This is a genomic window from Roseovarius atlanticus, from assembly GCF_001441615.1.
GTDB classification, from domain to species: domain Bacteria; phylum Pseudomonadota; class Alphaproteobacteria; order Rhodobacterales; family Rhodobacteraceae; genus Roseovarius; species Roseovarius atlanticus.
In genome coordinates this window covers 1-55,831 of record NZ_LAXJ01000009.1, presented here as the reverse complement: position 1 = coordinate 55,831, position 55,831 = coordinate 1, and the positions used below count along the sequence as shown (strand labels likewise).

Annotated in this window: 53 protein-coding genes and 3 pseudogenes (1 of these 56 cut by a window edge); 20 read left to right on the top strand and 36 right to left on the bottom strand. The window is 61.9% G+C overall.

All coding sequences use genetic code 11. The features are described from left to right. Positions 1-198, bottom strand: partial view of a DUF1236 domain-containing protein gene (locus XM53_RS10455; RefSeq protein ID WP_057793040.1) — the 5' end (the start) only. It extends 405 nt beyond the left edge of the window; the window shows 198 of its 603 coding nt (coding positions 1-198); it begins with the start codon at positions 196-198; the stop codon falls past the left edge of the window. Positions 199-322: 124 nt separating this feature from the next. Next, positions 323-1,249, bottom strand: coding sequence for a threonine/serine dehydratase (locus tag XM53_RS10450; protein ID WP_057793038.1), 927 nt, complete (start codon positions 1,247-1,249; stop codon positions 323-325). A gap of 88 nt (positions 1,250-1,337) precedes the next feature. Between XM53_RS10450 and XM53_RS10445 the strand changes: the two genes are divergently transcribed. Beyond that, the gene (locus tag XM53_RS10445; protein ID WP_057793036.1) at positions 1,338-2,156 is read left to right on the top strand and encodes an LOG family protein; all 819 of its coding nucleotides are present in this window, start codon (positions 1,338-1,340) and stop codon (positions 2,154-2,156) included. Here XM53_RS10445 and XM53_RS10440 read toward each other — a convergent pair. Further along, positions 2,153-2,692: an adenine phosphoribosyltransferase gene (locus XM53_RS10440; RefSeq protein WP_057793035.1), complete on the bottom strand. Its 540-nt coding sequence runs from the start codon at positions 2,690-2,692 to the stop codon at positions 2,153-2,155. The two genes, XM53_RS10445 and XM53_RS10440, sit on opposite strands and share 4 nt — an antisense overlap. A 189-nt stretch (positions 2,693-2,881) precedes the next feature. Here XM53_RS10440 and XM53_RS23560 point away from each other — a divergent pair, with 189 nt between their 5' ends. Beyond that, complete coding sequence (locus XM53_RS23560; protein WP_201455406.1) at positions 2,882-3,049, top strand: hypothetical protein; 168 nt, start codon at positions 2,882-2,884, stop codon at positions 3,047-3,049. Between the two features lie 5 nt (positions 3,050-3,054). Here XM53_RS23560 and XM53_RS10435 read toward each other — a convergent pair whose 3' ends face one another. The 9 genes from XM53_RS10435 to rpsU all read right to left on the bottom strand — a co-directional run bounded on the left by XM53_RS10435 (position 3,055) and on the right by rpsU (position 11,232). Further along, positions 3,055-3,528 carry a DUF2269 family protein gene (locus XM53_RS10435; protein WP_057793033.1) on the bottom strand — a complete coding sequence of 158 codons (474 nt, stop codon included), beginning with the start codon at positions 3,526-3,528 and terminating at the stop codon, positions 3,055-3,057. A gap of 2 nt (positions 3,529-3,530) precedes the next feature. Then, positions 3,531-4,811, bottom strand: a complete 1,281-nt coding sequence (locus XM53_RS23055) for a DoxX-like family protein (RefSeq protein ID WP_057793031.1) — start codon at positions 4,809-4,811, stop codon at positions 3,531-3,533. Beyond that, entirely contained in the window at positions 4,808-5,431 is a 624-nt protein-coding gene (locus XM53_RS10425; RefSeq protein ID WP_057793030.1) for a LysE family translocator, read from the bottom strand. The genes XM53_RS23055 and XM53_RS10425 overlap by 4 nt, the downstream gene beginning before the upstream one ends. A gap of 14 nt (positions 5,432-5,445) precedes the next feature. After that, positions 5,446-6,318, bottom strand: coding sequence for an S-methyl-5'-thioadenosine phosphorylase (locus XM53_RS10420; RefSeq protein ID WP_057793029.1), 873 nt, complete (start codon positions 6,316-6,318; stop codon positions 5,446-5,448). Positions 6,319-6,386: 68 nt separating this feature from the next. Further along, entirely contained in the window at positions 6,387-6,575 is a 189-nt protein-coding gene (locus XM53_RS10415) for a hypothetical protein (protein ID WP_057793028.1), read from the bottom strand. Positions 6,576-6,877: 302 nt separating this feature from the next. Continuing rightward, positions 6,878-9,118: a mechanosensitive ion channel domain-containing protein gene (locus XM53_RS10410; RefSeq protein ID WP_082630926.1), complete on the bottom strand. Its 2,241-nt coding sequence runs from the start codon at positions 9,116-9,118 to the stop codon at positions 6,878-6,880. A 95-nt stretch (positions 9,119-9,213) separates the two neighbouring features. Next, on the bottom strand, positions 9,214-9,627 hold the full coding sequence (locus tag XM53_RS10405) for a universal stress protein (RefSeq protein WP_057793025.1): 414 nt from the start codon (positions 9,625-9,627) through the stop codon (positions 9,214-9,216). Between the two features lie 68 nt (positions 9,628-9,695). Continuing rightward, a complete protein-coding gene (gene rlmN, locus XM53_RS10400) occupies positions 9,696-10,877 on the bottom strand; it encodes a 23S rRNA (adenine(2503)-C(2))-methyltransferase RlmN (protein ID WP_057793024.1) in 1,182 nt (393 codons plus the stop codon). A 148-nt stretch (positions 10,878-11,025) separates the two neighbouring features. After that, a complete protein-coding gene (gene rpsU / locus XM53_RS22485) occupies positions 11,026-11,232 on the bottom strand; it encodes a 30S ribosomal protein S21 (protein ID WP_007818122.1) in 207 nt (68 codons plus the stop codon). A gap of 125 nt (positions 11,233-11,357) precedes the next feature. Between rpsU and XM53_RS10390 the strand changes: the two genes are divergently transcribed. The 4 genes from XM53_RS10390 (at position 11,358) to XM53_RS10375 (ending at position 14,957) form a co-directional block, all read left to right on the top strand. Beyond that, on the top strand, positions 11,358-12,041 hold the full coding sequence (locus XM53_RS10390; protein ID WP_057793020.1) for a COQ9 family protein: 684 nt from the start codon (positions 11,358-11,360) through the stop codon (positions 12,039-12,041). Between the two features lie 261 nt (positions 12,042-12,302). Beyond that, complete coding sequence (locus XM53_RS10385) at positions 12,303-13,286, top strand: NAD(P)H-quinone oxidoreductase (RefSeq protein WP_057793018.1); 984 nt, start codon at positions 12,303-12,305, stop codon at positions 13,284-13,286. Between the two features lie 4 nt (positions 13,287-13,290). Further along, positions 13,291-14,409, top strand: coding sequence for an exo-alpha-sialidase (locus XM53_RS10380; RefSeq protein WP_057793016.1), 1,119 nt, complete (start codon positions 13,291-13,293; stop codon positions 14,407-14,409). Further along, entirely contained in the window at positions 14,406-14,957 is a 552-nt protein-coding gene (locus XM53_RS10375) for a hypothetical protein (RefSeq protein WP_144435512.1), read from the top strand. Before XM53_RS10380 ends, XM53_RS10375 begins: the two co-directional genes overlap by 4 nt. Before the next feature lie 112 nt (positions 14,958-15,069). Here XM53_RS10375 and XM53_RS10370 read toward each other — a convergent pair whose 3' ends face one another. Both XM53_RS10370 and XM53_RS10365 read right to left on the bottom strand, forming a co-directional pair. Next, positions 15,070-15,267 (bottom strand): helix-turn-helix domain-containing protein, encoded by a 198-nt coding sequence (locus XM53_RS10370; protein ID WP_057793012.1) that lies wholly within the window; start codon positions 15,265-15,267, stop codon positions 15,070-15,072. 395 nt (positions 15,268-15,662) lie between these two features. Beyond that, on the bottom strand, positions 15,663-16,292 hold the full coding sequence (locus XM53_RS10365) for a ribonuclease T2 family protein (RefSeq protein WP_057793010.1): 630 nt from the start codon (positions 16,290-16,292) through the stop codon (positions 15,663-15,665). A gap of 132 nt (positions 16,293-16,424) precedes the next feature. Here XM53_RS10365 and XM53_RS10360 point away from each other — a divergent pair, with 132 nt between their 5' ends. Beyond that, positions 16,425-17,186: a DUF1013 domain-containing protein gene (locus tag XM53_RS10360; RefSeq protein ID WP_057793008.1), complete on the top strand. Its 762-nt coding sequence runs from the start codon at positions 16,425-16,427 to the stop codon at positions 17,184-17,186. Between the two features lie 134 nt (positions 17,187-17,320). Here the strand turns inward: XM53_RS10360 and XM53_RS10355 are convergent, their stop codons facing one another. From XM53_RS10355 to XM53_RS10335, 5 genes are all read right to left on the bottom strand, one after another. Then, the gene (locus XM53_RS10355; protein WP_057793005.1) at positions 17,321-18,235 is read right to left on the bottom strand and encodes a DMT family transporter; all 915 of its coding nucleotides are present in this window, start codon (positions 18,233-18,235) and stop codon (positions 17,321-17,323) included. 190 nt (positions 18,236-18,425) lie between these two features. Next, a complete protein-coding gene (gene recR, locus XM53_RS10350; RefSeq protein WP_057793003.1) occupies positions 18,426-19,019 on the bottom strand; it encodes a recombination mediator RecR in 594 nt (197 codons plus the stop codon). Then, positions 19,016-20,059, bottom strand: a complete 1,044-nt coding sequence (locus tag XM53_RS10345) for a TraB/GumN family protein (RefSeq protein ID WP_057793001.1) — start codon at positions 20,057-20,059, stop codon at positions 19,016-19,018. The genes recR and XM53_RS10345 overlap by 4 nt, the downstream gene beginning before the upstream one ends. 2 nt (positions 20,060-20,061) lie before the next feature. Beyond that, positions 20,062-20,406 carry a YbaB/EbfC family nucleoid-associated protein gene (locus XM53_RS10340; RefSeq protein ID WP_057792999.1) on the bottom strand — a complete coding sequence of 115 codons (345 nt, stop codon included), beginning with the start codon at positions 20,404-20,406 and terminating at the stop codon, positions 20,062-20,064. 150 nt (positions 20,407-20,556) lie between these two features. Beyond that, positions 20,557-21,558 carry a GlxA family transcriptional regulator gene (locus tag XM53_RS10335; RefSeq protein WP_057792997.1) on the bottom strand — a complete coding sequence of 334 codons (1,002 nt, stop codon included), beginning with the start codon at positions 21,556-21,558 and terminating at the stop codon, positions 20,557-20,559. Positions 21,559-21,722: 164 nt separating this feature from the next. Between XM53_RS10335 and XM53_RS10330 the strand changes: the two genes are divergently transcribed. Further along, positions 21,723-22,019, top strand: coding sequence for a nickel-binding protein (locus XM53_RS10330; protein WP_057792995.1), 297 nt, complete (start codon positions 21,723-21,725; stop codon positions 22,017-22,019). A 106-nt stretch (positions 22,020-22,125) separates the two neighbouring features. Here the strand turns inward: XM53_RS10330 and acnA are convergent, their stop codons facing one another. Next, entirely contained in the window at positions 22,126-24,915 is a 2,790-nt protein-coding gene (gene acnA, locus XM53_RS10325; RefSeq protein WP_057792993.1) for an aconitate hydratase AcnA, read from the bottom strand. A 221-nt stretch (positions 24,916-25,136) separates the two neighbouring features. On the opposite strand from acnA, the gene XM53_RS10320 reads away from it, so the two are divergent. Then, positions 25,137-25,850: a DUF1223 domain-containing protein gene (locus XM53_RS10320; RefSeq protein WP_082630923.1), complete on the top strand. Its 714-nt coding sequence runs from the start codon at positions 25,137-25,139 to the stop codon at positions 25,848-25,850. Positions 25,851-25,956: 106 nt separating this feature from the next. Here XM53_RS10320 and XM53_RS10315 read toward each other — a convergent pair whose 3' ends face one another. Then, on the bottom strand, positions 25,957-26,658 hold the full coding sequence (locus XM53_RS10315) for an HAD family hydrolase (RefSeq protein WP_057792991.1): 702 nt from the start codon (positions 26,656-26,658) through the stop codon (positions 25,957-25,959). Positions 26,659-26,750: 92 nt separating this feature from the next. On the opposite strand from XM53_RS10315, the gene clpS reads away from it, so the two are divergent. Genes clpS through hemF form a run of 4 tightly spaced genes read left to right on the top strand, consistent with a single transcriptional unit; the run spans position 26,751 to position 29,850 of the window. After that, positions 26,751-27,089, top strand: a complete 339-nt coding sequence (clpS, locus tag XM53_RS10310; RefSeq protein WP_082630920.1) for an ATP-dependent Clp protease adapter ClpS — start codon at positions 26,751-26,753, stop codon at positions 27,087-27,089. Positions 27,090-27,120: 31 nt separating this feature from the next. Next, positions 27,121-28,092: a class I SAM-dependent methyltransferase gene (locus tag XM53_RS10305; protein ID WP_057793340.1), complete on the top strand. Its 972-nt coding sequence runs from the start codon at positions 27,121-27,123 to the stop codon at positions 28,090-28,092. 46 nt (positions 28,093-28,138) lie between these two features. Then, positions 28,139-28,939 carry an SDR family NAD(P)-dependent oxidoreductase gene (locus XM53_RS10300; protein ID WP_057792987.1) on the top strand — a complete coding sequence of 267 codons (801 nt, stop codon included), beginning with the start codon at positions 28,139-28,141 and terminating at the stop codon, positions 28,937-28,939. A gap of 23 nt (positions 28,940-28,962) precedes the next feature. After that, positions 28,963-29,850, top strand: a complete 888-nt coding sequence (hemF, locus tag XM53_RS10295) for an oxygen-dependent coproporphyrinogen oxidase (RefSeq protein ID WP_057792985.1) — start codon at positions 28,963-28,965, stop codon at positions 29,848-29,850. Between the two features lie 180 nt (positions 29,851-30,030). On the opposite strand, the pseudogene XM53_RS22480 reads toward hemF, so the two are convergent. Continuing rightward, positions 30,031-30,165: pseudogene (locus XM53_RS22480) on the bottom strand (integrase core domain-containing protein); the annotation flags it as partial. A gap of 9 nt (positions 30,166-30,174) precedes the next feature. Here XM53_RS22480 and XM53_RS22475 point away from each other — a divergent pair. The 3 genes and pseudogenes from XM53_RS22475 to XM53_RS10285 all read left to right on the top strand — a co-directional run. Further along, positions 30,175-30,459 (top strand): annotated as a pseudogene (locus XM53_RS22475) (integrase core domain-containing protein); the annotation flags it as partial. Between the two features lie 557 nt (positions 30,460-31,016). After that, the gene (locus XM53_RS10290; RefSeq protein WP_057792983.1) at positions 31,017-31,661 is read left to right on the top strand and encodes a GNAT family N-acetyltransferase; all 645 of its coding nucleotides are present in this window, start codon (positions 31,017-31,019) and stop codon (positions 31,659-31,661) included. 61 nt (positions 31,662-31,722) lie between these two features. Beyond that, positions 31,723-33,441 carry a tetratricopeptide repeat protein gene (locus tag XM53_RS10285; RefSeq protein ID WP_236544468.1) on the top strand — a complete coding sequence of 573 codons (1,719 nt, stop codon included), beginning with the start codon at positions 31,723-31,725 and terminating at the stop codon, positions 33,439-33,441. 71 nt (positions 33,442-33,512) lie between these two features. On the opposite strand, the gene XM53_RS10280 is transcribed toward XM53_RS10285, so the two are convergent. From XM53_RS10280 to XM53_RS10265, 4 genes are all read right to left on the bottom strand, one after another. Beyond that, a complete protein-coding gene (locus XM53_RS10280) occupies positions 33,513-34,100 on the bottom strand; it encodes a hypothetical protein (RefSeq protein WP_082630918.1) in 588 nt (195 codons plus the stop codon). A gap of 73 nt (positions 34,101-34,173) precedes the next feature. Continuing rightward, entirely contained in the window at positions 34,174-35,475 is a 1,302-nt protein-coding gene (locus tag XM53_RS10275; RefSeq protein ID WP_057792979.1) for a gluzincin family metallopeptidase, read from the bottom strand. Between the two features lie 41 nt (positions 35,476-35,516). Next, on the bottom strand, positions 35,517-36,851 hold the full coding sequence (locus XM53_RS10270; RefSeq protein WP_057792977.1) for a TfuA-like protein: 1,335 nt from the start codon (positions 36,849-36,851) through the stop codon (positions 35,517-35,519). Next, a complete protein-coding gene (locus tag XM53_RS10265) occupies positions 36,848-38,047 on the bottom strand; it encodes a YcaO-like family protein (RefSeq protein WP_057792975.1) in 1,200 nt (399 codons plus the stop codon). The genes XM53_RS10270 and XM53_RS10265 overlap by 4 nt, the downstream gene beginning before the upstream one ends. 202 nt (positions 38,048-38,249) lie before the next feature. On the opposite strand from XM53_RS10265, the gene XM53_RS10260 reads away from it, so the two are divergent. Genes XM53_RS10260 through XM53_RS10250 form a run of 3 tightly spaced genes read left to right on the top strand, consistent with a single transcriptional unit; the run spans position 38,250 to position 40,074 of the window. Beyond that, positions 38,250-38,957 (top strand): cyclic nucleotide-binding domain-containing protein, encoded by a 708-nt coding sequence (locus XM53_RS10260; protein ID WP_057792973.1) that lies wholly within the window; start codon positions 38,250-38,252, stop codon positions 38,955-38,957. Further along, positions 38,954-39,328: a DUF3307 domain-containing protein gene (locus XM53_RS10255; protein WP_057792971.1), complete on the top strand. Its 375-nt coding sequence runs from the start codon at positions 38,954-38,956 to the stop codon at positions 39,326-39,328. The genes XM53_RS10260 and XM53_RS10255 overlap by 4 nt, the downstream gene beginning before the upstream one ends. 44 nt (positions 39,329-39,372) lie before the next feature. Then, the gene (locus XM53_RS10250; protein ID WP_057792969.1) at positions 39,373-40,074 is read left to right on the top strand and encodes a Crp/Fnr family transcriptional regulator; all 702 of its coding nucleotides are present in this window, start codon (positions 39,373-39,375) and stop codon (positions 40,072-40,074) included. 649 nt (positions 40,075-40,723) lie between these two features. Here the strand turns inward: XM53_RS10250 and XM53_RS23050 are convergent. Both XM53_RS23050 and XM53_RS10235 read right to left on the bottom strand, forming a co-directional pair. Continuing rightward, positions 40,724-44,899, bottom strand: coding sequence for an Ig-like domain-containing protein (locus XM53_RS23050; RefSeq protein ID WP_057792965.1), 4,176 nt, complete (start codon positions 44,897-44,899; stop codon positions 40,724-40,726). A 751-nt stretch (positions 44,900-45,650) separates the two neighbouring features. After that, entirely contained in the window at positions 45,651-46,484 is an 834-nt protein-coding gene (locus XM53_RS10235; RefSeq protein ID WP_057792963.1) for a 2OG-Fe(II) oxygenase, read from the bottom strand. 402 nt (positions 46,485-46,886) lie between these two features. Between XM53_RS10235 and XM53_RS10230 the strand changes: the two genes are divergently transcribed. Beyond that, positions 46,887-48,377, top strand: a complete 1,491-nt coding sequence (locus tag XM53_RS10230) for a hypothetical protein (RefSeq protein ID WP_057792961.1) — start codon at positions 46,887-46,889, stop codon at positions 48,375-48,377. Between the two features lie 122 nt (positions 48,378-48,499). On the opposite strand, the gene XM53_RS10225 is transcribed toward XM53_RS10230, so the two are convergent. From XM53_RS10225 to XM53_RS23715, 8 genes and pseudogenes are all read right to left on the bottom strand, one after another. Continuing rightward, a complete protein-coding gene (locus XM53_RS10225; protein WP_144435511.1) occupies positions 48,500-49,459 on the bottom strand; it encodes a T9SS C-terminal target domain-containing protein in 960 nt (319 codons plus the stop codon). A gap of 697 nt (positions 49,460-50,156) precedes the next feature. After that, positions 50,157-50,416, bottom strand: a pseudogene (locus XM53_RS24045) (IS3 family transposase); the annotation flags it as partial. A gap of 159 nt (positions 50,417-50,575) precedes the next feature. Next, positions 50,576-51,763, bottom strand: coding sequence for a hypothetical protein (locus XM53_RS10215; RefSeq protein WP_057792957.1), 1,188 nt, complete (start codon positions 51,761-51,763; stop codon positions 50,576-50,578). A gap of 10 nt (positions 51,764-51,773) precedes the next feature. Continuing rightward, positions 51,774-52,511: an SDR family oxidoreductase gene (locus tag XM53_RS10210; protein WP_057792955.1), complete on the bottom strand. Its 738-nt coding sequence runs from the start codon at positions 52,509-52,511 to the stop codon at positions 51,774-51,776. Next, positions 52,508-53,833 carry an FAD-binding oxidoreductase gene (locus XM53_RS10205; protein ID WP_057792954.1) on the bottom strand — a complete coding sequence of 442 codons (1,326 nt, stop codon included), beginning with the start codon at positions 53,831-53,833 and terminating at the stop codon, positions 52,508-52,510. The genes XM53_RS10210 and XM53_RS10205 overlap by 4 nt, the downstream gene beginning before the upstream one ends. After that, complete coding sequence (locus tag XM53_RS10200; RefSeq protein ID WP_057792952.1) at positions 53,830-54,252, bottom strand: GtrA family protein; 423 nt, start codon at positions 54,250-54,252, stop codon at positions 53,830-53,832. Before XM53_RS10200 ends, XM53_RS10205 begins: the two co-directional genes overlap by 4 nt. Next, on the bottom strand, positions 54,249-55,616 hold the full coding sequence (locus XM53_RS10195) for a UbiA family prenyltransferase (protein WP_236544467.1): 1,368 nt from the start codon (positions 55,614-55,616) through the stop codon (positions 54,249-54,251). The genes XM53_RS10200 and XM53_RS10195 overlap by 4 nt, the downstream gene beginning before the upstream one ends. Before the next feature lie 22 nt (positions 55,617-55,638). Continuing rightward, positions 55,639-55,831 (bottom strand): hypothetical protein (locus XM53_RS23715; RefSeq protein ID WP_236544466.1); only part of this gene is annotated, 193 nt, incomplete at its 5' end.

Genomic DNA, 55,831 nt, shown 5'->3' with positions numbered 1-55,831 from the left:
CTCGCACCACGAACTGGCCTCGATGCAGCCCTGGATGCTGACGGCGCCGGCGTTGGGGATGACGTCGATCACGGGTTGTGCCGGGCTGGGGCCGGCGCGCAGGTTCAGGTCGGTCACGGCGGTCGCGTCGACATCGGCCATGGCGGCGCCCGCGCCAAGGGTTCCGGCCAGGGTCAGGCTTAGAAGTCGGGTCTTCATGGATAGTCCTCCTCACTCATGTTCGCCAGTTCGCGGACGGAATGCCCGCTGGCAATCTGACGGCACAACGCGGGTGGATCAGAGGGTGTTCCCACCCGCCGTGACAGCGGGAGCGAAACGGGCGTCAATCCGCCGACAGGGGATCGGAGGGGAGGTTGCCGCCGCAGACAAGGATCGCTATTCGTTCATCTTTTTCAGGCCGGTAGGCACCGCTGGTCAGGGCGGCGAGCGCGGTGGCCCCGGCGGGTTCGACCAGCTGGCGGGCGTCTTTCCAGAGCGCGTGCTGGGCGGCGGTGATCGCGTCGTCGCTGACGGTGACGGCGGTCACGTCCTGCGCCTGCGCGTGATCGAGGCAGATCGACCCGATGCGCCGCGCGCCGAGCGCGTTGGCGGCGACGCCCGAGACCTCGACATCGACGGGTTTGCCCGCCTTCCGCGCGGCGCTGAGCGCGGCGCAGGTTTCGGGCTCGACTGCCACGACCTTGCGCCGCCCGTCGAGCCACGCCAGCGCGCCTGCAATCAGCCCGCCGCCGCCCACGGCGATCAGGACGGTGTCGGCCTCCAGCCCCTGGTCTTCCCACTCGGCCATGCAGGTGCCCTGGCCCACCACGGTGGCGGGCGCGTCATAGGCGTGGATCTGCATCGCGCCGGTTTCGGCCTCGTATTCGCGGGCGGCGTCGAGCGCGTTGGAATAGGCGCCTTCGACCACGTGCAGGTCGGCACCCTGGTCGCGGATGAGGGCGATCTTGGCCGGACCTGCCATTTCTGGGACGTAGATGCGGGCGCGGTGGCCCAGCTTGGCGGCGGCATAGGCCACGGCCGCACCGTGGTTGCCGCCCGAGGCCGCGACCAGACCGGCCTTGGGAACCTCCTGCGACAGAAGGGTGTTGAAGGCTCCGCGCGGCTTGAAGCTGCCGGTGTGCTGGGTGTGCTCCAGCTTGACCTCGACGGGATGGTCGAGGCCGAAGCCCGACACCGTTGCCACGGGAGTGCGGCGCAGGTGCGGGGCGATGCGGAATTTCGCGGCGGCGATCTCGGTTTTCCAGTCCATTTCGACCCCTTTCGCACGTGCCCGTGGCTAGGCAAATCGTGCGGAACCCTATACGCCTGAGAAAACGAACCCAACAGGGAAGTGCAGGATGAAAGACGACCGCAATAGCCAGTTCCGGGACGCGCATTCCGACCGCAGCACCGCGGCCCAGGTGCCCGACACGCCGCAGACCCGTGCGCCGGCGTATCGCCTGGCCTTTGCCGACGACGATTTCCTGTGCCGCGACGAGCTGCGGCCGGTGCGGTTGCAGCTGGAATTGCTGAAGCCCGAGATGATCCTGAACGAGCGCGGGATCGAAAGTACGGTGGTGCTGTTCGGCGGCGCGCGCATTCCCGAACCGGCGGTCAAGGATACCGCGCGCACTGAGACGCTGGCGGAGCTGTCACGGTTTTACGACGAGGCGCGCAGCTTTGCGAAGATGTTGACCGAGAAGTCGATGCAAAGCTATGGGCGCGAATTCGTCGTGGCCACGGGCGGCGGGCCCGGCGTGATGGAGGCGGGCAACCGAGGTGCTGCGGATGCGGGCGGTACGTCGATCGGGCTGAACATCGTGCTGCCGCACGAGCAGGCGCCGAACGAATACGTGACGCCGGGGTTGTGCTTCAATTTTCATTACTTCGCCATCCGCAAGATGCATTTCCTGATGCGGGCCAAGGCGATCTGTTGCTTCCCCGGCGGGTTCGGCACGCTGGACGAGATGTTCGAGGCGCTGACACTGATCCAGACTGACCGGATGAAGCGGGTGCCGTTCCTGCTGTTCGGCGAGGAATTCTGGCGCAAGATCATCAACTGGGAGGCCTTGGCGGATGCGGGCACGATCAGTGCCGAGGACCTGGACCTGTTTCAGTTCGTGGAGTCCGCGGAAGAAGCGGTGAAGATCATCGACGACTGGTACGAGGAGCTTTAGGCCCCTTCGAAATCGCAGAGCGCGTGGACGTCCATACCAAGCGCCTCCAGCCGTTTGCGCCCGCCCAGTTCGGGCAGGTCGATGACGAAGGCGCAGCCGATAATCTCTCCGCCCAGCCGTTCGATCAGCCTGATCCCGGCCTCGGCGGTGCCGCCCGTGGCCAGAAGGTCGTCGACCAGCAGTATCTTTTCACCGGGGGCGATGGCGTCGTCGTGGATCTCGACGATCGCCTCGCCGTATTCCAGTTGATATTCCTCGGAAATCACCTTGCCAGGCAGCTTGCCTTTCTTGCGGATGGGCACAAAACCCTTGCCCAGCTGGTGCGCCACCGCGCCGCCCAGGATGAAGCCGCGTGCCTCGAGCCCCGCGACCTTGTCGATCTCCATCCCGGCGTAGGGGTGCAGGAGCTGGTCCACCGCCAGCCGCAGTCCGCGCGGGTCGGCAAAGAGCGTGGTGACATCGCGGAACATGATGCCTTCATGCGGGAAATCGACGATGGTGCGGATGTAATCCTTGACCGTTTTCGCGTTGGGCATGGCGGTGTCTCCGGTTGGGCCTGTCCGCCTTTGCGTTTGGCGCAACTGGCGCAAAATCGCAAGGATTGCCTGGGACCGGCGGGGTCTTGACGCCCAAGGAATTGATTTGCAAGAGGGTTTGCCAAGGCTGCATATGCTTTGTATATACCTTGGCAAGCCGGTGACGGAAAACGCAAATCAGGAGTTCGCGTGGCCAAGACTGACGACAAGAAAGCCGGGAAGAAAGACAGCCAGCTGATCCTGCGGCTGAACAAGGATGACCGCGACAGGTTCATCGAGCTGTGCAAGGAGATGGACACCAGCGCGGCGCGGGAAATCCGCGGGTTCATCCGGAAATTCATCAAGAAGAACGGTTGACGCGTCTACCAGAGCGCGGGTTTCGTGACCATCAGCCAGAAGACGCCCGTGAGCGCCGCGAAGGCGGGCCAGCCGAGGGCGAACCAGAAGCGGTAGGCGCGGTGCGCTGCCGGTGGCAGGGGCGTATCGGTGCGCAGCGCCTCGGCGGCGAGGTCGCGGATGCGGATTTGCAGGCGCACCACGGGCGCCCAGCAGACAAAGGCCAGGATGTAGAGCGCGTAGGTTGCCAGAAGCCACGGTGCGAAGGGGTCGAAGCCTGCCATGTGGATGAGGGCGAGGCCGGTCAGCGGCTGCACGATCCCTGCGGGGGTGGTGAAGAGCCAGTCGGCCACCACCACGCCCGAGGAGACCGAGTAGATCGTCTGTACCCGGCCCGTGCGCATTGCCCAGACCATCTGGAACGCGGTGCCGATGCCGGTGCCGAACAGGACGGTGGAGCTGAGGATGTGGAGCCACTTGGTGATCAGGTAGGGGTCCATGCCTATCGCTCGTCTTCGAGGATGAAGTGGATCGCGATGAGGGCGAGGATCGGCAGGTTCTTGAGCAGACCGCCGAGGGGCAGCAGCCACAGGCCCGGGGCGAGGATCGTGAAGGCAAGGGTGTAGGAGAGGACCAACGCGGCCTGTAGCGCGGCGACCAATCGGGGGCGCCAGCCTCGGAAAAGGGCGGCGGCGAGGGCGAGGTCCAAGAGGCCGCCCAGGCGGGCCATCGCGACGAGGGCTGCGTCGGACAGGGCCGTGTTCGGGATCAGGGGCAGGAAATCGGCGCGTGGCAGGAAGAGGCCCAGAAGGCCGGAGGCCAGCCACAGAAGGGCCAGCACGATGCGCAGGGCCGGGCGGACGAGGTAGAGCCGGGCGTGCCAGAGGTCCTGTGTGCCGGCGGGACGCGCGGCGAGAAAGGTGGAAAAGCCGCGGGGTTTCTCCGGCAGGGTCTCGGTCAGCCTGGCATGGTCGGCCAGGACGCCGTTCTGGAGTTGCGCGACCGAAGTGGCGGAGATCGGGCCGAGGCGCATGGCGTCGCCAATCCGGCCCATGCCCTTGGCAAGCCCGACAGGCAGGCGCAGCAGGCGGGTGGGGGGCAGGCCGAACCATGCGCGAAGGGAGTGCAGCATCCCGTCCTGGGTCACGGTTTCCGGTCCGCCGATGTCATGCGGACCGGGGCCGGGGGGATGGCGCAGCAGGTGATCGACGGCGCGGGCGAGGTCGGCGGCGTGGATCGGGTTGAAGGTCTGTTGCCCGTCGCCCACGACCGGCGTGAAGACCGGCAGCGCGGCCAGGGTGCGGGCGAGCGACGAGCCGCCATAGGAGGTTTCGCCCAGCACCAGCCCGACGCGAAGGATGGTAACGTCATGATCCGAAGCGATTTTCTCGCCCGCGTGGCGGAAGCGGGCAAAAGCGGTTTCGGAGCCGTCGATGCCGACGGCGGAAATGAGCAAGCCCTGCGCGTCGGGCAGCGCAGCGTAAAGCGCCTCGGGGGCGCTGACGTGGACGGCGGTGTAGGTGGGCTCGGGCGCGTCAAGGACACCGGCGCTGTTGACGATATGGGTGACGCTGGACAGGCGGCTGCTCCAGAAGGCGGGGTCGTGAGCCTCAGGGTCGGTTAGGTCGACCTTCAGTGTCTCGAACCCCATGCGGTCAAGACGTGCGGTGCGGCGGGCGCAGGCGAGCACGTGCCAGCCCGAGTCGCGAAGGCCGAAGGCGAGGTGGCGGCCGATGAAGCCATCGGCCCCGAGGACGAGGACGGTGCCCCGTTGCGCGGTCACGCGGTACGGCGCAGGGCGGCTGTCATCACGCCCATGCCCACGAGCGCTGCGCCGCCGCCGCGGGTGAGCCAGGTGGTGACCGAGGGGCGCCCGATGGTCTGGCGCAGGCGATCGGCCAGGAGCGCGTAGGCCAGCGTGTTGAGCCAGGCGAGGCCGACGAAGGTGGCGATCAGGATGGCGAATTGCGGCGCCAAGGCCCTGTCGACGCTGACGAATTGCGGGACGAAGGCGATGAAGAAGGCAATGGATTTGGGGTTCAGCGCGGTGACGGCGGCGGCGTGCCAGAAGACGCCGCTGGCGGGTTTCGCGTCGGTCGTGTGATCCAGCCCGGTGCTGTGCGGGCTGCGCAACAGTTTGACCCCGAGATACACCAGATACGCCGCGCCGATCCATTTCAGCACGGTGAAGAGCGTGGCTGAGGCCATCACCAGTGCGCCGAGCCCCAATAGGGATGCGGTCATGGCCACGAGATCGCCAAGGGCCACACCGGTGGCGGAGGCGACGGCGATCCGCTTGCCCTGGCTGAGGGCGTAGGACAGGACCAGCAGGACGGTCGGGCCCGGAATCAGAAGCAAAGCAATGGTCGCCGCAACGAATGTGAGCCAGAGGTCTAGGGGCATCGGGTTAAACCTTTCTAAAGGACGCGGCCGGCGACGGCGTCGAGGCGCGCCACCAAAGCCGGGTCGCGGGCGTCGGGGGCGGTAAGGATGGCGTGTTCGAGGGCGCGGTCGCAGCCATGTTGGCAGGGCCCTCGGTCCTCGGACCCAAGCAGGGCCGGCAGGCGGGCGACCATGTCGCGGGCCTTGCCGGCGTTGCCCAGAAGGGTGGCGATGATCTGCGTGACGTCGACCTCTCCGTGGTCGGGGTGCCAGCTGTCATAGTCGGTGATCATGGCGACGGAGGCGTAGCAAAGCTCGGCCTCGCGGGCGAGCTTGGCCTCGGGCATGTTGGTCATGCCGATGACGTCGGCGCCCCAGCTGTCGCGGTACATTTTCGATTCCGCGAGCGTGCTGAACTGGGGGCCTTCCATGGCGAGGTAGGTGCCGCTGTCATGGACCGTCACACCGGCGGCGCGGGCGGCCTCGGCGCAAGCAGCACCCAGGCGCGGGCAGGTTGGATGCGCGACGCTGACATGGGCGACGCAGCCCTGGCCGAAGAAGGATTTCTCGCGCGCGAAGGTGCGGTCAATGAATTGATCCACAATGACAAAATCGCCCGGCGCCATGTCTTCGCGGAACGAGCCGCAGGCGGAGACGCTGACGATGTCGGTCGCGCCGATACGTTTCAGCGCGTCGATATTGGCGCGGTAGGGCACCGTCGAAGGCGAATGCACGTGGCCGCGCCCGTGGCGGGGCAGAAAGGCCATGTAGGTGTCGCCCAGCATACCTGTCAGGATCTGGTCGGAGGGCGCGCCCCAGGGGGTGTCCACCGTGACCCATTCAGGGTGTTGCAGGCCGTCGATCTGATAGAGGCCGGAGCCCCCGATCACGCCGAGATAGGATGTCATGGGTGTCCTTTCCGCTTTGCCACAACGAATACCGTGCGGCGCGGAAATTCAACCCTGAACGGGATCTATCAGGCGCCGGCGCCCAGCGTGCACAAATCGCCACGGCCGATCAGCGACGTGACCATCGGCCCCTCGTCGGTGTCGCGGATGGCAAAGCCGTAGCCGCGCAGCCGGAACTTCCATTCCCGGTCGGAGACGCAACGCAGGCGTTCGCGCATGACGAAATCGCGGATGTCGTTTTTGGTTTCAAGTCCCATCGTTTCCTACCCTTCCACAAATAGGTTGATGAGACGGGGATAGTCACGGTGCGTGGCAACAATCGCCCCGAAATGTGTCACGAAAAAGATTTCTGCACAGTGCAGGCACAAGGGTTAACGGCGGCGGAAACGTGAAAACCCTGTCTGTATCACGTCGGTATTTTCGTCGGTATCGCGTCGGTGCCATCGCCGGGCGGCCCGAATGAATGCATCGTGCGGTCGGGCGCGGACCTTTTGAGGCGTCCGCGCCCGGAAAATGCGCATTTTCCGGGACATTTTCTGCGCAGAAAATGCCGCCAACGTCAGCTGTCGGCGTCGTCTTCCATGTCGAGATGGGGGTTGCGCGTTTTCTTCGTGTCCTTCGCCGGAGGCTGGCTGGACCCCTCGATCGTTTCGGCCTCGTCCGCGGCGCGGTCGAGGCGCAGATGGGTGGCTGAGCCATCCTTGTTCTCGCCGAAATAAATGGTCTGGTGCGGGAAGGGGATTTCGATGCCGCGCTCGTCCATGATCCGCTTGCAGATCTCGTTATAGGCGCGGCCGGTGCCCCATTGCGTGCCCGGCACGGTCTTGATCCGGGCGCGCAGGACCACGGCGCTGTCGCCCAACGACTGGACGCCGAACCATTCGAGGTCACCGGTGATGTTCTCGCCAGTCTCGCTTGCGCGGAGTTCCTCGAACGCGTCGACCATGGCCTGTTTGCCGTCGTTCACGTTCTCGCGATAGGCGATGCCCACGTCGGCGACGAAGTAGGAATAGTCACGCACGTAGTTCGACACCATGTCCACGGACGAGAACGGGATGACGTGGACCACGGCGTGCAGGTCGCGCAGGGTGACCGAGCGGATGGTCAGTTTCTCGACCGTGCCTGTGGTGCCGCCGAGCGTCACCACGTCGCCCACGTTGATGGCGTTCTCGAACTGGATGAAGATGCCGGTGATGATGTCCTGCACCATCTTTTGCGCACCGAAACCGATGGCGAGGCCCAGCACACCGGCGGAGGCGATGAGCGGGGCGATATCCACCCCGAGCTCGGCCAGCACGAACATCAGGATGATGACCATGAGCGCGATGGTGGCGGCGTTGCGCAAAAGCGTCAGCAGCGTGATCTCGCGCGAGGTGGGGGCGGAGCCGAACTCGGGGTTCAGGCGGTAGTCGACCCAGGACACCAGCGCCAGCCACAGGATCGCGCCGGCGAGCAGGATGAAGGCGATGCTGACGATGGCGCCGGCGGCCCAGGTTCCGAATTCGCTGCGCAGGAAACCGGAGATATCCCACAGGCCGATGGCGTCGAGTGCGAAGGCCAGGACGCCGATCACGATGAAGATGCGCACGACCTGGATCACGCGACCCAGGAGCGAATTGATGCGTGGCTCGAGCGTGGGCATCCGGCTGCTGACGTTCATCGGCATGTGCATTCCGTGCGCGGCAAAGCGCGACAGCCCGCCAGAGATGAGCACGCCGAGGATGATGATGCCGATCACCTGGGCCGAGTTCAGCAGCAAGGGCAGGATCAGCCCGTCAGGGCGGGCGGCCACGATCACGGCGAGGCCTGCAAGATAGAGCAGCACGGGAATGTACCAGTTGCGCCCGATGAAGCGCAGGGCGCTGGGGCGCTCTTCGGGGGTGGGGCCGAGGATCCAACCGGCGACGTCCTTGCGCGAGCGCACCACCAGGATCGCGGCCATGGCGATGGCGATGAAGGCCAGAAGGGTCGAGATGCCCCGGCCCGCGGCATAGGAGGCCTGCCGGTTGACGATGGGCACGATCAGCAGCTGGCCGTAGCCGATGACAGATGCGATGGCGCCGAACCACGACGACATGCGCCGGGCGGCGACGTCGGAGATGGCGATGAAGCGCAGTTCGTGGGTGGTGGGCGCGAGGACCGCGCGGATGGCCACCTTGGCCAGTCCGACGAGCAGGAAGGCGTTGAGATAGAGCGTCTGGCGGACGCCGATCACGCCCGTCTCGCCATAGAGATAGAGCGCGGCGAGATAGCCCAGGCCCCAGGCCGCGAGGACCACCAGGATGTCGATCAGCGTGGTGGCCGCGACGACCGCAAGGGTGCGCACGAAGCCCCAGTCATGGGCCTTGTCGCCCATGCGGCGATAGATCAGCTTGGCCCCGGCGCGCAGCAGCAGATAGGCACCGACAGTGACGACGATGACCACGGCCAGCGCCTGAAGCGCCTCCCACAGAACGTCGAGCTGGCCGCCTTCGAGCGCCATGAGCGTGGTGGGCAGGGCAATGACGGCACCGAAGGCGGAGCCGATGGAGGTGGCGGCGGTTTCGAAGAAGGACTTGGTGAAATCCGCGAGCTGGCGGCCGATGGAGGTGTCCTCCTCGACATCGACGACCTCGTCCGTGGCGGTTTCGGCGGCGCCGCGCAGCGACTGGATCAGCGCCTCGCGCGCCTCGGGGTTTTCGAGCAGATCAATGAGTTGCTGCGCCTCGGCTGAGGGCACGTTGGCCTCTTGCGCGCTGGCGGGGGTCAGGAACATGAGGCCGAGCGCGGCCACGAACAGGATACGGGTCAAAAGAAACATCGGTCGTCCAGTGCTGATCTTCGGTTTGCCAGACACTTAGCACTGTCACTTGTGACCGCAACCTTGACCTTGGCTGGACCGGATCGGGCGCGGTTCTAGCCGCGCACCACGTAGACCGAGCATTCGGCGTGGGTGACCACGTGGCTGGCCGTGGTGCCCAGCAGGTAATCCTGCACCTTGGGGTTGGCCGAGTCCATGACGATGACGTCGACCTTGCGCTCGTCCGCCAGCTTGACGATCTGGCGGTGGATCGCACCCTTGCGCACCACGGTTTCGACCTCGACCCCGTCGGCAGGGTTTTCGGCCAGAAACTTGGCCAGTTGCTGCGACCAGTAGACCTCGGAGTTGTAGATGTTGAGGTTGCGTTCGATTTCCGGGGCCACGGTGGCGACGATCAGCCGTGCACCCCGGCGACGGGCCATGGCGACGGCCTCGTCATAGGCGCGGGTGTTGGTTTCGAGGTGGCGCAGGTTGACGGGGCAGAGGAGAAGTTCGGCGTCGCGGGCCATCTTGGTATTCCGGAGTCTGAAAGGTTCGTTTGCGGGCGTGGAGCGGGGCAGGCGGGGTGAACCCCGCCCTACAGGCCGGCGTCGGCCTCGATTTCGCGGCGGGGTTTGCGGGCCCGTTCGGTGGCGGATTTGAGCTGGCCGCAGGCGGCCATGATGTCCTCGCCCCGCGGCGTGCGGATGGGCGAGGCGTAGCCGGCCTTGTAGATGATGTCGGCGAATTTCTCGATCCGGTCCCATTCGGAGCGCTGATGCGGGGCGCCGGGCCATTCGTTGAACGGAATGAGGTTGATCTTGGCCGGGATGCCCTTGATCAGGTTCACGAGGCGGCGCGCGTCTTCATCACTGTCGTTGACGTCCTTGAGCATGACATACTCGAATGTGATGCGCTCGGAATTGCTGGCCTTGGGATAGGCGCGCAGGGCGTCCAGAAGCGCGGCGATGTTCCATTTGCGGTTGATCGGCACGAGCCTGTCGCGCACCTCGTCCGTGGTGGCGTGGAAGGAGACGGCCAACATGCAGCCGATTTCCTGCGCGGTCTTGTGGATTTCGGGCACGATGCCCGAGGTCGAGAGCGTGATGCGGCGGCGCGAGAGCGCGATGCCTTCGCCGTCCATGGCGATCTTCATCGCGTCGCGGACGTTGTCGAAATTGTAGAGCGGCTCGCCCATGCCCATCAGCACGATGTTCGACAGAAGGCGCGGACCGTCGGTGCCCATGCCGACGCCGGGCTTGGGCCATTCATCGAGGTCGTCGCGGGCCAGCATGACCTGGCCGATGATTTCGCCGGCGGTCAGGTTGCGCACCAGTTTCTGCGTGCCGGTGTGGCAGAAGGAACAGGTGAGGGTGCAACCGACCTGGGAGGAGATGCAGAGCGTGCCGCGATCTTCCTCTGGGATATAGACGGTTTCCACCTCGTGCCCGCCGGCGATTCGCACCAGGTACTTGCGGGTGCCGTCGGCGCTGACCTGGCGGTCGACGATTTCGGGGATCTCGATGACGAATTTCTCGGCCAGCTCGGCGCGGTAGGCCTTGGAAAGATTGGTCATGGCCGAAAAGTCGCGCACGCCCCAGCCATAGATCCACTGCCAGATCTGGTTCACGCGCATCTTGGCCTGCTTTTCGGGGGTGCCGTGGGCGATGAGAGTGTCGCGCAGGGCGTCACGGGTGAGGCCGACAAGGTTGATCGGGCCTTCGGGCAGCTTGCGGGGGATGGTCAGGACATCCTGGGTGATGGGCGCGGGTGTGGTCATGGCACGTCTCGACGGGTTCGGTTTGCGCCATCATATAGGCGCGGGCAGCTGATTCCAAAACGGGGCACAGCCCCCTGACATAAAGACAAACCCCCGAAGCGGGTGCCCGGGGGTCGTCATGACAATGCGTGTGGCCATTGCGGCGGTCTTAGAGCAGACCTTCGCGCTGGGCCTTCTTGCGTGCGAGCTTGCGGGCGCGGCGGATCGCCTCGGCCTTTTCGCGCGCTTTTTTCTCGGACGGTTTTTCGAAATGTTGCCGAAGCTTCATTTCGCGAAAAACGCCCTCACGCTGCAGTTTCTTTTTCAGGGCACGAAGCGCCTGATCGACATTGTTGTCGCGAACACTGACCTGCATGTGGTTGTCACCACCTTTCTAGGTTAAAGTTGCATAATTTGCAGGAAGTGGCCGTATAGCAAAGCCATCCTAGTTTGTCTAGGGACAGGATGGCGATACCCGACAGCACGAAAAGGAGTTCCGGAATGACCGATCCCGACGTGAAAACGCAGCTTCTGGAGGCGGCGAAACCGCATGTGGCCTTTGACGGGTGGACCGAGGCCACGTTCCGGGCCGCAGTCGAGGATACCGGTTTGTCGATGGGAGTGGCGCGGGCGGCGTGTCCGCGCGGGGCGGTGGACCTGGCGCTGGCCTTTCACGAAGAAGGCGACGCGGCGATGCTGGCGCGGATGGAGCAGGAGGACCTGAGCCGGTTGCGATACAGTGAGCGCGTGGCGGCCGCCGTGCGCTTTCGGCTGGAGGCGGTCGAGGACAAGGAGCTGGTGCGCCGGGGGGTGACGCTGTTTGCGCTGCCGCATCACGCGGTGGACGGCGCCAGGGCGGTCTGGGGCACCTGCGACAAGATCTGGGAGGCGCTGGGCGACACCTCGGATGACATCAATTGGTACACCAAGCGGGCGACCCTGTCGGGGGTCTATTCCTCGACCGTGCTTTATTGGCTGGGCGACGAAAGCGCGGGGCACGCGCGGACCTGGGAGTTCCTGGACCGGCGGATCGAGGACGTGATGCGGATCGAGAAGGTCAAGGCGAAGGCGCGGGAAAACCGCGTTGTGAGCGGGCTGATGGCCGGGCCGTTGTCGGTCTTTTCGAAGATCCGCAAGCCCGCGCCGGGGCGGACCGGCGGATTGCCCGGGCGCTGGACGCGGTAGCGGCTTTTTTCCCTAGTGGGGAGCGGTGGGTTTTTACCCACCAAAGAGGTGGGTTGTCACCCACCAGAGAGGTGGGTTGTCACCCACCCTACGCGGTATGACAGACCGATGCGCTATGTGGCGGCTGTCGGAGCCTCCGGCGGGGATATTTTTAGCCAGAGGAAGAGGTAGGGCTTTGGAGGCCTCGAAGGCGGTGCTTGCGGGCGCCGTTTGTTGCTTTTTCCCGGGGGGCTGGTACGACGGGGCGACGGGGGAAAGATGATGCCGGACGGGATGAAGGTTATCGAGATCACCGCGCCGGGCGGGCCGGAGGTTCTGGCGCTGGCCGAGCGGGACTGGCCCGAGGCCGGGCATGGCGAGGTTGTGATCCGGGTGGCCTATGCCGGGGTGAACCGGCCGGATGCCTTGCAGCGGGCGGGGATGTATGACCCGCCGCCGGGGGCGAGTGACCTGCCGGGGCTGGAAGTGTCGGGCGAGATCGCGGCGCTTGGGCCGGGCGTGACCGGATGGCAGGTGGGCGACCGGGTTTGTGCGCTGGTGCCGGGCGGGGGCTATGCCGAAGCCGTGGTGACGGATGCGGCGCATTGCCTGCCGGTGCCGGACGGCATGGCGATGGACCGAGCGGCGTGCCTGCCGGAGACGTTTTTTACCGTGTGGACGAATGTGTTCCGGCGGGGGCGGTTGACGGCCGGGGAACGCTTTCTGGTGCAGGGCGGGTCGAGCGGGATCGGGACGGTGGCGATCCATCTGGGGGCGGCGCGCGGCGTGCGGGTGTTCGCGACGGCGGGGTCGGATGAAAAGTGCCGGGTGTGCGAGGAATTGGGCGCGGAGGCGGCGTTCAACTATCGCGAGGTGGATTTCGTGGAGGAGATGCGGGCGCGCGGGGGCGCGGACCTGATATTGGACATGGTGGGGGGCGATTACCTGCCGCGGAACATCGCCGCGCTGGCGGACGAGGGCCGGCTTGTGCAGATCGCGTTCCTTCAGGGGCCGAAGGTGGAGGTGGATTTCACGCAAGTCATGACGCGGCGGCTGATGATCACGGGGTCCACTCTGCGGCCCCAGAGCGGGCTGGCCAAGGCGCGGATCGCGGAAGAGTTGCGGCGCGAGGTGTGGCCTCTGCTGGACGCGGGGCGCGTGGCCCCGGTGATGGATTCTGAGTTTCCGCTGGCGGAGGCCGCAGAGGCCCATGCGCGGATGGAGACGAGCACGCATATCGGCAAGATCGTGTTGAAGGTGGGCTGAGGCGATGGGCGCGGCGCAGGTGACAATCCTTTGCCTGATGGCGCTGAGCCTGGGCCTGAGCGCCTGGGCGGTGGTGCGGGACGTGCCGCCGGTGTGGCGGTTCGCGGTGCCGGGCAAGGTGCCCGTGGACGGCGCGCCGGTGTTCGAGACGGTGTTCGAGTACGATGTGACAGCGGGGCAGGCGCATTCGGCGTCGGTGGTGGTGACGCAAGGCGGCTTTGACGTGCTTTGGTTCGAAGGTTCGGCGGAGGCGCAGGCGGATGTGGACATTCACGGGGCCGCGTTCCGGCGTGGGCCGGAGGGCTGGCAGGCGGCGGGGCGGGATGTGCGGATCACGCGGGGGGCGCTGGGCCGCGCGATGGAACCCAGGCAGCTGGTGGTGACGCTGGGCAACACGGTGGAAAACGAGGGCGCGGCGGGGCATGTGTTTGCCACGGTGGTGTCGGTGGGAGGCTGGGCCATGGCCTCGGTCGCCGATGTGAATATGGGGGCGGGCGGGCCGCTGGCGGCGCGGAAGCTGAGCCTGTCGCCGTTTTTGAACCGGTCGCACCTGGTGAAGTCGCCGATGGTGGAATTTGCCGACGGGAGCATGGGGTTGCCCGCCTATTTCGAGATGGGGGCAGCGCATGGGGTTCTAGTGCGGTTCGGGCGTAACGGCCGGGTGCGGGACACGACGCGGATGTCCGGGAGAGGCCAGCCGATCCAGCCGATGATCGTGCCGCTGGGGGAGAACCGGGCGGTGGCGTGGTTGCGGGATTTCGCGCCGTCGGGGCGGCTGTTGGTGAGCTATTCGGAAGATGGCGGAAGGACGTGGTCGGAGGTGGGGGCGTCGGACATGCCGAACCCGAGCGCGCCGGTGGCGGCGTTGGCCCTGGGGGCTGGGCGCATCCTGATGGCGGCGAATGACGATCCGGGCGGGGGCGATCGGCTGCGGCTGCTCTTGTCGGAGGATGAAGGGGATACCTGGCGCGTTCTGCGCGAGCTGGAGCCGAACGGGGCGGGGGCGCGGTACCCGATGTTGCGGCGGCTGGAGGGGGGCGAGATCGCGCTGGTCTATTCGGTGGGGAACAAGACCGGGCTTCGTGCGCATGTGCTGAACGGGGCGTGGGTGGCGGCGCAATGAGCGGGTTGGGTGCAACGATAGGCGTGGCGGTGGTGCTGGGTTGGGTGGTGTTCGCGCTGAGCGGGCTGGTGGTGTCGTCGTCCCTGGCTGCCGGGCTGGCGCTGGTGGCCGCGGTTCTGGTCGGCGTTTTGTGGCGCGACACGGTGGCGGTGAATGGCGCGGTGGCGGTGCTGGCGCCGGTCGGTATTATGTTGCCGGCGCTGGCGTTGCGGCATGTGGCGGTGTCGCTGGGCTGGGACGTGCCGGGGTTCTCGGGCGTGGAGATCGCGGTGTTACTGTGTGCCTACGTGGCGTTCCTGGCTTGCGCGTTCGGCGTGATCCCGGTGGATGTGTACCGCTATGGCTATGCGCCGTGGCCGGTGGCGGGGATGGTGCTGGCGGTGTGTGTCTATGCGCTGGTGACGGGGAACTGGTTTCTGGCGGGGGTTGCCGTGCTGGGGCAGCTGGCCTGGGTGATGGGCTGGGGCAGCAGCAACTGGTTCGACATGGTGCTGCACGTGCTCTTGGTGCCGGTGGCGGTGGTGGTGCTGGTGATGCGGGTGTTTTGATGGGAGAGCGGGCGTCGGGATTTGAGTATTTGGGGAACAGGGAAAGACGTCCCTCGGCTTTAAGTATGTGAAACAAAATGGGGTAGGGCCTTTCGACCCTACCCTCTACATTCTAAGGCTTCATTGCCTCTTGCAAACTGCAAGCTGCTACCTCGGAAAAACGCTTGCCGGTTTTGACTTCCGAGATGCGTCCTTGGTTCATTCCCCCGAGATGGGCAGCTATCTGCGCGTGGTTCCAGTCGGTTTCTTTCAGAAGCGCCTTAATTTTGGCGGCTTCGCTTGCAGTCAGTTTGGGTGAAGACTTCCTCATGGAAAACTCCTTTTTGCCGCGTTGCGTGAACCGCAGCCCCAAGCTACACTCGCCTTGTGATTTGGAGGCGAACGCAGCTTGGTTTCAGAAACTGAGACGCTTGCGGCGAAACGGTCCAGCTTCATCAGGCATAGGGTTCGGTCCAACGTTCCCTATGCCGCCACTACACCTAGCTGCTTCAATCTTCATAGGCGCTAGATGGTGAAAGCAGGATATTTCTCGTCGCATGCGGCGCCAAGCTGTATCTTTGTGTGGATACTCTGTGGATATGCTTGAGGCGCAATATGTGGCGCTCTCTGTGATTGCCGCATCTACATATAGATTTGCGCCGAACATTTCGTGTTCAAGATGCACTAAAATAATATTTACAGGGCGTAATTTTAAGACTGGTTCGTTTACCGAATCGGGTCAAACAGCGCGTCATCGAGCGTGCAATCCCGCACCACGTCGCGGCCGCAGGGGACCGGGGCGAGGTCGCGGGAGAGGCAGATGCGGGCCTCCTGGATGCGGCCCGCGCGGCAGGTGATGGTGATGCCGTCGGGTTCCAGAGAGGGGTTGGCCTTGAGGAAGGCCTCCTCGACCACGGAGGCGGGGAGCTTGACCGGGTTTTTCAGTTTGCGAAAGACGTCCGGCCTTGTGATCCGGCCGTAGGCCTCCCGGGACAGGGCGTAGTAGGCGGGGGCGGAGAGGCCGGAGCAGGTGCCGTGCTTTTTCCATTGGTACCACGCCAGCCCGGAGGTGCCCATGATGTCGGCCATCTCGCCGGTCATGGCGCGCGAGGGCGGGCGTTCGGGCGATTGGCAGTGTTCGGGCCAGCCGCGGTGGTATTGCGGCCAGAGCCCGTGCAGGACCCAGCCGTGATCGCGTGACGCGTCGCATTGCGGTGAGCCGCGCGCGTCGCCTTCGAGCGCGCACCAGGTCGGCGACCAGCTGAGGCTGAGGACGTAATAGTCGAATGCGCCGGGGCGGTCGCCGTCGGCCAGCGCCGGGGTGGCCAGGAAAAGCAGGGCGAAAAGGGCGCGCATGTTCACTCTTTCTTTTTGCGTTCGGGGCTACTATATAGCCGCCAAGTTCCCCGACAACGAGAACCCGTCCCGGCCCCCGGGACCGCCGTTTCAGGCGAGGGGAAAGATATGCGTGAAGGAGACCTTTGAGAGATGTCGAAACCGTTGATGGCCAAGGCCACCGCCGTCTGGCTGGTGGATAACACCACGATCAGCTTCAAGCAGATCGCCGATTTCGTCGGGATGCACGAGCTGGAGATCCAGGGGATCGCCGATGGCGACGTGGCCGCCGGCGTGAAGGGGTTCGACCCCATCGCCAACAACCAGCTGACGCAGGAAGATATCGACAAGGCGGAAAAGGATCCGCTGCACAAGCTGAAGCTGAAGTACAATGCCGCCGCCGTGGGCGAGGAAAAGCGGCGCGGGCCGCGCTATACCCCACTGTCGAAACGGCAGGACCGGCCGAACGCGATTCTGTGGCTGGTGAAGTTCCATCCCGAGCTGGCGGATGCGCAGATCGCCAAGCTGGTGGGCACCACCAAGCCGACGATCCAGACGATTCGCGAGCGTACGCACTGGAACATCGCCAACATGCAGCCGATCGACCCCGTGGCGTTGGGCCTGTGCAAGCAGACCGAGCTGGACGCCGCCGTGCAGAAGGCCGCCGCGAAGAAGGCCAAGGAAGGCCAGGCGATCGACGACGACGAGCGCCGCAAGCTGTTGTCGACCGAGCAGAGCCTGGAGTCGGATGCCGAGCCGCGGATGCCCACCGCCATCGAGGGGCTGGAGACGTTCAGCCTGGGCGGTGCCGATACCGCCGGCGAGGAGGAGAAGGAAAAGGAATACGACGCCGAGAGCTTTTTCAACCTGCCCGATGATGACGGTGACGACGACGAGGACGACGACAAGGCGTAAGGCCGTGTCGGATATCGCGACGGACCGAAACCGCGCCCCGCATCGGGCGCGGTTTTTTCATGCGCGGTGGGCGCGATGACGGCCACCAGCCCGCTGCATCGCCCCGCGATACGCTGAGGGCGCGAGGCCCCGGATCAGGTCCGGGGCGGGGCGGGCCTGGGCCTGGGGCCGGAAATGGCCAGCACGCCCGCCGCGACGATGAGCGCGATGCCGAGCGACGACAGCGCGTCGGGACGCTCGGTGAAAAGAAGCCAGCCCCAGAGCGCGGAGAAGCCGACATAGGTGAAGTCGAACGTGCCGATCACCGCCGGCGGGCCGTTCTGGTAGGCATAGGCCGCGCCGATGCTGCCGATCAGGATGGCGGCGGCGAGGATCGTTATGGTGCGCCAGTCGGCGGCGTCGAGCGGGGTCCACGTGGCGGCGAAATCGGACGTCGTGCCGGCCGGGTCGGGCAGAAGCAGAAAGGCGGCGCCGCCGGTGAGGATGAATGCCACGTTGAGCATCGCCGAGAGCATCAGCGGGTGTTCGTTCCGGCAGCGCGTGCCGGTCATCAGCATGGCGACGGCATAGAGCATGGCGGCCAGCAGGGGCAACAGCGCATAGGGCGAGAGCCCGGAGGCGGTGGGCTTGATGATCAAGAGCACGCCGGCAAAGCCGATCGCCACCGCCAGCCATTGGTGCGGCGCGATGGGGCTGCGTGTGGCCAGCGCGCCGAACAGGGTGATGAAGAGCGGCGAGGTGTAATAGCCCGCCGCCGCGAGCGAGAGCGGCACATGGGGCAAGGCGGCGTAATAGGCCAGCCACATGGCGACGAGGATGAGGCTGCGCAGCGGGGTCCAGCCGGGGTGACGCAGGGCCAGGGACGCCCGGGCGGCCAGGGCCATGATCCCCAGCAGCACCGGCAGCACCAGGGCCGAGCGCAGCACGAACATCTGCCACAGCGAGATCGAACCGGAAGACAGTTTGATCAGCGCGTCGCCCAGGGCCAGGGCGGCCACCGCGAGGGTGATGACGAGGATGGCGCGGGTGGTGTTTGCAAGGCTGGGCATGAGGTGAGGCGGCGTGCGGTTTAACCAATCAAAGCGGTGGGAGCGTGGGGTCTTATCCACCAAAGAGGTGGGTTGTCGCCCACCAAAGTGGTGGGTTTTCACCCACCAAAGTGGTGGGTTTTCACCCACCAAAGAGGTGGGTTTTCACCCACCCTACGGGGGGTTGCGGACGGGTCGTGTCAGGAGCGGGTCAGAGGGCCTTTCGCGCGTTGAGGGCGGCGGTGATGGTGCCGTCGTCGAGATAGTCCAGCTCGCCCCCGATGGGGACGCCCTGAGCCAGCGAGGTGAGGGTGACGCGGTCTTCGAGCTGGTCGGCGATATAATGCGCGGTGGTCTGGCCTTCGACGGTGGCGGCCAGGGCAAGGATGACCTCGGTGATGTTTTCCGCCTCGATGCGGTCGACCAGCCTGGGGATGCGAAGTTGCTCGGGGCCGACCTGGTCGAGCGCCGAGAGCGTGCCGCCGAGCACGTGGTAGCGGCCCCTGAAGACGCCCGCGCGTTCCATTGCCCAGAGGTCTGCCACGTCCTCGACCACGCAGATCATGCCGTTGGCGCGTTTTTCCGACAGGCAGATATCGCAGGTTTCGGTGGTGCCGATATTGCCGCATGTGTGGCATTCGCGCGCCGTCACGGCAACCTGGCCCATGAGGTCGGCCAGCGGTGACAGCAACAGCTCGCGCTTGCGGATCATGTGCAGCACCGCGCGGCGGGCCGAGCGGGGGCCGAGGCCCGGCAGCTTGGCCATCATCTCGATCAGGGCGTCGATGTCGCGGGTGGAGTTCATGGCGCAGTCTCGTCCGGCAGGGCGACGCGGGTGACGGCGAAGCCTTCGTCGCGCAGCAGTTCGACAAGGCCGGTGTCGCCCGGCAGATGATAGGCGCCGACGGCGATGAAGACACCGCCCTTGGCAAGCTGGGGCCGGGCGGCGTCGAGAAAGCCGCGGTTGCGGTCGGCCAGGATGTAGGCGTCGGACGTGTCGAGCCAGCCCAGACCCAGCCCGTCGGGGTAGGTGTTGTCGAAATGGAGACGTTCCCATGCCATCATGTCGCCGATGCGACCCTGAAGATAGAGCGCGAGAGACGTGGAATACGCGTCGCGGGCGAAATCGGGCGTGAGATAGACGGCGGAGACGGCGATGAGCGCGGTCGTCAGCGCGGTTGCATCCGAAGAGTCCAATCTTTCGAAAAACGCGCCGGGCGCTTCCAGCCCGATCGTGTCGGCCCCGGCAAGCGCGCCGAGAAGGCTTATGCGGTGGTCCTGGATCGGATAGATTCCGGCATTGAAATCGTTGCAGGGCGGGGACATCAGGAGCTCGGCGATGGCGGCGGGTTTGAGCGTAAAGACAGCCTGCCCGCCCCAGCCGAGCGCGGACAGACGTTCGCCGACCGCGTTTATCATGGGGAGCGGGAGGTCCCATTCTGTCACCCCGATCTGATCGTGATAGTAGGTCTGATAAGTGTAGCGGCTTTGGATTTCTTCTCGGCTGAGCGCGGTAAAGTCGACTTCCGTGGCGATGACGCGGGCGGCGGCGATGTCGGCCTCGACCTGCGGCGGCAGGCGCAGGATGGCCGGGATATTGAGATGCATCGTGCCCCAGAGGTGAGAGACCGCGCCCGACGGCGACGTGATGCGCCAGTAACGCCCGGTGCCGTTGGGGATGGTTTCGGCAATCGCGCGGATATCGCCCATCAGCGCGGGCGTCAGGACCTCTGCATGGATCCGGGGGGTGTCGATCAGGCAGAGGTCGCGCGTGGCCCACGCCTGTGCCGTGGCAGGCAGGCCGAGGCAGCACAGCAGGAGGGTCGCGATGGCGCGGCGTCTCACCGTCAGAACGGCAGCTTCATGCCTTCGGGCAGACCCATGCCCTCGGTCAGCTTGCCCATCTCTTCCTGGGCCTTTTCGCTGGCCTTGGCCTGGGCGTCCTTGATGGCGGCGAGGATCAGGTCCTCGACCACTTCCTTGTCGTCGGAGTTGAAGATCGAGGGGTCGATGTCGAGGCTTTTCAGTTCGCCCTTGGCGGAGCAGACGGCCTTGACCAGACCCGCGCCGGATTCGCCGGTGACGGTGATGTTGTGCATCTCTTCCTGAAGTTCGGCCATCTTGGTCTGCATTTCCTGCGCGGCCTTCATCATTTTGCTCATGTCGCCGAGCTGGCCTAGTCCTTTGAACATCTGTCTCTCCCGGGGTTTGAGGGGTGTTGGGTCATAGATACGGGCCGTAGGGGGTGTCGGCAAGGGGAGGGTGCGTGATCGCCCGCACCCGCAGACAGAATACGCTGTGTCAGGGATGCCTTTCGCCCCTATGGCGCAGTGACCCTGGTGTTATAAGACCCTGGTCCCAAAGCGATCGCGATAGGCGGCCGGTGTCATGCCGCAATGTCGCTTGAAGACGCGGCGGAAAAAGGCCGCGTCTTCATATCCGACTGCTGTGCTGACCTGTTGAATCGAGGTGGCGCCTTCTTCGAGCATCCGGCGAGATGCCGCGATGCGCAGCATCTGATGGTACGTTCCGGGCCTGACCTTCGTGGCAGCCTTGAAACGGCGCATCAGGGTGCGCCGGCTCATGCCCGCGCGTTCCGCGAGCTCTTCGACCGAGACGTCGCGTTGGAAGTTGGCGCTCAGGTGGTCTTCGATCATGCGGATCCGGTCGTCTCCGTGGGGGCGGGCAAGTGGCAGGATGGCATATCCCGTCTGGTCTTGGCGCGGCATGTCGAGCAGCAACGCGCGTGAACACTCGACCGCAACACGATGACCGCATAAGCGCTCGACCAGGTAGAGGCTGAGATCGGCGGCGGCGTTGACGCCACCGCCACAGAAGATGCCGGCGTCCTCAGTGATCAGGAGGTCAGTGCGCCAGTCGACGGCAGGGTAGCGCGCCCGGAATGCATCGGCGACACCCCAGTATGTCGTCGCGCGCCGGCCATCGAGCAGACCGGCCTCGGCCAGGAACGCGACGCCGGAACAGACGCCCGCAACAAGGCAACCATCGTCGTAGCGCTCGATCAGCCATGGGACGAGCGCGGCGTGACGGGCCATCCATTCCGATGGCACGGGGCCCGATGCGGACGCGATCACAAGGTCCGCGGGGCCGGTTTCGTCGATGGCGCAATCGGGTGTGATCCGCAGGCCGTGGGCGGTTTCGATCGAGCGCCCGTCGATCGAGGCGGTCGTGACACGGAATCTGGGATCGGGATCTTTGCCGCGCAGTTCTTCGAACATGGTGCCGGCCGACGAGAAGATTTCAATCGGACTGACGGCGGTGGACGCGTGCCCTTCGTTGACGAGCACGACGACAACATGCAGCTTGTCGCGGCTTCGAGCCATGTGACCTCCCGCTTGGGACCATGGTTTCGCGAATCCGGCGCGAAATCCACCCGGTATCAGGAAATTGGCACGATCGCCCTTGGTGTTTGGCGGGATTGCTTGGTGCGTCGGGGGGCCGTGAGATGCGACGTTCGGGGGAGGAGTTACAGCGAAGGAGGTACGACATGGAACTCTACATGATCCGCCGCCGCGGCATCTGGGCCAACGATGAGGAGCTTGCGGCGACAAACGTGAAATCCGTTGAAGCCGGCGAGGCGATGGCCGGCCGGCTGCGCTGGATCCGCAGCTATGCCGTGACCGAAGCGGACGGGCGTATCGGCTCGGTTTGTTTCTACGAGGCCGAGAGCCCCGACGCGATCCGTGAACATGGCGAGCGTATCGGTGCGCCAAGTGAAGAGGTCCAACCGGTTCGAGGCGCGGCAGTGAAACAGCCCGATCCTCAGCCGGTGGTGTATGGGTGATCGTGCGACTGACACTGTGCCTTGGTGAAGAACAACCTTGGCGGCTTTTGACGTGAAACCGAAAAGGGCGGGGAAAATCCCCGCCCTACGTTTGGTTCCGCGTTGCTTATTCTGCCGCCATCGGCTCTTGCGCGAGGTTGCGCAGGACGTAGTGCAGCACGCCGCCGTGTTCGACATACTCGATCTCGATCGCCGTATCGATGCGGCATTTGAGGGTGATCTCTTTGGTCGTGCCGTCGGCGTATTTGATCGTGCAGGGCACTTCGGCCTGCGGCTTGATGTCGTCGAGGCCGTGGATCGAGACCTCTTCCTCGCCGGTCAGGTTCAGCGTCTTGCGGGTGTCGCCGCCGGTGAATTCGAACGGGATGACGCCCATGCCGACGAGGTTCGAGCGGTGGATGCGCTCGAAGTTCTCGGCGATCACGGCCTTGACGCCCAGAAGTGCTGTGCCCTTGGCGGCCCAGTCGCGGCTGGAGCCTGCGCCATATTGCTCGCCGCCGAAGATCACCAGCGGCGTGCCTTGCTCTTGGTAGGCCATGGCGGCGTCGTAGATCGAGGTCTGCTTGCCGTCGGGGCCCTTGGTGTAGCCGCCTTCGACGCCATCGAGCATCTCGTTCTTGATGCGGATGTTGGCGAAGGTACCGCGCATCATCACCTCGTGGTTGCCGCGGCGCGAGCCGTAGGAGTTGAACTCGCGCACTGGCACCTGGCGTTCGCGGAGGTATTCGCCGGCCGGGGTGGTTTCCTTGAACGAGCCTGCGGGCGAGATGTGGTCCGTCGTGACCATGTCGCCCAGAAGCGCCAGAACGCGGGCGTTCTCGATGTTCGAAATCGTGCCGGGATCCTTGCTCATGCCCTGGAAGTAGGGCGGGTTCTGGACGTAGGTCGATTGCGGCGGCCAGTCGTAGGTTTCGGCGTCGGAGGTCTCGACCTGCTGCCATTTCTCGTCGCCCTTGAAGACGTCGGCGTATTTCGACTGGAAGGCTTCGCGCGTGACGGTCTGTTCGACCAGCTCGGCGATTTCGCTTTGCGACGGCCAGATGTCCTTGAGGTAGACGTCGTTGCCGTCCTTGTCCTGGCCCAGCGGGTCGTTGGCGATGTCGACATTCATGTCGCCCACCAGCGCATAGGCCACCACCAGCGGCGGCGAGGCGAGGTAGTTGGCGCGCACGTCGGGCGAGATGCGGCCCTCGAAGTTGCGGTTGCCCGACAGCACCGAGACGCCGATGAGGTCGCAGTCGTTGATCGCCTTGGAGATCGGTTCGGCCAGCGGGCCGGAGTTGCCGATGCAGGTGGTGCAGCCATAGCCCACGAGGTTGAAGCCGATGGCGTCGAGATCGTCCTGAAGCTCTGCCGCTTCGAGGTAGTGCGACACGACCTGCGAGCCGGGCGCGAGCGAGGTCTTGACCCAGGGCTTGCGTGTCAGGCCAAGCTCGTGCGCCTTGCGGGCCACGAGGCCGGCGCCGATCATCACGTAGGGGTTGGAGGTGTTGGTACAGGAGGTGATCGAGGCGATCACCACCGAGCCGTCATGCAACTGGTGGCTGTTGCCGTCCTCGTCGGTGTAGAAGCCCATCCTATGATGACCTTCGTTGCCGGGGATGTCGCGCGGCTCGGGCGCGCCGCCTTCGCCTTCCCAGCGGGCCTCGGTCTCGGCGCCGGCATCCTTGCCTTCGCGGATGCCTTTGACGTAGGCGTGAAAGGCGGTCGCGGCCTTGTCGAGCGCGATGTAGTCCTGCGGGCGCTTGGGGCCGGAGATCGCGGGCACGATGGTGCCCATGTCGAGATGCAGCGTGTCGGTGTAGACCGGGTTGTAGTCCGATCCGCGCCAGAAGCCGTTTTCCTTGGCGTAGGCCTCGACCAGCGCGATGCGGTCTTCGTCGCGGCCCGTCTGGCGCAGGTAGCGCAGGGTTTCGTCGTCGATCGGGAAGAAGCCGCAGGTGGCGCCGTATTCGGGGGCCATGTTGGCGATGGTGGCGCGGTCGGCGAGCGGCAGGGTGTCGAGCCCGTCGCCGTAGAATTCGACGAACTTGCCGACGACGCCTTTCTCGCGCAGCATCTCCACGACCTTGAGCACGAGGTCGGTGCCGGTGGTGCCTTCGACCATCTTGCCGGATAGCTCGAAGCCCACGACCTCGGGGATGAGCATCGAGATGGGCTGGCCCAGCATGGCGGCCTCGGCCTCGATCCCGCCGACGCCCCAGCCGAGAACGGCTGCGCCGTTGACCATGGTGGTGTGGCTGTCGGTGCCCACGAGCGTGTCGGGGTAGGCGACGGTTTCACCGTTCTGGTCCTTGTCGGTCCAGACGGTCTGGGCGAGGTATTCGAGGTTGACCTGGTGGCAGATGCCGGTGCCCGGCGGGACCACACGGAAGTTGTTGAAGGCGCCCTGTCCCCATTTCAGGAACTGGTAGCGCTCCATGTTGCGCTCGTATTCACGGTCGACGTTCATCTGGAAGGCGCGGGGGTTGCCGAATTCGTCGATCATGACCGAGTGGTCGATCACCAGGTCGACGGGGTTGAGCGGGTTGATCTTTTGCGCGTCGCCGCCCAGTTCCTTGATCCCGTCGCGCATCGCGGCGAGGTCGACCACGGCGGGGACGCCGGTGAAATCCTGCATCAGCACGCGGGCGGGGCGGTAGGCCAGTTCCTTGGTGCCTTTGCCGCCTTCCTTTGCCCAGTCGGAGAACGCCTTGATGTCGTCGGTGGTGACGGTCTTGCCGTCCTCGAAACGCAGCATGTTTTCCAGCACCACCTTGAGCGCGGCGGGCAGCTTGGAGAAATCACCCAGGCCCGCCTGTTCGGCGGCGGCGATGGAGTAGTAGGCGACGGAGGTGTCGCCGACCTTCAGCGTCTTGCGGGTGTTGGAGGAGTCGTGGCCGACGGTAATGGGCATTTCTGGATATCCTTTCACGTAGGAAGGCAGGATTGTCTGGCTTGCTTCTGACCCAATCGGGAGAGTCGTTCAAGGGGGCTGCGGCAATTATTGTATACTATTGCACACAATTGAAGAATGTTACAGTTTTCACGCGACTCTCTCGAAACCTTGATTGGCAGTTTCATGCCGGGATGAATACTCAGAAGCGACGTCACGAACAAACAGGTAGAGCGTCAGGCATGGATTTCAGCAAAGTGATCACCGGGGTTATGGCCGTTGTGCTGTTTTTCGCGGCACCCGTGGTGGCGCAGGACGCAGAGCGCCCGGTGGTGGTGGAATTGTTCACCAGCCAGGGCTGTTCGTCCTGTCCGGCGGCGGACAAGTTCTTTCACAAGCTGGCGGGGCATGAGGGCGTGATCGCGCTGTCGCTTCATGTGGATTACTGGGATTACATCGGCTGGAAGGACAGTTTCGCCAGCCCCGCCCATACCAAGCGCCAGCGCGCCTATGCCAAGGCGGCGGACCGGCGGGTGGTCTATACCCCGCAGATGGTGATCAACGGCAAGGATGACGTGGTGGGCAACCGGCCGATGGATGTGGTCGACGTGATCGACCGGCACCGGCGGCTGCCGCGGACGGTGGCGCTGGAGCTGTCGCGGCAGGGCGAGAGCGTGCTGGTCGAGGCGGAAAGCCTGAAGCAGATGGACGGGCCGCTGACGGTGCAGCTGGTGCGGTTCCGGCCCGAAAGCACGGTGCATATCAAGCGCGGCGAGAACGCGGGCCGGACGATCAGCTATGCCAACGTTGTGACAGAGATGCGCAGCCTGGGCGATTGGGACGGGTCCGCGCCGTTGCGCGTGACCGCCGAGGCCGGGGGCGACGCGCCGGTGGCGGTGTTGTTGCAGAACAAGGGCGGCGCGGGGTTGATCGAGGCGGCGGCGGTTCTGGAGTAGGGTGAGCGCGTGGTGGGTTGGAAACCCACCCTACGTGGGAAGCGTCGATTGCGGCACGCGTGGGTTTTCACCCACCCTACATTTGCGAGTTGATGTCGCGCGGCTATCAGCCGATTTCCTGTACCAGCGCGGGCAACTCTCCCAGGTTCTTCACCTTTCGGAACCGCGAGGCGTCTTCGGGCGCGTCGTCGACCTCGTAGCCCCAGGTGAGGTCGTGGGGAACGTGGACGCCCCAGCCACCGGCGGCGATGACCGGATTGACGTCCGAGCGCAGGGAGTTGCCCGCCATCAGCGCGTGGGCCGCGCCGGTGCCATGCCGGTCGAAAATGCGGGTGTAGACCTGGGGTGTCTTGTCCGACACGACCTCGACCGCGTCGAAAAGATCGCCCAGGCCGGACTGGGCCAGCTTGCGTTCCTGGTCGAGAAGGTCGCCCTTGGTCACCAGCAGAACGCGGTGGGTGCCGGCCACCGCCTCGACCGCCTCGCGGGCATGGGGCAGAAGTTCAATGGTGTGTTCCAGCATCTCGCGGCCCGCGGCGATCAATTCGGAGATGACGGATGCGGGCACGCGGCCGTCGGTGACGTCGATGGCGGTTTCGATCATCGACAGGGTAAAGCCCTTGATGCCGAAGCCGTAGTGACCCAAGTTGCGCTTTTCGGCGGCCAGAAGATGCTCGGCCAGGTGATGCCCATCGACGTAATCGCGCAGAAGATCGGCGAATCTGTCCTGGGTCAGCTTGAAGAAGCGTTCGTTGTGCCAAAGCGTGTCGTCGGCATCGAAGGCGATTGTCGTCAGATTTTGTGACATTGCGGCCCTCGCCCCGGACGCGCCCCCTTTTCAGACGCTGGTCGGAGGTTATATAAACCGCTCACGAAACGCCACACGCAGCACGGGGATTGATGCAGCACCAGGTGATCATGTCGGGCAGGGACGATGACGGCGACGGCGATGCCGCCGTGGTGGTCGATACCAAGCCCAAGACCAAGCGGCCGCCGCTGTACAAGGTGTTGCTGCTGAACGACGATTACACCCCGATGGAATTCGTCGTGGCGGTGCTGGAGCGATTCTTTGGCATGTCCCACGCGCAGGCGTTCGAGATCATGCTGACCGTGCACAAGAAGGGTGTCGCGGTGGTGGGCGTGTTCAGCCACGAGATTGCGGAAACCAAGGTGGCGCAGGTGATGGATTTCGCCCGGCGTCACCAGCATCCGCTGCAATGCACCATGGAAAAGGAATAGGGTGAGCGGGGCATCGCGCCTGTCGCTGGCCATGGAGGATGGCACGATCGCGTGGCCCGAGGGCGCGCGGGTGGCTATTTTCGCGCCGCGCACCGGGGCGGACCTGTCGGGGCTGCCGAAGGACCGTACCCAGATCATCACGCGATTCCGGCCCGACTGGGAGGCGTTTCAGGCCGTCGGATGGGAGTGCGTTCTGGCGCCCGAGGGGCGGTACGGCGCGGCGCTGGTCTTTGCCACGCGCGCCAAGGCGCTGTGCCAGGGGCTGATCGCAGAGGCCGCGGGCGTCAGCGACGGGATCGTGGTGGTCGATGGGGCCAAGACCGACGGGATCGAATCGATCCTGAAAGCCTGCCGGGGCCGCGCGGAGGTGTCGGCGCCGCTGTCGAAGGCGCATGGCAAGCTGTTCACCATCGAGGCGGGGGCCGAGTTTTCCGACTGGGCGCTGGCGGAGCGCGGCACGGTGGAGGAAGACGGCAAAGCCTTCGTCACCGCGCCGGGCGTGTTCTCGGCCGACGGGGTGGACCCGGCGTCGCGCCTGCTGGCCGAGGCGTTGCCCGAGAAGCTGGGCGCGCAAGTGGTCGATCTGGGCGCGGGCTGGGGATACCTGGCGCATCGCGTGCTGGCCCGCGAGAGCGTGCAGGCGCTGCATCTGGTGGAGGCCGATCATGTCGCGCTGGACTGTGCGCGGCAGAACGTGACCGATCCACGCGCCGTGTTTCACTGGGCCGATGCGCTGACCTGGGCCGCGCCGGGGCCGGTGGATGCGGTGGTGATGAACCCGCCCTTTCACATCGGACGCGCGAGCGATCCGGGGCTTGGGCGGGCCTTTATCCGGGCGGCGGCACGGATGCTCGGCCCGCGCGGGCGGCTTTTCATGGTGGCCAACCGGCACCTGCCCTACGAGGGCGACCTGACCGCCAGTTTCGGTGAGCTGCGCGAGATCGGCGGCGACAACCGGTTCAAGATCGTCGAGGCGGCAAGACCGTCTCGCACCCGCGGCTGAGTTGCGATAACAAGGTCCGGGCGGGCCATGAGGGAGAGATCGAGCCATGTCCTTTTCGATACAAGGCAAAACCGCAATCGTGACCGGCGCGGCCAGTGGCGTGGGCCTGGCCATCGGTCGGCATTTCGTCGACAAGGGCGCGAACGTGATGTTCGCAGACCTCAACGAAAAGCTGCTGAAGCACGAGCTGGGCGAGAACGAGGACGGGGCCAACAAGCGCTGGTTCGCGGGCGATCTGCGCGAAAAGCTGACGCTGGCCAACCTGCTGTCGGCGACGATCGACGCGTTCGAGGATGTGGACGTTCTGGTGAACGCGTCGCGGCAGATGCTGCCGTCGGACCCGCTCAACCCCGATGACGACGCGGTGGAGCAACTTTGGAACCAGAACCTGATGACCGCGCTGCGGCTGAGCCAGCTGGTGGCCAAGCGCATGATCAAGCAGGCGGAAGGGCAGGAGGAGGGACCGGTGGGGTCGATCGTGAACCTGTCGTCGATCGCCGGGCGGCGGACGCATCCGGACCTTCTGGGCTATTCCATCGCGTCGGCGGCGGTGGACCAGATGACCCGCAGCCTGGCCGTGGCGCTGGCGCCGCACCGGATCCGGGTGAACGCGATTGCGTTCGGCTCGGTCATGAGCGCGTCGCTGAAGGATACGCTGCGCGACAACAAGACGTATCGCGAGGATATCGAGGCGCACACGCCGCTGGGGCGGATCGCGGCGCCGACCGAGATGGCCGAGGCGGTGCAGTACCTGGCCTGCGACGGGTCGAGCTTCATGACCGGGCAGATCATGACGGTGGATGGCGGCCGGTCGCTGCTTGACCCGGTGTCGGCGCCCGCGCACTAATGAGGCCCGCTGAAGGAAGTACCATGACGGATATGACGGAACAGAAATCCCGCGCGGCGACGTGGTTTCACCAGTTGCGCGACGAGATCGTCGCGGCCTTCGAGGCGCTGGAGGACAGCCATGCGACCGGCCCGCTGGCGGAGGCGGAACCGGGGCGGTTCGAGGTGAAGCCGACCAAGCGCACCAGCGAGGACGGCTCGGACGCGGGCGGCGGGCTGATGAGCGTGATGCGCGGGGGCCGTGTGTTCGAGAAGGTGGGCGTAAACGTCTCGGAAGTGTTCGGCCAGCTGGGTGAGCAGGCGCAGAAGGCTATGGCGGCGCGCGGCGTGCCGGGGATGGCGGACGACCCCAGCTTCTGGGCGTCGGGCATCAGCCTGGTGGCGCATATGCAAAACCCGCATGTGCCGGCGGTGCACATGAACACGCGGATGTTCTGGACGCCCCATGCGTGGTGGTTCGGGGGCGGGTCGGACCTGAACCCCTGCATCGAATATGACGAGGACACGGCGCATTTCCACGCTCAGCAGAAGGCGCATCTGGATCCGCATGGGGACGAGATCTACCCGGCGCTGAAGGCCTGGGCGGACGAGTATTTCTTCATCCCGCACCGGCATCGGGCGCGGGGCGTGGGCGGCATTTTCATGGATGACCGCAATACCGGCGACTGGGAGGCGGATTTCGCCCTGACGCAGGATATCGGGCGGGCCTTTCTGAAAGCCTATCTGCCGTTGGTGGAGAAGCGCCGCGCGCAGCCGTGGAGCGACGCCGACAAGGAGACGCAGCTGGTGCATCGCGGGCTTTATGCGGAATACAACCTTGTCTACGACCGGGGCACCAAGTTCGGGCTGGCCACGGGGCATGATGCGGACGCGGTGCTGATGAGCCTGCCGCCGGTGGCGAAGTGGACGTGAGCGCGGCAGACGTCGGAGCCTCCGGTGGGAGTATTGTAAAGATATAAAGTAATTTTTTCAGCGCGTTAAGAAGATGCGATTGTCTATATCCCTTTTTCTGCCCACGTTTTGAAAGGTCGCTGGAAGTCTGGAGCAAAGCTCGTGGAAATTCTGGGAAGGCCGGTGCAGATACCGATTTGGCTCGTTCAATAATTCGTCGCGCCGACTGCCGTTGAATGAATCGATGGAGGCATTCTGTTGCGGTTTGCCCGGGGCGATGTAATGCCACTCGACATCATTGTCCTTGGCCCATTTCAGGACCGCCCGGCTTGTGAACTAAGTTCCATAGCACAGAGGGTGCGCGACCGTATGACCGCTGTCGGGGCCAAAACAGCCTACATCGAACCAGGTTCGCCTTGGGAAAACGGATACTACGAAAGCCTCAACGCCAGGTCGCGAAGCCAATTGCTAAACGGTGAAATCTTCTACAGCTTGCCGGAGGCCGAAATCATGGTCGAGCGATGGCGCATTCACTACAGCACCGTCACGCCGGACAGTTCATTGGGCTATCGACCGCCTGCGCCGGAAATCATCGTTCCGATGGACCATAGGCCCACTGTGCACCAATAATTAATTTGGACCATCCGATGGGGGCACGCCAGGATCTTCCCCAACCGCGCGGCCGTCTCCCGCAGATCAGCGGTCCAGGAACCGGGGGCTAGGTATGCATCCGTGAGTGGTGCTCCCAGGTTCTCAGGCCGCATCTTGCAGCGCGTATCAATAAATCCTTCTGATCCAGCAAGTGACGCGTTGAATTGTAAATTCATTTGTAATCTGGCTATACGATTTAGTATGGTCTCTGAGAAAATACAACTTAAGATAGAAATTTATGACCGAGGACCATGCCTTTTGCGGCGCGGGAGCTTTGTACCGCTTCGCCGCATTACTGACAGGTGGAAGTTTTAGCTTTTGCAGCCATCCTTTTGAGCTGCAAAAACCCGTATGCAGCTTGCCCTGTATGCAACCTTTCCCACGTTTGAAAACGATACGTGCGCTGCGTTTTCCAGCGCGGGACGAGCACCAAAGCCCAGCGCTAAAGATGCCAGTGTTCGGCAAAGCAGATTGTCCGATTGCCCAAGTTTTGTGCTAGGCTGCCTTATACAAACTCCATTGAACGGTTTTGACACATGCCTGACAATATTTCCAAATCATTTTCATTGAGACCATTGGAAAAGCCCGATCTGACGTCCATCACGAGATGGTTTCAGGGCGTCGGAGATCTGGCGCTCTTTGACCGAAATTCGCGCGTCCCTTACGATCTGGCGACGAGTGAGAGGTTATGGAACATGGCTGACACCCCGCAAGACGCGGACGACAAGTGTTGGTTCGCGATCACGTCCGAGCCTACCGGAGTTGCCGGTATCGTAGGCCTTGAACGCATTTCGCCGGTCAACCGCGATGCGGTCATCGCACTCTATGTCGATCATGCGATCCGGCGGCAGGGTGTTGGCATCCGAGCCTCCGCGCTGATACTCGATTTCGCATTTCGGCAACTGGGACTGAACCGGGTGACGTCCTACTATCGCAACGACAACGCCAGCAGCCGTGATCTGGTCAGTCAAGCCGGCTTTGAGGTCGAGGGTACGATGCGGCAGGCCTGGTTCTCTGACGGCAGGTTTCATGACATGATCGTCGTCGGTATCCTGGCGGAAGACTGGAAGATGCGGCGGGACGCTCTTGCTGAAGAGTTGGGGGAAACGACCGTAATCGCGTTCGGCGACGGCAGGAGTGTGGGATCGAAATGGCCACCGCACAGGCATGAAACGCCCTGATATGAAAGCCGGATAGTTGAACGCACGCGAACCTACATTCAGACAGCGGCTCGGGGCTGTCTTGTTCGCCGACGTCGTCGGGTATTCCCGGCTCATGGGACGGAACGAGATTGACACGTACAAGGCATTGCGCGCCCTTCTGGAACAGCTTGAGGCGGCTTGCGTCGAACACAACGGCCAATTCGTCGACGTCAAGGGCGACGGCATCCTTGCCCGGTTTGACACGGCGACCGATGCGGTACTTTTCGGCGTGGAGCTGCAGCGTATCACCGAGAGCAGCAATGCCGACCTGCCCTTGGCCCAGAGGATCAGCTTTCGTGTCGGGATCCACCTTGGTGAGTTTCTGCTCGACGATCGCGGGATTCATGGCGACATCGTCAACATCGCAGCCCGACTGCAGGAGCTCGCCGAACCCGGGCGTGTTTTCGTCAGTTCAAGCGTGTATGAGCAGGTGCGCAACAAGCTGCGCCTCGGGTACGAGTTTCTTGGACCCCAAATGCTCAAAAACATCGAGCAGCCAGTCCCCATCTTCTGCATCCGCACCGAAGTCGAGGGCGCGACAATGGCGGCCACGGTTCGGCCTTCGGCGCCCTCGATGGGGTACAGCCGGCCCGACACGCCGTCGATCGCGGTTCTTCCCTTCGATATCCGCGGTGGCGACGACTCCGAAAGCTGGTTGGCGGAGGGACTGACGGAGGACATCATTCTCGCGCTTTCCAAGTTCAAGAACCTGTTCGTCATAAATCGGAACACGAGTTTCGCGTTCAGGGCGCCGGACGTGCCCCCCAGCAAAGCAGCGACGAAACTGGGGGTGCGCTATGTCGTGCGCGGCAGCGTTCAGCGCGCGAAGACGAAGCTGCGGATCAAGGTCGAACTGATAGATACCGACTCATCTCGTACGATCTGGGGCGAAACCTATGACCGGGATCAGGAGGACATCTTCGAGATCCAAGATGAAATGACCGAGTCGATCGTTGGGGCGGCCGCGGTTTTGGTCGAGGCAGAGGAACGCCGCCGCTTCAGTGCGTCGATCCCGTCCGACCTTGCGGCCTATGGCTTTGTGCTGCGGGCACAGCAGCTGATCTTCAAGTATACGCGGCGTGACAACGAGCATGCGCGAATGCTCTACGAACAGGCTTTGTCACTGGACGGGAAGTATGCCCGTGCCTCGGCGGCCCTGTCGCGGACGCTGAACATCGACTGGCGCTACTCTTGGAACGAAGACGGAGATCAGGCGCTCGACACCGCTCTTTCCTATGCCCGTCGCGCCGCCGACCTTGATCCGACGGATGCACGTGCATTCGGAGAACTTGGCTTCGTGCACCTTTACCGAAAGGAACACGATGCTGCGCTCGGGGCGTACGACCGCGCGCTAAAGCTCAATCCGAACGATGCCGATCTGCTGTCGGACTATGCCGATGCCCTGGCGCATTCAGGCCAGAACGAAGCGGCGATCCAGCACCTGCAGCGGGCCATGCGCTTGAACCCGTTCTTCCCTGATCAGTACCTTTGGCATCTTGGCGGGGCTTACTACAATCTCAAGCAATATGATGCGGTCATCGAAACCGTCAGCAAGATGAACAACCCCACAGAGGGTCAACGGATGCTGGCGGCAAGTTATGCGCAGCTGGGCCAGCTCGACCTGGCGCGCAAGATTGCCGACAAGCACCGAGTCGTGCACCCCAATTTCTCGATCAAGCGTTGGGAACAGATTATTCCCGACCGCCTAGAAGAGGACACGCAGCACTTCCTGGAAGGACTGGAAAAGGCAGGGTTCTGATTGTGCGATCAGGCCTCGCTAGGGACTCGTGCGGAATACCACCCGCCATGAACCGCGGTTCAAATGGCGCTTCAGTCGCCCGATCCGCGCGCCTTCGCGCCACTCACTTTGGCACCGCTCACCTTGGCGCCGCTGACCTTGGCACCACTTACCTTGGCACCACTTACCTTTGCCCCGCTTACCTTCGCCCCACTGATGCCGCCACCGTCACCGCCGAAAAAAGCATCGAGCAGGACCTGCTCGAACATGCCCGTTGAAACATCCATGCGCATGGTCTGGTCGGCCTTGTCATAGCTCCAGACCCGGATGTCGTTCGCGATCTGAAAATCGGCTGCGGCAACCCCGCTCTTGGATGGGTCGTTTGGCGCGCGTGAGCCCAGGTTTCCGGGAAGGTTATCGTCCGTGGCACTTTGGCCTTTGCCGTGAACAAGGAAAATCACGGGCACGGGCAGGTCGAAATATGTGCCTTCAAAGGCAAACCCATAGATCTTTGCAAACCCCGGCGTTTGGTCGCCATCCTTTTCTCCGGTGAATGCGAACTGATCGTCCAACTGCTTGTTGTCACCAAGCGTTCTTGACGCTCTACGCTTGTAGACAAGATCATCAAGGATTCTGCCGAACAAAAGCACTTCCGAAAAGCTCAGTAATGACTCTGACATAATGACCTCTTTCTTAAATTGGCTTCCGGTAGAATGCCACAAACGCGAAAAATAGCCAAAGATATTTGAAACGCTAAGGGTGCGGAACCCGTGTCCGGACCGACACCGCGTGGCTGCCCTCGTCAGGCTCGGCAAGTCTTGGACCCACCCGCGTGAGACCGATGTCGCGCACGCGGAAATTGCCTGCGATGATCTGCTGGTACGCGCCGCCGGATATATCGCGATCGACGGCCAACAGAGCCTCTTCGACATGCGAATAGCTCAATGCGTCCGCGTCCAGCATATCCCACGCATCCGCCAGGTAAGAACCCATCAGGTCCCGCGCCTCCAGCAGGGCGTTTCGGAAACCTTCGGGATCACGCGCGTAGCGATCGTCGAACACGGCCTGCATCACGTCGCTGTACTCGGGCGAACCTTCGAGTTGATCGGACAGGTCTTCGATCTCGGGCGTGATCAGGCCGTGTTCGAGAAGACGCTCGTGAAATACGTCGATCAGGATGTCGAACAGGGCCCCGGTCAGCGGTTCCGACAAGGCGTGTTCGCTCGTCCAACCAGCCGCGAACTCGGACAACAGCTTGTCATTGGCCGCCATACGGATCTGGGCCGTCTGTGCCGTTTCCGCGAACCGGTTGAGGCGATTGTAGGTGTATAGGTTGCCATGGGTTTCCTCCAGCAGCGCCTCGACCACCGATCCGAAATGCAGCGAGGCCAGAAGCGCGACCATGTCGGCCGCGGATTCGTGGAAGCCGTAATATTCGCCCGATGCGTTGTCGTCCGAGGGCAGGCCGATGACGCTGTAGATCAGGGCGTGCCCGATTTCATGGGCGACCACATCGAAGTTCAGGCTGTAGGGCCTGTACTCGTCTTCGTGTTCGGTGGTGCCGCCCGTCTCCAGAAAGCCCCAGCCGATATGTGCATTGTCGAGGCCGGGCAGCAGGGACAGTTCCAGCTTGTCGTAGTCGGACTCGAAGTGCCACGGGATCTGGCGCCCGAAGTACCCTTCCCAGACATCCATCGTGAAATGCGCCGAGCCAAACAGATGTGCCGCCTCGAATTCCGGGTCGTCGGGCGCGATATGAATGAAGTTGCCATACTCGTCCGGGATGGCCGGCGCGTTGCGCTGCCCGTTCCAGGGCGGCAGATACATGCCCGGCCCGACGGGCCCGGGCACGACGGCGCCATAGGGTATGGTCTTGCCGATGGGGCCGACCACGTACATGCGCGGCCCCGAAGGCCCGGGACCGATCGTACCGGGCGGGGCCGAGATTTCGACCAGTTCCAATTCAGCCGTACCCTCGCCGAACGGGGATTGCGGAAACAGAAGAAAGCGCGTGCCCGGCGCTTCGTCCTCTGCCGCGTAATCCGGAAACTGCATCAAATCCTCCGTTGTGTTTCGCCATATCCCCGGGGCCGGGCTCAGCTCTGGCTTCCGACCCTCAGCGCGCCGTCTTCAGTCAGGTTATACAAGAACTCCCGCGCGATCAGCGCGATAAGTTCATCGCGCCCCTCAAGCCCGAGCGACTGTGCAAATGTGTCAGGATCGTCAGGGACGAGACGGCCCAGTCGGGTTTCGAAAAACCAGACCAGCAGGCGCAGCCTGTCCGGCGATGCCTGCGCGCCATTTTCGGCAATGGTCTGGACCTTGGCTTCGGCCCTTGCTTTCAATTCGGAATAGGCCCCGGACCAGCGCAATTCGGACAGGATATGTGCGTCCAGACCCGGTGTTCGCGCCTCGCGTGTGTCCTCGATCAGCGCAGCCTCCGCCAGCAGTGCCTCATAGGTGGTCTCGTCCAGATCGTTCGCGTCGAGCCAGTCCAGCACGGCGTCCCGACGGGACAGATTGTTGATGCGGCGATGCCGGTCCATCACGGCGCGAAGGGTGTCGCGGTCCGTGTGCGCACCGCGACGTGCGGCGTCGTCTATGGAAAGGTTGCGCAACAAGGCCCTGTCGCGTGTGGCTTCATATCTTTCGGGGTCCAATCGCAGTTCATCCAGCACGGCCTTGGGGGCGGCGGTTCCGGTTTCGCGTTCGGCTTCGATACGCCGGACGAGGCCTTGCCAGGCCAAAGTTCGTTCGACTCTTTGCCCTTTCGCCTCGTCAGTCTGGATGTCGTTCTTCAGCAACGCGGCCATGCGGTCCAGCATGGCCCGGGCGTCTTCGCCTTTCGCGTCGACCTTGCCCGAAGGCAGCCATGGGAAGAAAGCAGCAAGGCTCGGCTCGTGCAAAAGCCGAGCCGAAACCTCATCCCACGTGCGGGTCTTGTAGTGCAGCGATTTCGCCGTCGCGATTACAAGCTCGGCCGCGTCGGGCGTCAGGACCCCGGCTGCGGTGGCGCGTTCCGCCGTGGTACGGATGGACACCATCGGCTCGCTCAGGGCCATGAACCCCAGCTCGGACGGCCCGTGCAGGACCGCCACTTCGTCATCGTCGGCGATCTCGCCTTTCAGGTAGGCTTCGAATATCGCACCGACCCCGATCATGCCGAATTCGTGCAGTTCGGCGGCCCGCAAGGCCCCCATGCTGGCGCTTCCGAAAACCGGAATCCCCTGCTCCATCGCCCAAAGGATTTCCTTGTGCCAGACCGACGGGACGCCTTCGAAATAGCCGTCGACGATGCCGATGGCCGGTGGCCGCTGGCGGGCGATGCGATAAACGTCGCCCTGTGCCACGGGCGGTAGAACCTCGGCGTCCAGTGCCGCGCGAATAGCGTCGGCGTTTATCGTCGGGCCTGCAAAAATCACGGGTTTCATGCGGCACCTGCCTGCACAGCGCGCGCTCGCGGGCCCGGGATGAAATCCGGGTCGTCATGCGGTGCCTCCAGCCCCGGAATGACCGCGCGAATTACGGAAATCCCGAACTCAGGACGCGACAGGTCGACCGTCACGACCTGATCCATCCCGGCACAGGAAAGCCGCTCCAGCAACCACGACAGATCATCCTCGAAGTTGTCCGTCGTCGCGTTCGGGGCGTCCGAGAAACTGCGCGCCGGTTTGGCGCCGACGATCAGGTGACGCACGTAGCGCCCTCTGGCCGCCACGGCCTCGGTCGTGAATTCCGAGGGATCAAGGTCGTCACGTGCGCCTGAAATGTAGGTCAGCCGGGTCTGCGCCGCCTCCGTCACTGCTCGCAACAGGGCGATGGCGCGGTCCGGATGGCAGCCGTCCCCGATCCCGATATGGCCTTGAACGTGACCTGCCTCACAGATCATGCAGCGAAAGCTGGGCACGCCGACATCCGACGTCGTGTCCCACAGCCCGACATCCAAGCCAGCACCGACCAATCGATTGAGCGCGTCCCGGCACCTTGGGTCGTCGACCGATGCGGGGTCGATCCGAGTGTCTGCCTGTCCGTGATGCCAAAGCGTTGTCGCGTCCCGCTCGATCAGTTCACAGATCGCATGGCAGGTCGCCTCGGTGGTGTCATTGCCGGACGCAAGACCGTTCGTCGTGCGCGGAAACGCCCCGTGCCCGCCATGCGGCGGCTCGGTATAGTCGGTATCGACCATCTCCAGCGGAACCCAACAGGCGGCATCCCGACCAAGGTCCCGCCCTTCGACCCACAAGATTCGCCGATGCGGCTCGAACCTGGCGCCCGTGACTTTCGGCAGGCGGGAAACATCCGCAACAGCCACCTCGGACTGCAATTCGGCGAAAGATTCGCGGCGGATCGGCCGCACGATCCTTTCGGCATGCCAGGTCTCGATGGCTTCCATGACACCTGAAACCTGTGCCGCCTCCAGCGACAGCCCCTTGCCCAGCGACACGGCGACCGAGCGGGAGTTCGGCCGCGTCACCATCACCGTGGGCAATCCGATACGATCAAGTCCCGTCAGGTTGGCGATGCGCGTGATCCCCATGCGGCAAAGGTGCGGCCTGACACGCTCCATTGTTTGGGCCGGGTCGCACAGGCGATGCGTATCAAGCAGGTATTCTTTCGTCGACGACATGCGAATGGCGGTGCTTTCAGCGGTTTCAAAAAATTTCGGCAAGCAAATGCATCAAAAATCCAGTTACGGTTTCAAGACTGCGCCATCATCCCGCGCCGGTCAATGTAGCTGATGATGACCGCCCAAGGGCACCCGTACTTCGCCAGGACTCGAAAAGGTGGTATACCGGATGCAAGCCAGAGCCACCTGACGGAGCCAGCGGATGCTGTACGGTATCCCCGAACACGTTTACCACTGGATCGGATATTGCGGTGTCGCGCTTTATCTGGGGGCTTATGCCTTGCTGCAGACCGGCGTGATCCGCGGGCAGGGCTATCCTTATGTGATCCTTAATTTCCTCGCGGCGTCATTTGTCCTTGTCGGATTGACCGTCGCCTTCAACCTCGCCTCCGCGATCATTCAGATTTTCTGGATCGTCATCAGCCTCGTCGGCCTGGCGCGCATGTTGCTGCTGGATCGCATGGCCCGATTAAACGAGGAGGAAAACGCCTTGGTTGCCCGCATCTTTCCCGACTTTTCCAGGACAACCGCGCGCAAGTTCTTTGACCACGGCATCTGGCTCGACGCTGAACCGGGCATCAGAATCACCCAGGAAAACGAACCTGTCACGCACCTGACCTACCTCGCTAAAGGCTCGGCCGATGTATTTTCATCGTCGGAAAGGATCGGCACGGTCGTGGGCGGGCTCGTCGGCGAAATGAACGTCATGCAAAAGGGAGCCGCCTCCGCGACCGTGCGCACGGCAGAGCCAAGCCGGCTGTTCATGATATCGTCCGAGGCGCTCTCGGAGCTGGCAAAGGCCGACGTCGAATTCCGGCGCGCGCTGGATAGCGGCATGCACCTTGATACCCGCAGCAAGCTGATTGCAGCCAACAAGGCCCTGACACGACAAAAGGCAGCGGCAGAGTGACCGAGAGCGGGATTCTGATTTTTCTCGTCCTGATACAGGTCAAACACTATTTCGCGGATTTTCGATGGCAGACGGGTGAAATGCTCGCCCACAAGGGGGAGTTCCTGCACCCCGCTGGAATGGCGCATGCGGGTCTTCACGGTTTGCTCAGTTTGCCTGTCATGACGCTTGCGGGTCTTGGCGGGCCGGGTCTGATCGTCGCACTGGCATTGGCCGAGGTTTTCGTGCATAACGTCATCGACTGGAAAAAGGCCAACCTGCAGAACGGAAAGGCTGACCTTGACGAGGCCGGGTTCTGGCGGCTGGTCGGCCTTGATCAAGCGGCGCATCAGCTGACCTACGTGGCGATTCTTGCGGTCGGTCTGCTGTAATTGGTTTCACCGTGTCGAACACGCGCACGTTGACGGAGCATTGGATGAACATCGCGGACAAGCAGAAGCGCAAATACCTCAGCTCCTGCCCGCTGTTCTTGGACCTGAAGAAAGACGTGGCCAAACGGATCTCGGCGCGGGCCCACGGCGTGTTTCTTCCGCGCGGGAAGGTTCTGTTTCACGAGGGCGATCCGTCTGACGGCCTTTATGTCCTGTGTAGCGGTCTGGTCCGGGTAAGCATCGTCAATTCGGACGGCGACGTTTTGACCCTCGCGGTGCCGGAACATGGCGCGCCCTTGGGCGAGATGACCCTGGTCAGCCCCGATCCCAGGTCGGCCACGGTGACCGCGCTGGAGGACTCCAGCCTACTTCACCTTGATACAGGAACCATGGTCGCGCTCCTGTCCGACGAACCGGCGCTTGCGGCGCACGTGATCCGTTTTCTGTCCCAGCGGCTGCGCGAGTCGAACGCGACCCTTCAGAACTTCGCGTTCGAGAATCTCTCGCAACGGCTGATGCAGAAGCTTGCGGAACTTGGATTGAAGCACGGCTCGCTCAACAAAGAGGTGCTGGACCTCGGCCGGAAGTATTCTCAGAGCGCGTTGGCCGAGATGCTCGGCGTCACGCGCGAAGCGATCAACAAACAGCTGAAGCTTTTGCAGGACGAGGGCAAGATCTCCATGCGCGACGGCATTATTCAGGTCGCTTCACCTGCGGATATCGTCAAGAACATTCCCAGCCGTTGACGCCTGCTTGCCTGTTTGGAGCCTTGCACCGACTGGGACATTTCCATGCCGCTGGCCTCGCCGATTTACGCAATAAAATTGTTTCAAACCGTGCGGTTTAAGACAAAATCGAAAACGTGTGATCCCGTTCACAGTCCGACACCCGGGTTTGGTTAATACTGGTTAACAGGAGGACAGAACTTGCCTCTGGGATTTCTGGTAGCAGCCTTGGGCATAAGCCAACTGTGATCCAGGCTAGGGCGGTCAAGGCCGTCTGGGCAAACCAGGGGAAGGCAGTGAGTGGTCTGTGAGATCTGTTCTCTCGGGTTGGCAAGATACTAGCCAGCCGAGTTCTTGATAGGAAACATCTATTTCGATGACCAAATCTCCCGGGACGGGCTGGCTGCTGTGTCAAAGCAGTATGCGGCTCGGACCCGGGTTTTTGCTTTCAATCCTCGAAACGGCTGTGAGATGAAGAAGTACTTCTGGAACGGCCACATCCTTCGCGTCACCGCGCCCACAGACGGCATCGCCTCGGAACGCGCCTTGTATTTGAGAGATACGCGCTCCAAGGCGTGACGCCCATACTGGCCGACATTTGCTCCGCCGGACTGACAGGCTTTAACGCAGCCGTTGACATGTCTGCCGCACTTGCCGGTAAAGGGGCCGATCAGAAGATAAAGTCGCTGGCATCCAGATCGCTGAGGGACACGTTTTCGAGGATGATCAGATTGCCGTTTCCGGTGTTGATCTCGACATTGGCGCCCGCTTGCGTGGCCGCGCCGCTTGTGGCCGAACCGAGGTTCAGATCCGCCAGCGACGCGATCGAGGTGACCGCCTGAAGGTCGATCTTTTCCAGAGCGTTGAGTGCGTCGAAGTCGCCGACCGTATCCACCCCATGGCCGTCCTGGAACACAAACGTGTCGGCGTTGAAGTCTCCGAACATCAGGTCGTTGCCCGCACCGCCGTTGATGGTGTCGAAACCGGCATTCGCGCCAATGCGATCGTCGCCGCCGCCCGCCTCGATCAGGTCATCGCCGGCCTGGCCGTAGAAGGTAGTGCCGTCGTTGCCGCCGCGCATCGTGTCGTTGCCCGAGCCGCCGAACTGACTGCCGACGCCTTCGTAGTCTTCCAGCAGGTCGTCCCCGGCGCCGCCGAAGAGCCGGTCAAAGCCGCCTTCGCCGTTCAACGTGTCGTTGCCATCTTCGCCGTAGAGGTTGTCGGCGTGCGCACCGCCATGGATTTCGTCGTCGCCGGTGCCGCCCCGCAGCAGGTCAAAGCCGACGCCGCCGAAGATCGTGTCGTTGCCCGCGCCGCCTTCGACGCCGTCAACAGACGCTCCGACGTTGGCGCCTGCGTCGATCCAGTCGTGGCCGTCCCCGCCAAAGAGACGGTCCGCGCCCGACCCGCCAAGCAGCGTGTCGTTGCCCGCGTCGCCGTAGATCTGATCTGGGCCGTCGCCTCCATCAAGGTAGTCTTGGCCGTTGCCGCCGCTCAGGAAGTCGGCCTGGCCTTCGCCAAGAAGCGTATCGTTGCCGTCGCCGCCGAGTATCGAGTCGAACCCGGTGCCGCCCAGCAGGCTGTCGTCGCCGCCGTTGCCGTTGAGCGTGTCATTGCCGTCTTCACCCAGCAGAACCTCGTTGCCGTCATTGCCGTTGAGGGTATTATTGCCATCGTCTCCCCGCAGAACGTCGGTGCCTGCGCCGCCGTCGACTCCCATCTCGTTGCCGATCGCCGCGACGATGTCGGCGTAGTTCGCGCGCACCAGCGGGTGCACATCCGCAGGGATGTCGAAATCAGCCGGTGGCAGCGAACCAAACGTGTCGACGTAGGTTACCAGGCTGGCCAGGAAATATTTGGTCGGCGTTCCGTGCGGGGCGTCATCCTCGTAAAGGTCAGTGGCCGACAACTGGTTGAGGGGACTTTGCGTCAACAGCGTAGACAAAACTCTGGCAACCGGGATCATCCTGATTTCGACATCTGGCCGAGCGGCCTGCAAAGCGTCCATATACTCTGTGTACCAGTCGTCATACTCTCCCAGGTTGTAAGCGTAGTAGTTGGCCAGCTCCTGCGCAGAGGGCGGAAAAGATCCGGAAACGAACGGTCCCATGTCGGCCCATCCCTGGTAGATCAGGATCTCGACTCCCGGTTCAGCCGCGGTGACGTAGTCGATGATCTCCAAAGTGGCGTTGGCAGGTGTGTTGTTGCCATCCCAGTAAGACTCTGTCGGTCCGCGCCACTGGATATAATTCAGCGGGTTGATTTGAACCGACGTGAAATCCGCATCAGCGAAACTGACACCGCTGTCATCGTTCCAGGCGCTCGACACGCCGTCAAAAGCCCAGTTTGCTTCAGGCCCGATATCCTGGAAATCGCGCAAGGCCGTATAGGTGCCGGCCATCGCGTAGGTGTTGCCATCCTGCTGGGCAAGCCGCGCAAGCCAGTAGGGAATAGAGGTCAGATCCGAACCTTGGCCCAATTCGTGGTTCACAAGGCTGTTGCCAACCACGTAGCTGCGTACATCCGACACGGGCGTCGGAGCAGGTTCTTCCGGCGCCAGACCCGCGGTGACGCCAACCGTGACGCTCGCGGTGGATTGGGCGCCGCTCGGATCGGCTATGGTATAGGTGAACGTATCGCTACCGTTGAAACCTTCGTTAGGAGTGTACCGGACCTGACCATTCTCAACCACGACCTGACCGTTTGCGGCGGATCCAAGACTATGGATGACGAGCGCGTCGCCGTCGGGATCGCTGTCATCGGCCAGCACATTGATCAAGACGCTGTAGCCCTCGAGCACCGCGGCAGCATCGTCCCGCGCTGTCGGAGCATTGTTGGCCGGCGGTTCGACGGGGCTCACAGGGTCGACCGGGTCGACGGGCTCCACCGGGTCTGTGGGCAATGTGGAAAGCATTTGGCTGAGCGACAAAACATCGCCGTTCTCAAAGACGAACTCCTCGACATTGATCACGTATTTCCGACCATTGGCTCCGGAAATTACATGCCCCTCGCCCGACGCCGTGATGGAGTAATTTTCGGGCGCGCCGCGCAGCAGCAAGGTGTCCTGACCGTCTCCACCGTTGACGCCGTCATCGCCGTCTCCGACCATAAAGGCATCTTCACCTGCACCGCCGGCAAAGAAATCTTCCGCATCCGTGCCAACCATGATGTCGTCACCCGATGTCCCGGTTTCCGTGACACCCTGAAGATAGGCTGCGTTTGGGTCGGCACCCCACCAGTTCGAAGCATTCTGCATTTGGTCAAAGATATAGTCTGCGCGCGGATTGGTGTCGTCGAGACTGTCGAGAAGACCCCACGAGCCCCATTGCGACGCTGGCGACACATCGACGAATTGCATGAAGGCCCCGTCCGAAACCTCGGTCCATCCATCCCACAACTGCTGGTAAAGCGCCGCCATTTCCGGACCGCGCACATAGTCGGTGAAGAATTCTGTCAGGATCTGGGTCTGCTGTTGTGTCAGGCCGTCCACGGCAAAACTGTGGTGAACATGCTGCCCGCCTTCATAGCTGACAAGCCCCAGCCCGTAGTCCTCAGCGATCGATTCCATCTCACGCAGCGAAGAAATCACGTTGGGAATCGACGTATCGCGAAGATAGTCGGTAAGCCATTCGGTTGCATCGACGCCGGGGTTCTGAATGGCATTGACCAACTGTGTGCGCAATGAGTCGTCTACCACGACATCGACACCAAAGTAGGTCGTGCCTGCAAGCTCTTCGAACACGGTCGACGGCTCGACAAAGCCTGCGGGATCATTCGCCCTCCAACCATCGCCCGACAGGATTTGATCTGCCAGCCAGGGATTGTCACCCTGGACGCCAAGTACGTTCACGAGCTGTGGTGCGTCGGAATTTTCCGCAAATACGTCTTCCCAAATCAGGCCGACCTCGGTCGCGCGCTTAATATGGTAGTTCTGATAACCGAGATAGGACGTGTCGCCCCATTCCGCCGCGGCCTGGTCACGCAGCCAAGCGGTTTGCTGAAAGGCCCAGTTCCATGTCTCGTTCGAATACTCGACCCGCGCCGTCAATTCAGGATCAAGATTGTCCCGCACATATTCGGCAAAGCGCCGCACATACTCGTCATCGGCCAAGTGCGGCATGTTGAACCAAGGGTCCACTCCGGCCTCGTTCGCCAGCCGCACCATCACTTCGACGGGGGCGTCTCCGAACCAGGTGTAGTTGTCGAGTGGGGTTTGTTCGTCCCAGCTTGTCTTGTCCGAATTGTTCGTATCCATCCAGTCCATAAAGCGGAATTCACGCGAATCAGCGAAAAGCTCCAACCACTCGGGATTGAAGATCGCCCCGGCTTCGTGCAGCGGCAGCTGGTCTTCGCGGACGATCGAGATGTCGCGGATGTAGTCGCCATTGCCATTCGGGTCCGTTTCCATGATATCGATGGATAGAATGCCGCCATCGAAGTTGAATGTGATCTGGCCGTTTTCCTGGCTTATGATTTCGGCGCCGCCGACGATGATTGTGCCTTCGCCCTCGTACTGAAGAACATAGGTGCCGCTCACGTAGTCGGCCATCGAGCCGCTCATGTCCCAAGCGGACCCGACACGGTCGAGGTCATCTGGGATCGCGGTGAGCCAGCCGTTTTCGTCGAGAAATCCCCCCGCCTCAAGGTCGCTTTCGTCCCATCCGCCCCAGCGTCCAGGTTCATGCCCGATCCAGGTGCGCATCATTTTAGTGATGTCCAGGAACGGTACTTGGCCCGAATAGTCCGTAATGCCGGCCAGGCCGAAGGATACGGCTGGATCGTCATTGCCCTGAGCCGATGTGTCCGTGGCAAAAAGTTGGTTGATCGTAGCTTGGGAGATCGCCATTAAAGTGGTCCTCTAGACAATTCTTAGGCCAGGCATTTACCTAGCTTTTTCGGTGCTTTTGGGGCGAAGATGTGTTATCATTCCTTATCTTCGCCTTGGTCTCATCGCTTTTGCGGCTTGAAATCAGGACGCACACATGCTTATCGCAATTGATAGGCGCACAAATCTTTGCGCCGACGATTGCGTCTGCCTGACAGTGCATCTCTCACCGTTTACGAACTGTGAACGTTACCGTTAATTTGTCTCTATTGGTCACGAGTGGTGGCCAAACGCCTACATTAAAACTTGACCAACGTGAATCCGTCAGTTCCTGAGCGGCGTGAAATCGCTCAATCGCCGTTGCAGCGGAAGCACAAACCCGCCTTCTTACCTGCGTTGAGCTTCACGTCAACCAACTGCGAATCACGACTCTCGAAACTGACGATCGCTTTGAGCCCGGCGCTTCAGCGCGGGTTAGATTGTTGGGATAAAACGAAAATCGTCAGGGTATTTCGCTGACAGAAGTGTCGTTGCCGGACATCTGACGCCAACTTTCTGACGGACGCCGGATAATATGTGCCACGCGCAGGCAGAACTGACCGCGAGCAACAGAATGCTCAAAAATGAGTCATGTGATGCCAGCTTGCAGCGTCCGCACACAAAAACAGATGAGAGGCGCACCGAACACATCGGGACTCTCGCCCAATTTCACGGTGTCCTCACGCAAACTTTGAAAGCTGGGCGCGTCAAAAAGGAACCGCGCGTCCGTACCTCAGAACCCGAACTTTTGTAGGCGATGTCCCACCCTGCGATGGATGAACGGTGGCAACACGTCCTGTAGCCATTCGCGGCGCGCGATTACGCGATCGGGTTGGTCGGCGGTTCCAGGACGGGGTTTGAACAATGTCGTGTGGCCCTTGCGCGTGCTGTCCCAAGTCGCGGTGTAATAGTAAAGCGCGATCGACATGCGGGCTTCTCCGTCAGGATGGTTCACCGTTTCGGGGTTGCCGTGCCAGCTATCTGAACTCGTGTTAAAGCAACACATGCGATTGAAGACCGGAACAAACCCTTCGACCTTTTCCGTCATATCCTTGTTCCAGATCTCGAACGAGCCGCCGTACTCCTCTTTCCAGTCCTTGTTCAGGTAGATCAGGATGTTCAGCCTGCGTTCCAGGTTCATAAGCTTGTGGTGATTGAAATCGGCATGAATATCGAGATGCCCGCCATTGGCGACTCGGTGGATCCCACCACCCATGAAATACGGATCTGGGATAAGCCCGCGTATGCCAGTCAGTTCCTCGAGAAACGCAAGGACCGGGCGGGAATTGAGGGCATGGAAGAGTGCACGGGTGTAGGGTGGAAGACGCTCGGGCTGATAGCTTGTCTTGAGTTTCTCCTGCGCCCTATCAAAGCTGGTTTCCGCGTCGGGCAGTTGCGACAACTCTTCGAGCACGCGGTCGAGTATTTCAGGCGGCAGGAAATCGTCGAAGCCACCATATGGGTAGGGCACTCTGTTTTGGTAGGTTTCAGCGTGCGGCTTCGCCGCATTCCGCGCGGCATCGGTTGAGATCAAAAGGGTTTCGGGATCGAGATTAAGAATTGCCATTTCGTAATGCTCCGCTTCTAACGGACAGTCTCCAAAAAAAGTGCAGTAGCCACCTCCGAAGGGTTGCCCAAACGTTCTACTTTTTCAAGTAGTTTCTATGTATTCGCGCCCGCCATTCGATGGTTCTCGCGCCGTCGCATGGCCGGGTCCGTACAGTCATATTCTGCGGCGCGTAATTGGCGAGAGACTTAATTTGCAACTTATTTCAGCGCTTGGCCTCATGCCGGACAAGCCAGGCTTGAAAGGCCCGCGTGCGGAAGGCACTCCCCCGAAAACAGCGTGTTTCCAAGATGAGTGCGAATTTCAGCTCCGCGTACCTAGTTGCGCGAGGTGCTCAGTTGTGTCGTGCTGCAAACTCTCGCAGAATGATCGCACCCGCCCGAGAGGCCGCAGAACGACCGCATGCCTAACCTTGTCGCCTACATCGTCCTTTTCACCTTTCCTTTGGTGGTGGTGATCCTTTTCAAACGATTGCCGCTCCAGCATGCACTCGTTTGGTCTATCATCGCGGGGTATCTCTTGCTGCCACTGCGGGCGGGGTTCGATCTTCCCGGCCTTCCGCCTGTCGACAAGACGCTGATCCCGGCAGGTTGCGCAAGCTTGATGTGCCTCATCGCGTCGCGTGCGGAACCGCATCCTTTCAAGATCGTGCGAGGGCAGACCATGTTCTTAGGGCTCATTGCTTTGCTGACGATCGGCCCGATCATCACGGCCCTGCAAAACGGAGAGCAGATCATCATCGGCGGAACATACTTGCCACCCCTTCGGCTCTATGATTCCGCTTCGATGACCCTAGGCATGCTTGTCATGATCCTGCCTTTCCTGCTGGGACGTCGGTATCTGGGCACGGAAGAACGCCAGAGGATTCTGCTGCGAGTCATTGTGTTTTCGATGCTGGCCTATTCGCCGCTGATTCTATTCGAATCGCGCATGAGCCCGCAGCTCAATCAGATGATCTATGGGTTTTTCCCACATATTTTCGAGGTACATGTCCGAGGAGATGGCTACAGGCCGCTGGTGTTCTTGAATAATGGTCTCTGGCTGGCGATCGCCGTAGCAACCGCATTTGTGTCGAGCCTCGCAATGATGCGGCTCGGTGCGAACGGCAGGGCGCGCACCAAGTGGATGATGGCTGCCTTGTATCTCTTTTTCGTCCTACTTTTGTGTCGCTCGCTTGGACCGCTCAGCCTCAGCCTACTGGCCGCCCCGCTCATATTAGTGTTGGGTCCGCGCTTGCAGCTTCTCATCGCTGCCATCCTCGCGGCAACGGTGCTTCTATATCCTGTCCTGCGCGGGTCCGGATTGGTGCCAACAGAGTACGTCTATCAGCTCGCCCTGTCGATAAGCGAGGAGCGCGCGCACTCGCTTGATTTCCGCTTAGAGAATGAAGACTTGCTTCTCGAGAAAGCAGAGCAGAAACCTCTGGGAGGCTGGGGCAGCTGGGGTCGAAACTTCGTTTACGACGACGAGGGACGGAACATCTCCACGACTGACGGCTACTGGATTATCGTCATTGGTGCGTATGGCTGGATCGGGTATCTGGCACAATTCGGCTTGCTGACTGTGCCGATGATATTACTGGGCTTAGCCCGCAACCGGCTGAGCCTCGGTCTCGTCTCCTCTTGCCTTGGCGTTGTTATGTCGATCAACCTGATCGACCAGATTCCCAATGCCACGGTCAGTCCGATCGTCTGGCTGATCGCCGGTTCCATGATGGGGCTGTATCAGACCGCTCCGCTGCGCGGTACCGCCACTCAGAAGGCTCCCGAGTCTGCGCCGGCCACGGATCCAGCCCCACCACCAAAGCTTGCATACCGCCGAGAGTTCACCAAACCATCCCGACGACACGTTTCATCATCGAACAAGACCACACGGTTTGAAAACCGGCATTGACATGACCTTCATGCACTGCCTCTGCCGCAGAAAGTGATCGGCAATATCAAGACCTTCAGCCGCCAGTCAGAACGCGCATAGTTAGTCATGGAGTCGGTGCCAAGACGCAGCAGCTTGGTCGCTCAGCCTCCAAGGGCTGCGACTATTTCGGCATAATTTGACCGTACAAGTGGATGCACGCTTGGCGGCACGGCAAAATCTGTGGGAGGCAGCTTGCCGTAGGTGCCGACATAGGTCACGAGGCTTGCGAGGAAGTATTTTGTCGGTGTTCCGTGCGGGGCGTCATCCTCATAGAGGTCGGTTGGCGACAACTGGTTGAGCGGGCTTTGGGTCAGCAAGGTGGAAAGGACCGATGAGACGGGGATCAATCGGATACTGACATCCGGCCGCGCGGCTTTCAGTTCGCGAACATACTCAAGATACCAGTCATGGTATTCGCCGAGATTGTAGGCATGATACTTGGCAAACTCCCGTGCCGACGGTGGAAAGTCGCCCGAAACGAACGGTCCCATATCTGCCCAGCCCTCGTAGATCAGCACCTCGATCCCCGGTTCCGCCGCCGTCACAACGTCGATCACCTCAAGAGCGGCGCCAACTGGCGTTCCGTTGTCGTCCCAGTAAGGCTCGGTCGGTCCGCGCCACTGGACATAGTTGAGCGGATTGATCTGGACCGAGGTAAAATCTGCATCGGCAAAGCTGACGCGGCCATCAGCATTCCAGGCATTGGTCACGCCGTCAAAGGCCCAGTTTGCTTCCGGCCCGATATCCTGGAAATCGCGCAAGGCCGTATAGGTGCCGGCCATCGCATAGGTGTTGCCATCCTGCCGGGCAAGCCGCGCAAGCCAGTAGGGGACAGAAGTCAGGTCCGAACCCCGGCCCGCTTCGTGGTTCACTAGGCTGTTGCCGATTATGAAGCTGCGCACATGCGTCTTTGGCGTGGTACTGCGTGATAGCAAGTTCGCCAAGACGACATCGTTGGAGCGCGCGCGGCTCTCCGCTGTAGGGTGCAAAAGATCCGTAAAATAGCCGACCCCTAGAACGGAACTTCCGAACGCTATCATTAGCACAAGAATGACTTTCATCAAATCTTTCCTTACAGATCTGCCAGCGTAGTCGCCGCAGAAATATGAATTGCCTCACAAAACGCTATACCGGCCGAACTGGTTCTGTCCAGTTCGACGAGGTTGTCTTGAAGCCAAGTTCCCGAGCTATGAATGCGAGCTGGTTCCGTTGTGATCGGATCTTTAGTTTTCGATCCGCACGCGAGCGTTATCTTTGGAAAGGATTGAACGGGTTCATATGTCAGTGCCGGTCGTCAGATTATTTGGAATAGGTTGGTCTGACAGTGGTAAGCGAAGGTCCTGGCTCTATTGTGGTTTAGGCTACGCAGCCGTCAGGCGATGAAGCAAGCGCCGCTTCTCGATAGCCTTCTGTTTGATCTCCTTTCGTCGTCTGAGGGTGGTGTCAGCCCTGCAGTTGTAGACGTGGGCGGGGGTCAGGTTCCCGAGGCTTTCGTGGTAGCGCCGGTGTTTGTAGTGTTCGACAAAGCCGCGTGTGGCCTCCTCGAGCCCGTCGGTGAATAGTCGTTTTAGAGCAGGATTCCGTTCTTCAGGATCAGGTGCCAAAGCTCGATCGTGCTTTGTGTCTGGTTCTGGGGATGGTTCGGTGCGCTGCGGACGTGATCCATGCCCTGCTTTTCGAGCTATCTCACGCGTCGTCGTCCCCATTCACTGCCGGGTAGTTGATTGCGCAGCAATCAATGAGAGGGGCCGAGCATGCTTTTTTGAGCAATCGGTTTTTCGAGAATCAGGTCGGCGACCGCCTCCTTTAGCGCCGCCGACTCCGAGTGCAACTTCTTCACCTCCGGCGCTGTGGCCTGGCGAGTTGTATCGCCAGCGCTCTGTTTCTTGCCCATCTCGAGGAACTCCTTACCAACTGTAGCAAAGGGTCGTGGCAAACCCTTCACGACGACAGAGTGCTGCGATACTGATTTCGCCGCGCAGACCTTGCAGCACGATGCGGACAGTCTCCTCGGCGCTGACAGAGCTGTTACGATCATCGGAATTTCTTTCATCATCCTATTTCGTGCTAGCAAACCCAGGGCGCTATCCTGATTTTTTCGCCCGTCTGCAAAGGCTATTTTGCCGGGCGTTTTATTTCCAACTCGAATTTCAGCTCGCCCTTAGCCCCGGCCGCAGCTATGAAATAAACGGCAAGAACGGGTACAGTAGCGCAATGCCGACTGGCCCCAAGGGCAACATCCACGGCAGTAGAAATAGCTTAATAGAGACCGGGGTCAGTTCGACCTCGGCTTTTCGCCCCAAGTGGGGCGCACAGGCGATCACTGCCAGCACAGACACAAATAGTACATGCGTCCAGCGACCGTAATCTACCCCTAGCGCAAACAGGGCCAGCACAGCGAATGGCGCAGCGAACAGCAGGTCCGGCGCCTGCGCGTTGGCCTTGTAGTGTCGCCGCAAGAAAACGAGTGCGGCAAAAGTCAGATAGAGTGTAATGATATAGTGCAGTGGGCCAAAGCCTCTTGCCGGTTCCAGCAGGTTTCGGCTCCAGACCCCGGCCGCGATATTCGCGTTTTCTGGCAGGGCCGGCGCTAGATCTGCGCCTGCAGTACCCCAAAGCGCTAGTGCCGATGCACAAAGGACGGCCGGGACTCCAATCACCAGCACCGACGCGACCGATTTCGTGGACGCATGTGCAAAGGCTACTACGACAGGCAAGGCATAGAATAGTGCGGCTTCGTGGACCAAAAGCATCGCGACCGAAAGAATGGCCGCTCCCAGCACCTGCCCCAGTACGACGAGCCTCATAGCGGCCACAAAAAGCAGGAAATTCACATGGTCTAGCCGCCCGGCATCGTAGCCTAGCTGTACGAAGCCCACAGGCGCGATCAGGCAAATCAGGGCAATGAGGCGCTTGTTGGGATTGGTAATGTGCGGGCGCAAGAAAATCCGCGCAACTAGAACGGCCAACACCAGCGCGATTGCGGCATCGGCGCCTAAAAGGATCGCATATTCGGCAAGACCGCCATCCGGAAAAACTGAGAAAATTGGCAACAGAATCGTGCCAACCAGCGCGCGACGCAGAAAGCCGAACTGAAAATAGTCGACATGGTAATGCGTTAGGTTCCATTCTAACGCCGGCGGCACCGCTCCCGAACGCATGTATTCCGCGAGCCACGGAGATAGCCCAAACATGTAGGCAACCATCGCCAGCACGACGAAGGCCTGCGGGCTCAACCTGCTTAAATCTGATCCACTCAATGCGATCCTCCTCCATTCTTTCTGCCGGACGGCGCTTTTGAAAAGCCTGTTCGCTTCCAAAAACTCCTTGGCGCGCGCCGACCGATCCCGTGTGCCGAGGGTCAATGGGCGACGATCAGATGTTCATCTTCTTAAAGATCGGCTCCGGTATGGCGTTTATTATGGTCATCACTATCCTCCAGATTGCGCGTACATAGATCACGTTGCGGCCCCTGCGCAGCCCCTCATAGATCGCGTCGGCGACCTCTTCGGGCTCGGCCGTCAGTTTTTCCGGAAGGTCCATGCCGTGCGTCATCTTCGTGTTCACGAAGCCTGGCAGCACCGTCATAACATGAATACCGCGCCGAGCCATTCGGTTGCGCAGACCGGAAAGATACGCATTGAATCCAGCCTTGGCTGAGCCATAGACATAGTTTTTTGCCCTTCCCCGGTTGCCTGCGACGGAACTGATCCCGACGATCTTGCCAGAGCCGCGACGATCGAAACGATTGGCCAGTGCTTCGAGGATAAGCGCTGGCCCTTCGTATGTACTGCGCACGACAAGGCTTGCAGCCTCAATGTCTTTCTCGTTCTCGATCTGGTCGCCCATTAGTCCGATGGCGCAGACCACCAAATCGGGCAACTCAGGCAACGCGTCTAGGAACCTGTCATAGCTCTGCCTATCGAGCACGTCGAAATCATGCAGGCTGACTGACACATTGTAGCGCAACTGGAGGTCCGCCCGGGCCGGTTCAAGCGCCGCGCTGTTGCGGGCGGCAAGTTGGATGTCATAGCCTGCTTTAGCGAACCGATGTGCCGTGGCTAGCCCAATGTCCGATCTCGCGCCGAGCAGCAGCAGCGTTCCCATGGTCATATGACGAGCCTTTGCGATTGTTTTGATTGGAATGTTTCCGCTGCCCCGCTGTTCTGGCGCAACTGCCGGAACTGTGCGGCGCGTGCATCCGACTGATGCATAATCTCGGCGCTCATACGGCCATCCTTGGCCAAATAGAACCGGCCGTGATGCGCAAGAGTGATCTCATCGAGCGTTTCTAACAATGACAGCATGCGCGCCGTAGCTGGAAAATCCAGCGCGAGAGTGTAGCCTTCCATCGGAAACGAAAAGGCACCGTTTTGCGGCCCGAGGCGTTTTAGCACGGCAAGAAACGATCCCGCACCCGTGCGAGAGGTTTCATTGAGGATGGCTTGCAAACCATCGCGCGCAGTTTCGAGCGGCAGAACACATTGGAATTGCATAAACCCCCGCCGGCCGTAGATCCGGTTCCAGCCGAGGATGGTATCCAACGGGTAGAAGTAGCTATCGTAATCGATAAAGGATACTTCTCGCTTACGCCGAGCATTCCAGTAGAAAACCGCGTTGAACGCCTTCACCAAACCGCTGCTGAGAAGGCTGAAGGGTGGGGTTACCGGCATACTACGCTGAGTCTTCACGGGGATCTCATAAGGATAGCGCGCCGCGTCATCTGACAGTTCCTCCGGCAATGCATGTTCCCCGAGCATTAGGACCGACCGCCCCAGATCAGAGCCGGAACGCAGACAATCAATCCAGGCCACCGAATAGGAAGCCGACTCCGCTTCGTGAAAGGCGGCGAGGGTTGCATCTAGATCCGGCAGCACCCAAGATGTCTGCCGGATCCAAGCCGAAGGAACGGGCCGCAGGCGGATGCCAGCGCGCAGGATCACGCCAGTTAGGCCCAGACCGCCGACCGTCCAGTCAAAAAGCTCGGTGTTTTGTTCCCGGTTGCAGCGACGCACATTGCCTTGAGCGTCCATGACGTCCAGCCAATCGATGAAATTGCGAAAGCTGCCTTCTACGTGGTGGTTCTTGCCATGTACATCCGCCGCAATCATTCCGCCAAGGGTCACAAATTTCGTTCCCGGCGTGACAGCCGGAAACCAGCCATGCGGCAAGAATGCGGTGATGATGTCCTGTAGCAAAACGCCAGACTCGGCTACCAAACGACCGCTCGACCGATCAAAATCAACCATGCGGTTGAGCCTGCGCATCGCCAAGGTATGCCGCAAACCTATGGCGCTGTCTCCATAGGCGCGACCATTGCCGCGTGCGATTACTGCTCCCCTCTTGAGCGCCACCGCCAACTCTTCGCTCGATGATGGAGAAAGGAGCGGACCGCGATACTTCGGATAGCGTCCCCAGCCCGACAACTCCCTCACGGCGTAGTCGCCTTCCTGTCATCGAGGAACACGAATTCGCGGTCGAGGAAATACTTGACCGTGTAGCCCACTGCTAAGCCTAGGACAGCGCCCAACTCGCGCATCGTGTTCGTACCCCAGATCAGCCAGAACGCGGTCTCGGTTCCCCAGAATATCGCCGTCGTCGCGATGCCTGTGATGGTGTAGAGTGTGAATGTCCGGCCATGTGCCTTCAACCCGGTGCTGACGTCGACAAAAATCCAACGCTTGTCCAGCAAATACTTAACCACCAGGCCTACCAGTGTGCCGCAGAAAAGCGCCGCCGCGAAACCGGTCGCGTCACTGCTCCCAGAAAGGATAAGTCTTTGTACACCAAGGTTTGAAGCCGTAGAAATGACGGCAAAAAGCGTATACAAAACGAGGATGCGATTAACACTCATGGCCAAGAGGCTGCGGCGGCGATCGCGAAGGTCAGCAGAAGACAGGCTTGGCTGACCCGGTCATACGCGGCGAATACGATCGGGTCCTCGTTCATCTGACCGCGATGCGCGATCAAAACCACACGGGAGATCCAGTATAGAAAAACCCCGCATATTAGGCTCAGCAACTCGGGTCGGACATAAAGAGTCTTGACGTTAGACGACTGGATATACAGCGCCAGCACAAGCACCGAAACATAGCCCGAGGCCACCGCCATCATGACCAGAACCGGCAGATCGTCAACAACATAGCCTCGACCCGCCGCCTTGAGCTTGCCTCTAGCTGCGCCTTCAGTCAGTTCTGCTTGTCGCTTCACGATCGCAAGCGAGAGGAAGAAGAAGACCGAAAAGGCGAGCAGCCACACCGAAAGGGGGATGCCAGTGGCGACAGCGCCAGCGGCTATCCGCAACGTATAAAGCCCTGCAAGCGTACCAATATCCACGATCGCTTTGCGCTTCAGCCAGACGGAATAGGCGGTAGTGAGAACGATATACAGCAGCATAACGGCCACGAAATCGCCACCAAGAAGCAGCGCCAGCACAAGACCAACCGCCATCAGCCCGGCGATCATGTATGTTGCCTGCGCAATCGGGATCACCCCGGCCGCGAAAGGCCGCCGACACTTGGTTGGATGCGATCGGTCCGACCGAAGATCTAGAAGATCATTGAGAACGTAGACGCTCGACGCCACGAATGAAAAAACCACAAAGGCCGTGAGGCTTTGAAGGAAGGTGACACCGTCAAATTGGTGCGCACCGAGCATCGGCAAAAAAACGAGACAGTTCTTCAACCATTGGTGGACCCGGATAGCCCTGAGATAGTCGCGCGGCCCGGGCCGTTGGTTGGCGAGATGCTCTGTCTCGATACCAAGCCTTTCGACCTGCCGCCTAACCGCTCCGGGAAGATTGATCGTTACCGCTTTTCCGGCCTCCGCCCAGACCGGCAGATCCGCGTTGGAGTCACCTATGTATGTAAAGCTGCGCTCCCCGAACCGCGACTTCAAAAATATCGCTTTCTCGCCCCCCTTGAGGTTTCTCGACCCGTTCGAGCCATGAACCTCGTCGAAAATGCCCAGATGCTCGGCGATCTTGCTGGCGATGTTTTCATTGGTGGCGGTAACGAGAACGACCGTTCCGCCTTTTGCTCGCCAAGCTTCGACATAGTCGATGACCCTCTGCTCATAGGGCAGCGTTGTCACGTCCAAGTCCATTAGGGCCGCGAGATCTTGTTTGAGCGCCGCCTTACCCCTTCGAAGCGCTGCCGTCGCCTTTATCGGCGCCCTCCAGTCCCGGCTCGTCGCGGACCAGAAGCTCTCAAATAGCATGTCTGATCTCAACAACGTCCCATCAAGGTCGACCGCCAGTACGCTCCCGGCTTTCAAATTCTTGATCTCCGCAAATTCTCAAAATCTTTATTGCAAGTAGGCTTAGCGACAAAACAATTCTGCCGCAATGAGATTTTGCCGCGTTGAACTGATGCCCGAAAATACCGATTACATTGATATAACTTGGAGTGCCCCCACTGAAGTGGTCCACCAAC

What these genes read in the sequence shown, in the direction of transcription:
- XM53_RS10450 (WP_057793038.1), bottom strand. Translation starts at nt 1,249, where the DNA reads ATGGACTGGAAAACCGAGATCGCCGCCGCGAAATTCCGCATCGCCCCG.
- XM53_RS10445 (WP_057793036.1), top strand. Translation starts at nt 1,338, where the DNA reads ATGAAAGACGACCGCAATAGCCAGTTCCGGGACGCGCATTCCGACCGC.
- XM53_RS10440 (WP_057793035.1), bottom strand. Translation starts at nt 2,692, where the DNA reads ATGCCCAACGCGAAAACGGTCAAGGATTACATCCGCACCATCGTCGAT.
- XM53_RS10435 (WP_057793033.1), bottom strand. Translation starts at nt 3,528, where the DNA reads ATGGACCCCTACCTGATCACCAAGTGGCTCCACATCCTCAGCTCCACC.
- XM53_RS10425 (WP_057793030.1), bottom strand. Translation starts at nt 5,431, where the DNA reads ATGCCCCTAGACCTCTGGCTCACATTCGTTGCGGCGACCATTGCTTTG.
- XM53_RS10420 (WP_057793029.1), bottom strand. Translation starts at nt 6,318, where the DNA reads ATGACATCCTATCTCGGCGTGATCGGGGGCTCCGGCCTCTATCAGATC.
- XM53_RS10415 (WP_057793028.1), bottom strand. Translation starts at nt 6,575, where the DNA reads ATGGGACTTGAAACCAAAAACGACATCCGCGATTTCGTCATGCGCGAA.
- XM53_RS10410 (WP_082630926.1), bottom strand. Translation starts at nt 9,118, where the DNA reads ATGTTTCTTTTGACCCGTATCCTGTTCGTGGCCGCGCTCGGCCTCATG.
- XM53_RS10405 (WP_057793025.1), bottom strand. Translation starts at nt 9,627, where the DNA reads ATGGCCCGCGACGCCGAACTTCTCCTCTGCCCCGTCAACCTGCGCCAC.
- rlmN (WP_057793024.1), bottom strand. Translation starts at nt 10,877, where the DNA reads ATGACCACACCCGCGCCCATCACCCAGGATGTCCTGACCATCCCCCGC.
- rpsU (WP_007818122.1), bottom strand. Translation starts at nt 11,232, where the DNA reads ATGCAGGTCAGTGTTCGCGACAACAATGTCGATCAGGCGCTTCGTGCC.
- XM53_RS10390 (WP_057793020.1), top strand. Translation starts at nt 11,358, where the DNA reads ATGACCGATCCCGACGTGAAAACGCAGCTTCTGGAGGCGGCGAAACCG.
- XM53_RS10385 (WP_057793018.1), top strand. Translation starts at nt 12,303, where the DNA reads ATGCCGGACGGGATGAAGGTTATCGAGATCACCGCGCCGGGCGGGCCG.
- XM53_RS10380 (WP_057793016.1), top strand. Translation starts at nt 13,291, where the DNA reads ATGGGCGCGGCGCAGGTGACAATCCTTTGCCTGATGGCGCTGAGCCTG.
- XM53_RS10375 (WP_144435512.1), top strand. Translation starts at nt 14,406, where the DNA reads ATGAGCGGGTTGGGTGCAACGATAGGCGTGGCGGTGGTGCTGGGTTGG.
- XM53_RS10370 (WP_057793012.1), bottom strand. Translation starts at nt 15,267, where the DNA reads ATGAGGAAGTCTTCACCCAAACTGACTGCAAGCGAAGCCGCCAAAATT.
- XM53_RS10365 (WP_057793010.1), bottom strand. Translation starts at nt 16,292, where the DNA reads ATGCGCGCCCTTTTCGCCCTGCTTTTCCTGGCCACCCCGGCGCTGGCC.
- XM53_RS10360 (WP_057793008.1), top strand. Translation starts at nt 16,425, where the DNA reads ATGTCGAAACCGTTGATGGCCAAGGCCACCGCCGTCTGGCTGGTGGAT.
- XM53_RS10355 (WP_057793005.1), bottom strand. Translation starts at nt 18,235, where the DNA reads ATGCCCAGCCTTGCAAACACCACCCGCGCCATCCTCGTCATCACCCTC.
- recR (WP_057793003.1), bottom strand. Translation starts at nt 19,019, where the DNA reads ATGAACTCCACCCGCGACATCGACGCCCTGATCGAGATGATGGCCAAG.
- XM53_RS10340 (WP_057792999.1), bottom strand. Translation starts at nt 20,406, where the DNA reads ATGTTCAAAGGACTAGGCCAGCTCGGCGACATGAGCAAAATGATGAAG.
- XM53_RS10335 (WP_057792997.1), bottom strand. Translation starts at nt 21,558, where the DNA reads ATGGCTCGAAGCCGCGACAAGCTGCATGTTGTCGTCGTGCTCGTCAAC.
- XM53_RS10330 (WP_057792995.1), top strand. Translation starts at nt 21,723, where the DNA reads ATGGAACTCTACATGATCCGCCGCCGCGGCATCTGGGCCAACGATGAG.
- acnA (WP_057792993.1), bottom strand. Translation starts at nt 24,915, where the DNA reads ATGCCCATTACCGTCGGCCACGACTCCTCCAACACCCGCAAGACGCTG.
- XM53_RS10320 (WP_082630923.1), top strand. Translation starts at nt 25,137, where the DNA reads ATGGATTTCAGCAAAGTGATCACCGGGGTTATGGCCGTTGTGCTGTTT.
- XM53_RS10315 (WP_057792991.1), bottom strand. Translation starts at nt 26,658, where the DNA reads ATGTCACAAAATCTGACGACAATCGCCTTCGATGCCGACGACACGCTT.
- clpS (WP_082630920.1), top strand. Translation starts at nt 26,751, where the DNA reads ATGCAGCACCAGGTGATCATGTCGGGCAGGGACGATGACGGCGACGGC.
- XM53_RS10305 (WP_057793340.1), top strand. Translation starts at nt 27,121, where the DNA reads ATGGAGGATGGCACGATCGCGTGGCCCGAGGGCGCGCGGGTGGCTATT.
- XM53_RS10300 (WP_057792987.1), top strand. Translation starts at nt 28,139, where the DNA reads ATGTCCTTTTCGATACAAGGCAAAACCGCAATCGTGACCGGCGCGGCC.
- hemF (WP_057792985.1), top strand. Translation starts at nt 28,963, where the DNA reads ATGACGGATATGACGGAACAGAAATCCCGCGCGGCGACGTGGTTTCAC.
- XM53_RS10290 (WP_057792983.1), top strand. Translation starts at nt 31,017, where the DNA reads ATGCCTGACAATATTTCCAAATCATTTTCATTGAGACCATTGGAAAAG.
- XM53_RS10280 (WP_082630918.1), bottom strand. Translation starts at nt 34,100, where the DNA reads ATGTCAGAGTCATTACTGAGCTTTTCGGAAGTGCTTTTGTTCGGCAGA.
- XM53_RS10275 (WP_057792979.1), bottom strand. Translation starts at nt 35,475, where the DNA reads ATGCAGTTTCCGGATTACGCGGCAGAGGACGAAGCGCCGGGCACGCGC.
- XM53_RS10270 (WP_057792977.1), bottom strand. Translation starts at nt 36,851, where the DNA reads ATGAAACCCGTGATTTTTGCAGGCCCGACGATAAACGCCGACGCTATT.
- XM53_RS10265 (WP_057792975.1), bottom strand. Translation starts at nt 38,047, where the DNA reads ATGTCGTCGACGAAAGAATACCTGCTTGATACGCATCGCCTGTGCGAC.
- XM53_RS10260 (WP_057792973.1), top strand. Translation starts at nt 38,250, where the DNA reads ATGCTGTACGGTATCCCCGAACACGTTTACCACTGGATCGGATATTGC.
- XM53_RS10250 (WP_057792969.1), top strand. Translation starts at nt 39,373, where the DNA reads ATGAACATCGCGGACAAGCAGAAGCGCAAATACCTCAGCTCCTGCCCG.
- XM53_RS23050 (WP_057792965.1), bottom strand. Translation starts at nt 44,899, where the DNA reads ATGGCGATCTCCCAAGCTACGATCAACCAACTTTTTGCCACGGACACA.
- XM53_RS10235 (WP_057792963.1), bottom strand. Translation starts at nt 46,484, where the DNA reads ATGGCAATTCTTAATCTCGATCCCGAAACCCTTTTGATCTCAACCGAT.
- XM53_RS10230 (WP_057792961.1), top strand. Translation starts at nt 46,887, where the DNA reads ATGCCTAACCTTGTCGCCTACATCGTCCTTTTCACCTTTCCTTTGGTG.
- XM53_RS10225 (WP_144435511.1), bottom strand. Translation starts at nt 49,459, where the DNA reads ATGAAAGTCATTCTTGTGCTAATGATAGCGTTCGGAAGTTCCGTTCTA.
- XM53_RS10210 (WP_057792955.1), bottom strand. Translation starts at nt 52,511, where the DNA reads ATGACCATGGGAACGCTGCTGCTGCTCGGCGCGAGATCGGACATTGGG.
- XM53_RS10200 (WP_057792952.1), bottom strand. Translation starts at nt 54,252, where the DNA reads ATGAGTGTTAATCGCATCCTCGTTTTGTATACGCTTTTTGCCGTCATT.
- XM53_RS10195 (WP_236544467.1), bottom strand. Translation starts at nt 55,616, where the DNA reads ATGCTATTTGAGAGCTTCTGGTCCGCGACGAGCCGGGACTGGAGGGCG.